General features: G+C 64.9%; 48 protein-coding genes and 3 tRNA genes. 28 read left to right on the forward strand and 23 right to left on the reverse strand.

Going from position 1 to position 45569, the window contains the following annotated elements:
- The 4 genes from AC1P6P_RS01845 to AC1P6P_RS01860 all read right to left on the reverse strand — a co-directional run.
- Positions 1–2171, reverse strand: a 2171-nt coding sequence (locus AC1P6P_RS01845; RefSeq protein WP_481400731.1) for an ATP-dependent helicase, incomplete at its 3' end; no start/stop codon positions are given.
- Positions 2172–2228: 57 nt separating this feature from the next.
- Positions 2229–2405 (reverse strand): DUF4169 family protein, encoded by a 177-nt coding sequence (locus AC1P6P_RS01850; RefSeq protein ID WP_481400732.1) that lies wholly within the window; start codon positions 2403–2405, stop codon positions 2229–2231.
- Positions 2402–2992, reverse strand: a complete 591-nt coding sequence (locus tag AC1P6P_RS01855; protein ID WP_481400733.1) for a glutathione S-transferase family protein — start codon at positions 2990–2992, stop codon at positions 2402–2404. The genes AC1P6P_RS01850 and AC1P6P_RS01855 overlap by 4 nt, the downstream gene beginning before the upstream one ends.
- A 32-nt stretch (positions 2993–3024) precedes the next feature.
- Positions 3025–3234, reverse strand: a complete 210-nt coding sequence (locus AC1P6P_RS01860) for a ribbon-helix-helix domain-containing protein (protein ID WP_481400734.1) — start codon at positions 3232–3234, stop codon at positions 3025–3027.
- Positions 3235–3310: 76 nt separating this feature from the next.
- On the opposite strand from AC1P6P_RS01860, the gene AC1P6P_RS01865 reads away from it, so the two are divergent.
- Positions 3311–3682: a hypothetical protein gene (locus AC1P6P_RS01865; RefSeq protein ID WP_481400735.1), complete on the forward strand. Its 372-nt coding sequence runs from the start codon at positions 3311–3313 to the stop codon at positions 3680–3682.
- Here AC1P6P_RS01865 and AC1P6P_RS01870 read toward each other — a convergent pair.
- From AC1P6P_RS01870 to fumC, 3 genes are all read right to left on the reverse strand, one after another.
- Positions 3672–4574, reverse strand: coding sequence for a DMT family transporter (locus tag AC1P6P_RS01870; protein ID WP_481400736.1), 903 nt, complete (start codon positions 4572–4574; stop codon positions 3672–3674). The two genes, AC1P6P_RS01865 and AC1P6P_RS01870, sit on opposite strands and share 11 nt — an antisense overlap.
- Before the next feature lie 73 nt (positions 4575–4647).
- Positions 4648–5379, reverse strand: a complete 732-nt coding sequence (locus AC1P6P_RS01875; RefSeq protein WP_481400737.1) for a spermidine synthase — start codon at positions 5377–5379, stop codon at positions 4648–4650.
- Positions 5380–5382: 3 nt separating this feature from the next.
- Positions 5383–6774, reverse strand: coding sequence for a class II fumarate hydratase (fumC, locus tag AC1P6P_RS01880; protein ID WP_481400738.1), 1392 nt, complete (start codon positions 6772–6774; stop codon positions 5383–5385).
- A 161-nt stretch (positions 6775–6935) separates the two neighbouring features.
- On the opposite strand from fumC, the gene AC1P6P_RS01885 reads away from it, so the two are divergent.
- Complete coding sequence (locus AC1P6P_RS01885; protein WP_481400739.1) at positions 6936–8084, forward strand: IS4 family transposase; 1149 nt, start codon at positions 6936–6938, stop codon at positions 8082–8084.
- Between the two features lie 202 nt (positions 8085–8286).
- On the opposite strand, the gene AC1P6P_RS01890 is transcribed toward AC1P6P_RS01885, so the two are convergent.
- The 3 genes from AC1P6P_RS01890 to AC1P6P_RS01900 form a co-directional block, all read right to left on the reverse strand.
- Positions 8287–9558 (reverse strand): O-acetylhomoserine aminocarboxypropyltransferase, encoded by a 1272-nt coding sequence (locus tag AC1P6P_RS01890; protein WP_481400740.1) that lies wholly within the window; start codon positions 9556–9558, stop codon positions 8287–8289.
- A gap of 84 nt (positions 9559–9642) precedes the next feature.
- Positions 9643–10185, reverse strand: coding sequence for a CoA-binding protein (locus AC1P6P_RS01895; RefSeq protein ID WP_481400741.1), 543 nt, complete (start codon positions 10183–10185; stop codon positions 9643–9645).
- A gap of 87 nt (positions 10186–10272) precedes the next feature.
- Positions 10273–11490, reverse strand: a complete 1218-nt coding sequence (locus AC1P6P_RS01900; protein WP_481400742.1) for an MFS transporter — start codon at positions 11488–11490, stop codon at positions 10273–10275.
- Between the two features lie 207 nt (positions 11491–11697).
- On the opposite strand from AC1P6P_RS01900, the gene AC1P6P_RS01905 reads away from it, so the two are divergent.
- A complete protein-coding gene (locus tag AC1P6P_RS01905; RefSeq protein ID WP_481400743.1) occupies positions 11698–12231 on the forward strand; it encodes a hypothetical protein in 534 nt (177 codons plus the stop codon).
- Here AC1P6P_RS01905 and AC1P6P_RS01910 read toward each other — a convergent pair.
- Both AC1P6P_RS01910 and AC1P6P_RS01915 read right to left on the reverse strand, forming a co-directional pair.
- Entirely contained in the window at positions 12224–12622 is a 399-nt protein-coding gene (locus tag AC1P6P_RS01910; RefSeq protein ID WP_481400744.1) for a DUF805 domain-containing protein, read from the reverse strand. The genes AC1P6P_RS01905 and AC1P6P_RS01910 overlap by 8 nt on opposite strands.
- Before the next feature lie 98 nt (positions 12623–12720).
- Positions 12721–13170 carry a DUF805 domain-containing protein gene (locus AC1P6P_RS01915; RefSeq protein WP_481400745.1) on the reverse strand — a complete coding sequence of 150 codons (450 nt, stop codon included), beginning with the start codon at positions 13168–13170 and terminating at the stop codon, positions 12721–12723.
- Positions 13171–13395: 225 nt separating this feature from the next.
- Here AC1P6P_RS01915 and AC1P6P_RS01920 point away from each other — a divergent pair, with 225 nt between their 5' ends.
- The 4 genes from AC1P6P_RS01920 (at position 13396) to AC1P6P_RS01935 (ending at position 15560) form a co-directional block, all read left to right on the forward strand.
- Positions 13396–13902 carry a PAS domain-containing protein gene (locus tag AC1P6P_RS01920; RefSeq protein WP_481400746.1) on the forward strand — a complete coding sequence of 169 codons (507 nt, stop codon included), beginning with the start codon at positions 13396–13398 and terminating at the stop codon, positions 13900–13902.
- 163 nt (positions 13903–14065) lie between these two features.
- Positions 14066–14542 (forward strand): 50S ribosomal protein L13, encoded by a 477-nt coding sequence (gene rplM, locus AC1P6P_RS01925; RefSeq protein ID WP_481400747.1) that lies wholly within the window; start codon positions 14066–14068, stop codon positions 14540–14542.
- A gap of 2 nt (positions 14543–14544) precedes the next feature.
- Entirely contained in the window at positions 14545–15036 is a 492-nt protein-coding gene (gene rpsI / locus AC1P6P_RS01930; protein WP_481400748.1) for a 30S ribosomal protein S9, read from the forward strand.
- A 245-nt stretch (positions 15037–15281) separates the two neighbouring features.
- The gene (locus AC1P6P_RS01935; protein ID WP_481400749.1) at positions 15282–15560 is read left to right on the forward strand and encodes a hypothetical protein; all 279 of its coding nucleotides are present in this window, start codon (positions 15282–15284) and stop codon (positions 15558–15560) included.
- Here AC1P6P_RS01935 and AC1P6P_RS01940 read toward each other — a convergent pair.
- From AC1P6P_RS01940 to AC1P6P_RS01950, 3 genes are all read right to left on the reverse strand, one after another.
- Positions 15481–16533 (reverse strand): LysR family transcriptional regulator, encoded by a 1053-nt coding sequence (locus AC1P6P_RS01940; protein ID WP_481400750.1) that lies wholly within the window; start codon positions 16531–16533, stop codon positions 15481–15483. The genes AC1P6P_RS01935 and AC1P6P_RS01940 overlap by 80 nt on opposite strands.
- 134 nt (positions 16534–16667) lie before the next feature.
- Positions 16668–16937: a DUF6894 family protein gene (locus AC1P6P_RS01945; protein ID WP_481400751.1), complete on the reverse strand. Its 270-nt coding sequence runs from the start codon at positions 16935–16937 to the stop codon at positions 16668–16670.
- A gap of 22 nt (positions 16938–16959) precedes the next feature.
- A complete protein-coding gene (locus AC1P6P_RS01950) occupies positions 16960–17778 on the reverse strand; it encodes a Crp/Fnr family transcriptional regulator (RefSeq protein WP_481400752.1) in 819 nt (272 codons plus the stop codon).
- Positions 17779–18379: 601 nt separating this feature from the next.
- Between AC1P6P_RS01950 and cyoA the strand changes: the two genes are divergently transcribed.
- The 4 genes from cyoA to cyoD are packed head-to-tail and all read left to right on the forward strand — an operon-like array spanning position 18380 to position 22269.
- Positions 18380–19285 (forward strand): ubiquinol oxidase subunit II, encoded by a 906-nt coding sequence (gene cyoA, locus AC1P6P_RS01955; protein WP_481400753.1) that lies wholly within the window; start codon positions 18380–18382, stop codon positions 19283–19285.
- A gap of 25 nt (positions 19286–19310) precedes the next feature.
- Positions 19311–21293, forward strand: a complete 1983-nt coding sequence (cyoB, locus tag AC1P6P_RS01960; RefSeq protein WP_481400777.1) for a cytochrome o ubiquinol oxidase subunit I — start codon at positions 19311–19313, stop codon at positions 21291–21293.
- On the forward strand, positions 21290–21892 hold the full coding sequence (gene cyoC, locus AC1P6P_RS01965) for a cytochrome o ubiquinol oxidase subunit III (protein ID WP_481400754.1): 603 nt from the start codon (positions 21290–21292) through the stop codon (positions 21890–21892). Before cyoB ends, cyoC begins: the two co-directional genes overlap by 4 nt.
- The gene (gene cyoD / locus AC1P6P_RS01970) at positions 21889–22269 is read left to right on the forward strand and encodes a cytochrome o ubiquinol oxidase subunit IV (RefSeq protein ID WP_481400755.1); all 381 of its coding nucleotides are present in this window, start codon (positions 21889–21891) and stop codon (positions 22267–22269) included. Before cyoC ends, cyoD begins: the two co-directional genes overlap by 4 nt.
- Positions 22270–22272: 3 nt before the next feature.
- Here the strand turns inward: cyoD and AC1P6P_RS01975 are convergent, their stop codons facing one another.
- Positions 22273–22662 carry a helix-turn-helix domain-containing protein gene (locus AC1P6P_RS01975; RefSeq protein ID WP_481400756.1) on the reverse strand — a complete coding sequence of 130 codons (390 nt, stop codon included), beginning with the start codon at positions 22660–22662 and terminating at the stop codon, positions 22273–22275.
- 107 nt (positions 22663–22769) lie between these two features.
- Complete coding sequence (locus AC1P6P_RS01980; protein WP_481400757.1) at positions 22770–23852, reverse strand: LysR family transcriptional regulator; 1083 nt, start codon at positions 23850–23852, stop codon at positions 22770–22772.
- A gap of 86 nt (positions 23853–23938) precedes the next feature.
- Here AC1P6P_RS01980 and AC1P6P_RS01985 point away from each other — a divergent pair, with 86 nt between their 5' ends.
- Positions 23939–24244 carry a hypothetical protein gene (locus AC1P6P_RS01985; protein WP_481400758.1) on the forward strand — a complete coding sequence of 102 codons (306 nt, stop codon included), beginning with the start codon at positions 23939–23941 and terminating at the stop codon, positions 24242–24244.
- Positions 24245–24248: 4 nt separating this feature from the next.
- Here the strand turns inward: AC1P6P_RS01985 and AC1P6P_RS01990 are convergent, their stop codons facing one another.
- On the reverse strand, positions 24249–24869 hold the full coding sequence (locus AC1P6P_RS01990; protein WP_481400759.1) for a response regulator transcription factor: 621 nt from the start codon (positions 24867–24869) through the stop codon (positions 24249–24251).
- Between the two features lie 259 nt (positions 24870–25128).
- On the opposite strand from AC1P6P_RS01990, the gene AC1P6P_RS01995 reads away from it, so the two are divergent.
- Positions 25129–25500 carry a hypothetical protein gene (locus tag AC1P6P_RS01995; RefSeq protein ID WP_481400760.1) on the forward strand — a complete coding sequence of 124 codons (372 nt, stop codon included), beginning with the start codon at positions 25129–25131 and terminating at the stop codon, positions 25498–25500.
- 54 nt (positions 25501–25554) lie between these two features.
- On the forward strand, positions 25555–26127 hold the full coding sequence (locus AC1P6P_RS02000) for a hypothetical protein (protein WP_481400761.1): 573 nt from the start codon (positions 25555–25557) through the stop codon (positions 26125–26127).
- On the opposite strand, the gene AC1P6P_RS02005 is transcribed toward AC1P6P_RS02000, so the two are convergent.
- The 3 genes from AC1P6P_RS02005 to AC1P6P_RS02015 all read right to left on the reverse strand — a co-directional run bounded on the left by AC1P6P_RS02005 (position 26124) and on the right by AC1P6P_RS02015 (position 29898).
- Positions 26124–27794, reverse strand: a complete 1671-nt coding sequence (locus AC1P6P_RS02005) for a PAS-domain containing protein (protein ID WP_481400762.1) — start codon at positions 27792–27794, stop codon at positions 26124–26126. The two genes, AC1P6P_RS02000 and AC1P6P_RS02005, sit on opposite strands and share 4 nt — an antisense overlap.
- A 63-nt stretch (positions 27795–27857) precedes the next feature.
- Positions 27858–28559, reverse strand: coding sequence for a Crp/Fnr family transcriptional regulator (locus tag AC1P6P_RS02010; RefSeq protein ID WP_481400763.1), 702 nt, complete (start codon positions 28557–28559; stop codon positions 27858–27860).
- Positions 28560–28815: 256 nt separating this feature from the next.
- On the reverse strand, positions 28816–29898 hold the full coding sequence (locus AC1P6P_RS02015; protein ID WP_481400764.1) for a pentapeptide repeat-containing protein: 1083 nt from the start codon (positions 29896–29898) through the stop codon (positions 28816–28818).
- 195 nt (positions 29899–30093) lie between these two features.
- On the opposite strand from AC1P6P_RS02015, the gene AC1P6P_RS02020 reads away from it, so the two are divergent.
- Positions 30094–31596 (forward strand): TetR family transcriptional regulator, encoded by a 1503-nt coding sequence (locus AC1P6P_RS02020; RefSeq protein ID WP_481400765.1) that lies wholly within the window; start codon positions 30094–30096, stop codon positions 31594–31596.
- Here AC1P6P_RS02020 and AC1P6P_RS02025 read toward each other — a convergent pair.
- Complete coding sequence (locus tag AC1P6P_RS02025) at positions 31593–32144, reverse strand: DUF805 domain-containing protein (RefSeq protein WP_481400766.1); 552 nt, start codon at positions 32142–32144, stop codon at positions 31593–31595. The genes AC1P6P_RS02020 and AC1P6P_RS02025 overlap by 4 nt on opposite strands.
- Positions 32145–32275: 131 nt before the next feature.
- Here AC1P6P_RS02025 and argC point away from each other — a divergent pair, with 131 nt between their 5' ends.
- The gene (gene argC, locus AC1P6P_RS02030) at positions 32276–33220 is read left to right on the forward strand and encodes an N-acetyl-gamma-glutamyl-phosphate reductase (RefSeq protein WP_481400767.1); all 945 of its coding nucleotides are present in this window, start codon (positions 32276–32278) and stop codon (positions 33218–33220) included.
- Between the two features lie 35 nt (positions 33221–33255).
- Positions 33256–35202: a hypothetical protein gene (locus tag AC1P6P_RS02035; RefSeq protein WP_481400768.1), complete on the forward strand. Its 1947-nt coding sequence runs from the start codon at positions 33256–33258 to the stop codon at positions 35200–35202.
- On the opposite strand, the gene AC1P6P_RS02040 is transcribed toward AC1P6P_RS02035, so the two are convergent.
- On the reverse strand, positions 35183–36181 hold the full coding sequence (locus AC1P6P_RS02040) for a hypothetical protein (protein WP_481400769.1): 999 nt from the start codon (positions 36179–36181) through the stop codon (positions 35183–35185). The two genes, AC1P6P_RS02035 and AC1P6P_RS02040, sit on opposite strands and share 20 nt — an antisense overlap.
- Before the next feature lie 58 nt (positions 36182–36239).
- Between AC1P6P_RS02040 and AC1P6P_RS02045 the strand changes: the two genes are divergently transcribed.
- The 11 genes from AC1P6P_RS02045 to AC1P6P_RS02095 all read left to right on the forward strand — a co-directional run bounded on the left by AC1P6P_RS02045 (position 36240) and on the right by AC1P6P_RS02095 (position 45550).
- Positions 36240–36695, forward strand: coding sequence for a MarR family winged helix-turn-helix transcriptional regulator (locus AC1P6P_RS02045; RefSeq protein ID WP_481400770.1), 456 nt, complete (start codon positions 36240–36242; stop codon positions 36693–36695).
- Between the two features lie 235 nt (positions 36696–36930).
- A complete protein-coding gene (locus AC1P6P_RS02050; RefSeq protein WP_481400771.1) occupies positions 36931–38256 on the forward strand; it encodes an OmpA family protein in 1326 nt (441 codons plus the stop codon).
- A gap of 202 nt (positions 38257–38458) precedes the next feature.
- Entirely contained in the window at positions 38459–39670 is a 1212-nt protein-coding gene (locus AC1P6P_RS02055; protein ID WP_481400772.1) for an LL-diaminopimelate aminotransferase, read from the forward strand.
- On the forward strand, positions 39667–40947 hold the full coding sequence (locus tag AC1P6P_RS02060; RefSeq protein ID WP_481400773.1) for a homoserine dehydrogenase: 1281 nt from the start codon (positions 39667–39669) through the stop codon (positions 40945–40947). The genes AC1P6P_RS02055 and AC1P6P_RS02060 overlap by 4 nt, the downstream gene beginning before the upstream one ends.
- A 102-nt stretch (positions 40948–41049) precedes the next feature.
- The gene (glpX, locus tag AC1P6P_RS02065; protein WP_481400778.1) at positions 41050–42003 is read left to right on the forward strand and encodes a class II fructose-bisphosphatase; all 954 of its coding nucleotides are present in this window, start codon (positions 41050–41052) and stop codon (positions 42001–42003) included.
- Between the two features lies 1 nt (position 42004).
- Positions 42005–43834, forward strand: a complete 1830-nt coding sequence (recJ, locus tag AC1P6P_RS02070; protein ID WP_481400774.1) for a single-stranded-DNA-specific exonuclease RecJ — start codon at positions 42005–42007, stop codon at positions 43832–43834.
- A gap of 56 nt (positions 43835–43890) precedes the next feature.
- Positions 43891–43965: transfer RNA gene (locus tag AC1P6P_RS02075), tRNA-Glu, on the forward strand.
- Between the two features lie 320 nt (positions 43966–44285).
- On the forward strand, positions 44286–44897 hold the full coding sequence (locus tag AC1P6P_RS02080) for a cold-shock protein (protein ID WP_481400775.1): 612 nt from the start codon (positions 44286–44288) through the stop codon (positions 44895–44897).
- A 73-nt stretch (positions 44898–44970) separates the two neighbouring features.
- Positions 44971–45047: transfer RNA gene (locus AC1P6P_RS02085), tRNA-Pro, on the forward strand.
- 107 nt (positions 45048–45154) lie between these two features.
- Positions 45155–45460, forward strand: a complete 306-nt coding sequence (locus AC1P6P_RS02090; RefSeq protein ID WP_481400776.1) for an ETC complex I subunit — start codon at positions 45155–45157, stop codon at positions 45458–45460.
- Between the two features lie 11 nt (positions 45461–45471).
- A tRNA-Arg gene (locus AC1P6P_RS02095) sits at positions 45472–45550 on the forward strand.
- The last annotated feature ends 19 nt before the right edge of the window (positions 45551–45569 follow it).

Below are 45569 nucleotides of genomic sequence, written 5' to 3' on the forward strand. Positions count from 1 at the left end.
TCGCTGGTCTGCACGCTCCACGCCTGGGCTTCGATCAGCGGCGGCTTGGTGCGGCGGTAGCCGGCATCCTTGTTGGCCTGGGCGCGCTTCCAGCCGGGGCTGTCATAGGTTGAAGCGAAGCCGCTCATGTTGTCGCGGAAGCCGGCGTTGCCGCCGTAAAAACCTTCATCCACGGTGGTTTCAACGTGTTCTTCCGGCAATTCGTTGATGAAGCGGCTGGGCAGCGCGCTTTGCCAGGAGCCGTGCACGCGCCGATTGGCGGCGAACGAAATCCGTGCCCGCTTTTTGGCGCGGGTGAGGCCGACATAGGCCAGCCGGCGTTCTTCTTCGAGCCCGGCAAGGCCGTTCTCATCCATGGTGCGCTGGCTCGGAAACAATCCCTCTTCCCAGCCGGGCAGGAACACGGTGTCGAATTCGAGTCCCTTGGCGGCGTGCAGCGTCATCAGGTTGAGCCGGTCTTCGGTGTCGTTCTGCTCGACGTCCATCACCAGCTGAATGTGCTCCAAAAAAGCCGCCAGCGATTCGAAGCCTTCCATCGAGCGCACCAGTTCCTTCAAGTTATCCAGCCGTCCCGGCGCTTCCGCCGATTTGTCGGCCTTCAGCATGTCGGTGTAGCCGGATTCATCCAAAATCATCTCGGCCAATTCCGTGTGCGGCAGATGACGCGAAACATCGCTCCAGCGCAGGAAACTGGCGGCGAGCTCGTTCAGCGCCTTCTTGGCTTTGGGCGGCAGTTCGTCGGTTTCCACGATCTCGCGCGCGGCGGCGAGCAGCGGCAACTGCCGGGCGCGGGCGAAGGTATGCAGCGTCTGCACGCTGGCATCGCCGATACCGCGCTTGGGCTTGTTGACGATGCGCTCGAAGGCGAGATCGTCGTCGGCCTGGGCGGTGAGGCGCAGATAGGCCATGGCATCGCGGATTTCGGCGCGTTCGTAAAAGCGCGGGCCGCCGATCACCTTGTAGGGCAACCCCAGCGAGATGAAGCGGTCTTCGAATTCGCGCATCTGGAACGAGGCGCGCACCAGGATCGCCATCTGGGAATAGAGATGGCCGCCGCGATGCAGGTCTTCGGCCGCTGCCGAGACGTTGCGGGCTTCCTCTTCGGCGTCCCACACGCCCTGTACCTTGATCTTCTCGCCGGCATCGCCGTCGGTCCACAGCGTCTTGCCGAGGCGGCCCTTGTTGGCTTCGATCAGGCCCGAGGCAGCGCCCAGAATCGATGGCGTCGAGCGGTAATTGTGTTCGAGGCGGATCACCTTGGCGCCGGGAAAATCGCGTTCGAAGCGCAGGATGTTTTCCACCTCGGCGCCGCGCCAGCCGTAAATCGACTGGTCGTCGTCGCCGACGACGCAGACATTGCCGCGCCCGCCCCCCCCGTTTCCGCCACCGAGCAGCTTCAGCCACAGATACTGCACCACGTTGGTGTCCTGGTATTCGTCGACCAGGATGTAGCGGAAGCGGTCGCGGTACTCGGCGAGCACGTCGGGATGATCGCGCAGGATCGACAGCGTATCGAGCAACAGATCGCCGAAATCGCAGGCATTCAGCGACCGCAGCCGCTGCTGGTACATCGCGTAAAGCGTGCGGCCCTTGCCGAAGGCGAAGCCGTGTGCCTCGCCATCAGGCACGTCGTCGGGGCGCAGGCCGCGGTTTTTCCAGCCGTCGATCATCGCCGCCAGCGTCCGCGCCGGCCAGCGCTTGTCGTCGATTGCTTCGGCTTCAAGCAGCTGCTTCATCAGCCGCAGCTGGTCGTCGGTGTCGATGATGGTGAAGTTCGATTTGCGCCCCGCCAGTTCGGCGTGCCGGCGCAGCATGCGGGCGCCGATGGAATGGAACGTGCCCAGCCACTGCATGCCTTCCACGACGCCGCCGATCAGCGAACCGATGCGATCTTTCATCTCGCGGGCCGCCTTGTTGGTGAAGGTCACCGCCAGGATCTGTCCCGGCCAGGCTTTGCGCATGTAGAGGATGTGGGCGAGGCGGGTGGTGAGCACGCGCGTCTTGCCGGTGCCGGCGCCGGCCAGCACCAGAACCGGGCCGTCGGTCGCTTCCACCGCGGCGCGCTGCTCGGCGTTGAGGCCCTTCAGGTACGGCGGTTCGCGCACCGGTGCAGGCGTTGCGGGTTCGTGCCCGAAGGCGGAATCGAGCGGGTCTTCGTAATTGCCGATCATGATTCCGACGTTCTAGCAGGCGGGACGTGAAAGTTCACGTCCTGTTCTGCCGCGGGCCTACTCGTCGAGCTTGTGGCCTTCCAGGCGCTTGTCGGCGTGGGCGGCCATGACCTTGGCCTTCTGGTGAGCGCTTTTGGCGATGCCGTGCTTGGCCCGATTGGCTTCAGCGACGACTTCTTTCTCGTGACGCGCCTTCACCTTGCGAGCGTTGCGGAGATTGACGACGTTGCTCATGCTGGTTCCATGGCCCGTTTGTACGCCGGGCGGGCGGTGAGGCGGGCAGTATACGCCTTCAAGACCGGCGTTTCATTCATCACCTTGAACGCCAGCATGTAAATGATGGCGCCGCCGACCACGATATCGGCCGCGGAAAAGCGCTCGCCCAACAGATAGTCGCGGCTGGCCAACGTGCGGTTGAGGAATGCTTCCACTTCGTCGGCCGGGGCCCAGCCCATGGCGCCGGCGACATGCGCAACGTTCAGCCGGCGCATCAGCAGGGCGGGTTCAAGCACGCCGGGGCGATAGGCGAGCCAGGACAGGTATTCGCCGCGCAAGGGATGGCCGACCGCCGGGCCGAGGTGCTTTTCCGGAAACAGATCGGTGAGATAGAGCGCGATGGCGGCGGTCTCGAAGACGCGATGGCCGTCATGGTCGAGCGCCGGCACCTTGGCGTGGGGATGGGGATTGCTGGTGTCGGCCGCACCGCTGCCATCGGCGCGGCGAATGTCGACGACACGCATCTGATAGGGCGCCTCCAGCTCCTCGAGCAGCCAGACGATCGAACCCGAACGCGATTTGGGGGCGTGATAGAGCGTCAGCATGGCCAAACTCCCGCGGGATAGCGGGTGTCAGGCTAGGAGGTCCGTTTTGCCGCCGCAAGCGCGTGCAGGCGCAGGGCGCTCGCCAGCGGACGCATACCTCTCCCGGCGTCAATTTCCCCGACCACAGCGGCAAGGCTTTTGCCACCGGCGCGGGCGTCGGCCTCCAGCACCCCCCAGAATTCGTCTTCGAGGGCGACACTGGTGCGGTGGCGGGAGAGCGAGAAGGAGCGTTTTTTCAGCATCGGCGAGTCACAGCCTAGCACGGCGGCGTGAAAATTCCCCTTTCCTGCCGCCGCGGCGGGGCCGCTAGGGTGAAGCATGCGCCATTATCTTTTTCTGTTGCTGGCGATGGCGGGGCCCGCGGCGGCGGCGCCCGATGGCGATACCGTATGCGCCACGCTCTACACTTATCTCGCTGAAAGCGCCCGCGACAGCGGCATGTCGGGGCTCTATTTCGACACCGCCGCACTCAAGGCCGAAGAGGCCCATTTGCGCCGGAATCCGACCGAGGATCGCGAGCGCTATACGCTGGAGGTGATCGACGGCGCCGCCAACATCCGCGATGGCTTGGCGCGCGGGACCATTGCCGCCGATGCCGTCGTGTCGACCGCGACCCGCTGCAACGCGACTTATTATCCCAACACCGCCGTCGCGCCCGACCCGCTTGGCGACCAGACGGTCACGCCGTAACCCGCGCCAGCCACCGAACCGGCCGGCCATCGATGGCCGCAAGCCCGAGCGCAATCACCGCCATGCCGGCCAGATCGATCGCCGCGACGTGCTCGCCAAGAAAAACGCTGCCGAGAAACAGTCCGCTGATCGGAATCAGGAAGGTTACCAGCGAGATGGCGGTGGCGCCGGCTTTGGCGAGAATGTGGAACCAGATGAGATAGGCGGCCACCGTTGAAATCAGCGCGATACCGGCCAGTGCGCCCCAAACCGCGAAACCGGGCGCCGGCAGCGTCCAGGGCTGTTCCAGTCCGATCGCCAGCGGGGCGACCAGGATCGTCGCGGCGGTGAGCTGCAGGGCAACGACCTGATCGAGCGGCGTGGTCGCGAAGCGCTTGGCGTAGACGCCCGAGAAGCCATACGACACCGTCGCGAGCAGGCAGCAGACTTCACCGAGCACGTTCTTGCTGGTGATGTCGGCCAGCGCCGCCGGCCCGATCAGCAGCACGACGCCCGCCAGTCCGAAGCCGACGCCGATCGCCTTGTTCCAGGCGAGCTTCTCGTTGCGGGTCCAGAAATGGGCGACCAGCACGGTGAAGATCGGCGTCATCGCATTGATGATCGATGCCAGCCCCGAACTGATGTGGCGCTCGCTGAACGCGAACAGCGAGAACGGCACGACGCAGTTGAGCAGCGCCATCAGGAAGAACGGCCCCCACGAGCGCATCGGCGGCAGCCGCGTGCCGCGGGCGTAGAGCACCGGAACCATCACCGCCGCCGCAATCCCCATCCGCCCCAGCACGACCGTGAACGGCCCCAGCGGCGTCAACAGCTTGTAGAAAAAGAACGAGGCGCCCCAGAACATCGACAGCACGACCAGCAGCGTCCACTCCAGCCGTCCCATCGTCGTCATCGCGCACCTGTTTGCTGCAACCGGTGCGTTCGTAGCCCAAATGCGGGCGCGGTGCAGCCCGATCCTTGCGGTGTCAGCCGCGCACCGGGCGGAAGTCGAGGGTCTTGAGATCCTTCACCAGCGTCTTGGCGTAGCAGGTCGGGCGCATCAACAGGCGCGGCCGTTTCAGCGTCTTCACCGAACCGGCCAGCGCCACCGCGTTACGGCCGACATGGCCGACGGCGTCGAGCAGGCGCACCTGCGACCATGTGTTCCGCATCAGCCGCGCCAGCTGGTCCGGGGTGGCGTCGTCGTCGTCGCGGACGATGACGTTGGCGAGCACGATGGCGCCGCGCGGCTTCAGGCGCGATTTGATCAAGTTGAAGAACGCGCGGCGGCGGAAATGGCGCGGCATCTCGTTGTCGCAATAGGCATCGAGTACGACGGCATCGAAGCTGCGGGTCGTGTGCTTCAGGAAATCGGCGCCGTCGGCGACGGCGCAGTCGACGTCGTCGGGCATATGGAAATAGGTTTTGGCGATCTCGAAGCTGCGGCCGTCGATATCGACGATCGTCACCTTGACGCCGACCCGGCGCAGCATGGTGGCAAGAGTGCCGCCGCCGCAGCCGACCATCAAGACGTCGCGGCACTTGGCCTGGCGCAGGAAGCCGTACATGGCGTGGATATAGTCGGCGGTGGAAACGCCGCGGCGGTCGGCGAGGCTGTGGTTGTCGTCCTTCTCCCAGAACGAGACGCCGCCCGAGGCGTTGTTATATTCGACGACGAGACCGTGGTCCGGCGTGGGTACGATACGTTTGCGTGGCAAGGCCTATTTCGGCGCGATCATGTCCGCGGGAACCACGATGGCGTCGAATTCTTCCGCCGTCACGAGCCCGGTCTTGAGCGCTTCCTCCTTCAAAGTCGTATTGTTCTTATGGGCTGTCTTGGCGATTTTCGCCGCGGCATCGTAGCCGATCTTGGGCGCGAGTGCCGTCACCAGCATCAACGAGCGGTCGAGTCCGGCCTTGATGTTGTCGCGGCGCGGCTCGATTCCGGCGACGCAGTTGATGGTGAAGCTCACCGCCGCATCGGCCATCAGGCGCACGCTCTGCAGGAAATTGTAGGCCATGACGGGATTGAAGACGTTGAGTTCGAAATGGCCCTGGCTGCCGGCGAAGGTCAGCGCCGCGTTGTTGCCGAAGATCTGCACGCACACCTGGGTCATCGCCTCGCACTGGGTCGGATTGACCTTGCCCGGCATGATGGAGGAGCCCGGCTCGTTCTCCGGCAGCGCGAGTTCGCCCAAACCCGAGCGTGGCCCCGATCCCAGAAAGCGGATGTCGTTGGCGATCTTGAATAGCGATGCGGCCACCGTGTTGATGGCGCCGTGGCTCATCACCATTGCGTCGTGCGCGGCCAGCGCTTCGAATTTGTTGGGCGCCGAGGTGAAGGGCAGGCCGGTGATGGCGGCAATCTTGGCGGCGACGGTTTCGGCGAACCCGATCGGCGCGTTCAGCCCGGTACCGACCGCGGTGCCGCCCTGGGCGAGCTGCATCAGCGCCGGCAAGGTCTGCTCGATGCGGGCGACGCCGTTTTCCACCTGCTGGGTGTAGCCGGAAAATTCCTGTCCCAGCGTCAAGGGAGTCGCGTCCTGGGTATGGGTGCGCCCGATCTTGACGATATCCTTCCACGCATTCGCTTTGTCGCCGAGCGCATTGCGCAGTTTCTCCAGCGCCGGGATCAGCCGGTAGACGATCTCTTCCGCCGCCGCGATATGCATCGCTGTCGGATAGGTATCGTTCGACGACTGGCTCATGTTGACGTGGTCGTTGGGATGGACCGGCGTCTTCGAGCCCATCTCGCCGCCCAGCATCTCGATGGCGCGATTGGAGATCACCTCGTTGGCGTTCATGTTCGACTGCGTGCCCGAGCCGGTCTGCCAGACAACGAGCGGGAAATGCGCGTCGAGTTTGCCCTCCACGACTTCGTTGGCCGCCGCGACGATCGCCTTGCCGACGACCGGATCGAGCCGGCCGAGCTCCATGTTGGTTTCGGCCGCGGCGCGCTTGACGATGCCAAGGGCGCGGATCACCGGGGCGGGCTGCTTCTCCCAGCCGATCCGGAAATTGTTGCGCGAGCGTTCCGCCTGGGCGCCCCAATACGAGGACGCATCGACGTCGATAGGACCGAACGTGTCGGTCTCGGTGCGAGTCTTGGTCATGGAACTATTCTAATGGATCGGGACGGGCGATTGCCACAGTTCGTCATGGCCGGCCTCGACCCACGGCTGTCCGGTTTAAAAGTGTAGACAAGGCGCATGGCATTGATTCTTCTGTTTCCCAAGCGTTTGGCGACGTCTTGGACACGGAAGGGATCAACACCATGCGGCACCACAATAGCGTTCTTCATGACCTTTTGAAGCGCGTTCCGTGGACGGCGTTCGAGCAACTTGTGCAAGCCCATGGCGCCGATCACAGGGTCCGTCGACTTTCCACCAAGAGCCAGTTTGTCGCGCTGATCTATGGCCAGCTTGCGCAAGCCGCCAGCCTGCGCGAGATCGAAGCTGGGCTTTTGAGCCATCAATCCCGGCTTTATCACCTGGGCAGCCGCCCGGTGCGCCGCTCGACGCTGGCCGACGCCAATGGGCTTCGCCCGGCGGAGGTCTTCGGGCAGCTTCTGGCGCTGATGATGGGCCAGGCCCATCGCGGTCTCAGGCGGGCCTTGGCCGACACCACCTATCTGATCGATTCCACCGGTCTTCGGCTTGATGAACGCAGTGCGCAGTGGGCGCGGTTCTCGACCGGCGTGTGCGGCGCCAAGCTGCATGTGGTCTACGATCCCGATGCCGACCAGCCGATCTATGCCGCCATCAGCTCCGCCAATGTGAATGACATCACAGCCGCGCAAGCCATGCCGATCGAGCCGGGGGCAACCTATGTGTTCGATCTCGGCTATTACGATTATCGCTGGTGGGCCGAGCTTTGCGATGCCGGTTGCCGCATCGTGACCCGGTTCAAGAAGAACACCCCGCTCCATCTGCTGAAAGAACTGCCGGTGGCGGAGGGCGGCTCGATCCTCTCCGACCGTATTGGGTTCTTGCCGCCGCGCCAAAGCAAGGCGCGCAAAAATCCCATGTCGGACGCCGTCCGCGAAGTACGCGTCAAGATCGAGACCGGCAAGGTCCTGCGCATCCTCTGCAACGACCTCGACGCCACCGCTCAAGAGATTGCCGATCTCTACAAACGGCGTTGGGCCATCGAACTGTTCTTCCGCTGGATCAAGCAGACCCTCAAAATCCGCCACTTCTGGGGAACCAGCGAAAACGCCATCCGCATCCAGATCGCCGTCGCCCTGATCGCCTTCATTCTGCTGCGACTGGCGCAAGCGGCACAAAAAGCCATCCCGAGCCCACTCGCCTTTGCCCGCATCGTCCGCGCCAATCTCATGCACCGGCGCCGCATCGATCGGCTGATCGACGACGATCCAACACCGCCCATCAACCCAGACCAGTTGGTGCTCCAATGGGCCTGAATCTAAACCGGACAGCCGTGGCCGGAAGCCGCGTAGCGGCTGAAGGGGAAGGGGACCCAGGTTTTTTCGACAAGACGGTTGTAACGACGCGCACGAAATTCTGTGCGGTACTTTCAGCACTTTACGCGCGTTAATACCTGGGTCCCCTTTCCCTCGTTCCGCTCACTCGCGTTCGCGGTCCTCGGCCGGGGATGACAACCTGTTATTCCCCCAGCGCCTGCTGCAGATCGGCGATGATGTCTTCCACGCTTTCGATGCCAATCGACAGGCGCACGACGTCGTCGCCGGCGCCGGCTTTGGCGCGGTCTTCGCTCGACAGCTGGCGGTGGGTGGTGGACGCCGGGTGGATGATCAGGCTGCGGGTATCGCCGATGTTGGCGAGGTGGCTGAACAGCCGCACCTTGTTGACGAGGCCGAGGCCGGCATCATAGCCGCCTTTGACGCCGAAGGTGAAAACGCTGCCGGCGCCCTTGGGGCAATAGCGCTTGTGCAGGGCGTAGGACGGATTGTCCTCCAGCCCGGCGTAGTTCACCCACTCCACTTTCGGATTGGCCTTCAGCCAGCGCGCGACCGCCAGGGCGTTGTCGCAATGGCGCTGCATGCGCAGGCCGAGCGTCTCGACGCCCTGCAGGATGTAGAACGCGTTCTGCGGCGACAGCGACGGGCCGAGATCGCGCAGCGCGAGGACGCGGCAGGTGATGGCATAGGCCATGTCGCCGAACGTCTCCCACATCCGCATGCCGTGATAGGACGGGCAGGGTTCGGAGATGGTCGGGAATTTGCCGTTGCCGTAATCGAACTTGCCGGCATCGACGATCACGCCGCCCATCGAATTGCCATGGCCGCCGAGGAATTTCGTCGCCGAATGCAGCACCACGTCGGCGCCCCATTCGATCGGGCGGATGAGATAGGGCGAGGCCAGGGTGTTATCGACCACCAGCGGCACGCCGGCGTCATGGGCGATCTTGGCGATGGCTTCGATATCGGAAATCACGCCGCCCGGATTGGCGAGGCTTTCGATGTAGACGGCGCGGGTGTTGTCGTCGATCTGGGCCTTGAAGGTTTCGGGATTGGTGGCGTCGGCCCACTTCACATGCCAATCGAATTTCTGGAACGACTGGCCGAACTGGGTGATGGTGCCGCCGTAGAGCTGGCGCGCCGCGACGACGTTCTTGCCCGGCGCCATCAGGGTGAATAGCGCGATGAGCTGCGCCGCATGACCCGAGGCCGTCGCCAAACCGGCCCGGCCGCCTTCCAAAGCCGCAACGCGCTCCTCCAGCACCGCATTGGTGGGGTTCATGATGCGCGAATAGATGTTGCCGAAGACCTGGAGATTGAAGAGCGCCGCGGCGTGATCGGAATCCTCGAACACATAAGCGGTGGTCTGGTAGATCGGCGTCGCCCGGGCGCCCGTCGCCGGATCGGGCTGCGCGCCCGCGTGAACGGAAAGAGTGTCGAAGCCATAGTCAGCCATGTGCCGCTCCTGTGACGTGGCAGAGGGGTGCGATAGGTCCCGCTGAATCTCGGATTTCTGCTGTACCCCTCAGGGGTGGGGGGATCAACTGCCCGCTTTTGCGCCGCGCTTTTCGTCCACCATCAGCGAACCGCCCTTCGTAAACAGCTTGGGCTTGCGGTTGTCGATCAGCTTGCGGTTGATGCCCATCCAGCCGATCTCGCCGCAGAAACGGCCGTATTCGATCTTGGGGCAGCGGTCCATGATGACGGTGAGACCGGCGTCTTCGGCCAGCTTGGCGGCTTCCTCGTTGATTACCGTCAGCTGCATCCAGATCACCTTGATGCCGAGGCGCTCGCGCTCTGCCAGCGCCTCCTTGACGATGGCGGGGGCGTATTCGGGGCCGCGGAAGATGTCGACGATCTCAATCGGCGCCGGCACGTCCTTCAGCGAGGCATAGACCTCTTGGCCGAGGATGGTCTTGCCGGCCAAGCCCGGATTGACCGGACGCACGCGAAACCCCTTGTCGAGCAGGTATTTCATCGCGAAGTAGCTCGGCCGCATCTCGTTGCCGCTGGCTCCCACCATGGCGATGAAGCGGTTGTTCCGCAGGATCGATTTGATGAGGTCGTCGGGATAAGTCGGCATCGGGTCAATTCCACGGCGCGGGCGCGGGAAATCGCGCACCGTTCATGCGTCTATGTAGGCGATATGCAGCCAAAGCCCAAGGGGGTGTCAGGTCCGGCGCACGTACAGCGTCCAGACGAGGATGATCGCCACGAACGGCGCTGCCAGCAGCAGTTCGGTGCGGACCGGCCAGCCGTTCAGCGCCGGTGTCACGAACAAGGGGCCGATGGCGCTGCCGAGCCCGGCAACCGCCACCAGCGTGCCCGTCACCAGCTTGGTTTCGGTGCCGCGGCCGACGATCGTGGCGGCAAACACCGTCGGATAGGTGATCGACAGCAGGCAGCTGATCACCAACAGGCAAATCCAGCCGGTCATGCCGCCGACGACGAATGCCGTCACCACGGCCGCGAGGCTGACGATGGCGCATCCCATCAACAGTCGCACCGGCGCGATCCAGCGCATCAGCGGCGCCAGCAGGACGCGTCCGACGAAAAACCAGAAAAACACGCTGAAGAAAATGTCGAACTCGCGGCCGCCAAGCTCCTGCATGCGGTACTGGTAGGTGGCGCTCCACACCACCGTCAGCGTCAGGCAATACGCCGCCAGCGCCGCCGCGGCGAGCAGCACGCCCTTGTCGCGCAACAACGACGACAACTCCTTGCCGGAACCGGTCAGACCCGCACGCGCCGTCGTCGATGCGGGCAGCGGAATTTGCTCGATCACGAAAGCCAGCAGCAGCGAGGCCAAGCCGACGATGACATAAGGATGCGCCGTCGATTGCGCCACTGCGCCGCTCGACAGGTAATAGTGGCTGGCAGCCAGCTTTTGCGCCAGGTAGCAGCCCGCCACCAGGCCGACGGCATTCAGCACCTGCACCAGATTGAGTCGCAGGATCGCGGTTTGCGGCAGGCCGGCTTCGACCGCCAGCGGATTGAGGCAGGTTTCCAGCAACGCCCAGCCCGAACCCAAGGTCACGATCGCGGCGAGGAAATAGAAAACGCCGCTGGCGATGATGGCGAAGTACATCAGGAAGGCGCCGATGCCGAACAGGCTCAGCGACAGCAGCAAGCCGAGCTTGAAGCCGAAATGGCGATGAAACAGCGCCGCCGGAATCGCCAGCATGAAATAGGCGATGTTGAACAGCGACAGCGTCCAGGCCAGCTTCACCGGCGTGAACGAGAAGAAAATCGCGAACTGCTGGAACTGTTCGTTGTACAGCCATTGCGCCATGCCCCAGACGCCGAACAGGCCGGCGGCAATGGCAATCACGGCGATCTGGGCGAAACGGGAATCGGCCGGTGCAGATGCAACAAGGTTTTTGGGCATGGCACGCAATGCGGGTGGCGGTTGATGCTTCCGTAGAATTAGTCCCATAGCGGTGAAGATGACGTAAAAATGCGCGTCGCCCGTTAAGGGTGATCGGATCGCACAACCCTGTGGTGGGCGCAGGCGGGGGCCACGAAAAATAGTTTTACGGTTGTGATGGTCGAATCAGCCCAACCAGTGTTAGCTCTTCGTCCGAGGGGGGCGAAGATGCCCAGTCAGAAGCGTGACCGCTTTCGCCACGTCCGCCGCCGCATCGGCTGGACGATCGCTGCCGCGATGCCGCTGTTCTTCCTGTTCGCTTCGGTCGACGAAGTGGAGCGCGGGCTGGTCGCGACCTTTCTCACCTACATCGCCGTCACCGCCGGTCAGATCGGCTGGCGCAATCGCCGCCAAGTCTGGTTCTGGTGCATCACCGCCACGATGGTTGTGGCCGCGCTCGTCCAGGTGTTCGGGATCGAGTGGCCCAAGCTCGAAACCACCGCCGGGCTAGTGACGCTGTATGCCGTCGGCGCAGTCAACGCCCTGATGTGGTTCGTGCTGTTCTCGCTGGCGCCGCTGCTCGCGCGCGACGAGGTGCATGACGGGCCGGTCCGCTGTCGCGCCTGCGGACTGCCGGTCGAGAAAGGCCTGGTGCGCTGCAGCCATTGCGGCGAGTGGACTCCGGCGCCGGTCCCACCCTGGCCGGTCGCGATCACGGTTGCGCCGGTGGTGGTGGTGATGGTCGCGCTGGCGGTTATTTAGGCGCCGGGCCGTAGCGGTTGGCGCCGGGCGTTCCGGCCTTGGCGAAGCACACCACCTGGGCGCCGACGATGACGAGGTCGAGCACCGGCACCGGCGCCGCCACCGATACCAGCCACCATCCCGACAAGCCGACATCGTGCAGGCGCCGCACCGCGACGGCGGCGAGCGGCAGCGACAGGGCGACGGGGATCAGCAGCACCGGCGCGCCCTTGAGCGCCCGCAGCGCCAGCGCGGCGGTGAAATGGCCCTGCGGAATTTCGACGGCGAGGGCGGCGGCCACCGCGACTGCCAGCCAGAACGCCGCGAACGACCAGAACTCCCGGCGCCGGGCGCGGCCGCGAAAATCGGCGGCTTTAATCAGGCAGGTGGCGACGGCGGCAGCGAAGCCCATGGTCTTCCGGCGGCGGGGTGGCGGAAAACCATCGCCAACGACCGCCGATCGCGAAACGGCGCCAAATGCCGCTGTGGGGAGTACGTAGGACGTACGGTTCAGGAAAAGACCGCCGTCACGTCGGGGCCGTAGGGGTCGGGGCCGTAGTTGTTCTCGCCTTCGGTGCCGCGCATGCAGAACCAGACGAGCTGGCCGATCGACGCCAGGAAGCCGACGAACGGGATCATCCCTCCGACGGCGAACACCAACACCATCCAGCCGGTGACGCCGAGATCGTGAAAGCGGCGGACCGCCACTGCCAGCGTGGGCAGGAGCATCCCGAGCCAGTACAACACCACCAGAATGACGATCGCGCCGAGGATGACCTCGCCGCCTTTGCCGTCGGTGCCGGCGGCAATGAGCGCGCCCAGCACCGCGCCGATGATGGCAACGCCAATTAGCGCCAGGGCATTGAACAGGGCAAAGAACCAGTACTCGGAACGCCGTGCCCGGCCCTGAAAGTCGGCGTATTTGCCAAAACAGGTCGAAACGGCTTCCCCGAAACCCATGATACCCCCCGCATGAAATCGTCCGTGCCGGCATCCTATGATCAGTTTACGCGAGCGTTCAATCGTGGGGAGAGCGTGTGCGTCGCTAACACCCTGGGGTCAGAGCCCCGGTCGCGGCCGCCCCGCACCACGACCATTCGTCCCGCACAGGTAGTGTTTTTGCAGACATTAGAACTCGTTAAGTCTCGCGGCCTAAAGTGGCGGCAGTATCGGCGGGGTCATTGCGTGCAGCCTTACGGCAGACCAGCAGTCCTGGATAAGCCGCTGTTCTTTCCGGTCGACGAGGCCGAGAGCACAGTGATCCGCAAGGGTGTCGATTATTGGGAAGGCCTCAAGGGCACGGGCCGCTTTCCGGAACGTAACCAGGTAACCCTGCGCGGGTTGCGCGCGCTGGCCAAGTATTCCTCCATCGTCCGGGTGATCGAAGGCGGTCGCGATTACGAATTCCGCTTCGTCGGCGACGTGCCGGTGTCGGCGGTCGGCTGGAATTTCCAGGGCCGGCGGATGAGCGAGCCCGAAGTCGCCAGCGTGATGCAGGCCAACTACCGCCAGCAGTTTTACGACCTGGTGGTGGAAAGCGGCGAGCCGTGGCTGTTCAAGTGCCGGATGGTCGACAATTTCGGCCTCAAACTGCCGCTGCGCAGCGAGACGGTGTACCTGCCGCTCGGCTTCGACGAGAGCGCGGTCGACCATCTCCTGGGCTTCACCGTGTTCGCCGCGGACGAGAGCTGATCAGTGCGGTATTATAGTACCGCGTGCAAAATATCCCGTTTTTACGGCCGGTTCGGCTTGACCGGGCGGTTTGTTCCCCGTATACGCGCGCCTCTGTTTTCAAGGCTGCGGCTTCCTGCGCAAACCCTGCGTTTGCGTTCGCCGCTTAAAGGATAATTCCACCATGACCACCTACTCGGCGAAGGCCTCCGAGATCGAGAAGAAGTGGGTCGTGATCGACGGCACCGGTCTCGTCGTCGGCCGGCTTGCTGCTCTCGTCGCGATCCGCCTGCGTGGCAAGCACAAAGCCACCTATACCCCGCACATGGATTGCGGCGACAACGTCATCATCGTCAACGCCGACAAGGTGCTCCTCACCGGCCAGAAGCTGAAGAAGAAGGTGTATTACCATCACACCGGCTACATCGGCGGCATCAAGGAGCGGACCGCGGGCGAGATCATGCGCAGTGCCCATCCCGAACGCGTCGTCGAAAAGGCGGTGGAACGCATGCTGCCGCGCGGCCCCCTCGGCCGTCGCCAGCTGGCCAACATGCGCGTCTATGCTGGCGCCGAGCATCCCCATGCTGCGCAGCTGCCGGAGACGCTCGACGTTGCCAAGCTCAATCCCAAGAACACCAAGCATCACGTGAAGGCGGCCTGACCATGGCGGAAGATGTCAAAAGCTTCAGCGATCTGAAAACGACGCTGATCAAGGCGAAGCCGACCAGCTCGGCCGATGCCACTCCGGCTGCCGGCAAGCGCGACGCCAAGGGCCGTTCCTATGCCACCGGCCGCCGCAAGAACGCCGTCGCCCGCGTCTGGATCAAGCCGGGCAAGGGCCTCATCACCATCAACGCCAAGGACGAGACGGTCTACTTCGCCCGTCCGGTGCTGCGCATGATCGTGCGCCAGCCGCTGATCGCCGCCAACCGCGACGGCCAGTTCGACGTCGTCGTGACGGTCACCGGCGGCGGCCTCTCCGGCCAGGCCGGTGCGGTGCGTCACGGCCTGTCGCGTGCGCTCGTGAACTATGAGCCGGCGCTGCGGGCGATCCTGAAGCCGGGCGGCTTCCTCACCCGCGACCCGCGCGCGGTCGAACGCAAGAAGTACGGCAAGCCAAAGGCCCGCCGCAGCTTCCAGTTCTCGAAGCGCTGATCCGGTACGAAGTACGAAAACGGAAAACGGGGTGGAGAAATCTGCCCCGTTTTTCTTTGTGCGGGTGCTCCGCGGCCGTCCTGCCGCACCCTTACAAAAATGAAACCTGCCACCAAAACTCTCCATCTGCCCAATGCGGCTTGGAGGGTCCAGAACTGACACCGGTGGCGCGGGGGGCAGCCATCATGCGGGGTTGTGGCGCACAGGTCGCAATCCCGCGTCCTCAGCCCTCAGGGGGCGTGCGGATGGGCGCGAAAGCCAGCGACGAGCAGGACGGCCGCAGCGGAGCCGATCTCGCCTACCTGAAGCGGATCAGTCAGGTCCAGGAAATCACCTTCCAACGCCTGCTCGACGGTTCGGAGAAGATGCTGCCCGAAGTCGCCGATCTGTGCGAGGACATCGGCAATCTCTATCTCAATATCGCCGATGATATCCGCGCCGCCGTCAAGGTGCGGGCGCAGACTCCGGAAGAACGCCCTCAATCAGACGTTCTAGCGTCTCTTTTGGCAACCGGGAAAGATTGAACTCCGACCCGAACCACGGCGCGCGCGGCCCGAACACTTCGGCCAGCCACTCGTAGACCAGCCGCACCGGGCGCGACTCCAGCCGGTCGTTCATCGCCAGCAGGTGGATGCGCAAGGCGACGTGAACGTCAAGATCGAGCGGCACCAGCGTCGGTTCGATCAGCGCATAGGTCGCCAGCAGTCCGATCCCCAGCCCCTCGCGGATCATGATGGCGTAAGCGAAGGAGTTGTCGCAATCGTGCGCCAGCTCGCCTCGCGCCACCACGGCCCGCCACGGCTGCCAGACGCCGGTCTTGCCCTTGTAGTACTCGGTATCGACGAAGCGGTGGGATTCGAGATTGCTGCGCGTCGGCAGCCCGTAGTGTTCGATGTAGCTGCGGCCGGCAACCGGCACGAAGTGCACCCAGCCGCATGGCTCGGCCGTCACCGCTCCGGCCTCGGGCGCGAACGACACCATGATGTCGGTGCTGTTCTCCTTGAAGTTGGTCAGGTTGGACGGGTTCTGGATGTGCAGGTGGATGCCGGGATAGCGGGCGCTGAAGGCGGCGAGGGCGGGGGCCACGAACAATCCCGCCAGCGCCTCGGTGCAACTGACGCGGACGTGACCCTCGGCGTTGCGGTTCTCGGCGGCGAGGTCGCGCGAAATGGAAAACAGGCGTTCATCCAGCGTCGACAGCACATGCGCCAGTTCCTGGCCCTTGGGCGTCAGGCGGATGCTGTTCTGGGTGGTGATGAACAGCTGCGAGCCGAGGATATCCTGCAGCCGCCGCACCTGCCGGCTGACCGTCGGAGTCGACATGCCCAGCTCTTCGGCAGCGCCGCTGAACGATTTCGCCTTGGCGACGGCGAGGAAAACGCGCAGCTCGCCCCATACCGGCGCGCTCAGGACTTTCGGATTGTCGAGGCGGGTGCGGTTGATCCGCCGTTGGGCGCCATCGAAGGGTTGCGGAGTCGCATCGTCATTCGTGCTCATGAACCACCGTTCCGCCCCCCACACGTTCTCAGCCGATTTTTCAGGGAACCGCAATCCCCGGGCAACGAGGGGCGACAATGGGCTCGTGCGCTTCTTTGCGCCAAACGCGTGTGAGCGGAGACGGTCAGGCCGGTTCAGGCCGCGGCGGCATCGCGACCGATGTCGGCGTCGCTGTCGCACCAGCGCACGTCGAGCCGGAACTCGGCTGTCATGACGCCGCGTCCGCGCCAATCGCGAACGACCAGCGAGAAGGCGTGACGGTCGCTGTTGGGCGGAAGTTCCGCTGCGATCGCGCCCAACAGGCGCACGACGGTTTCGTGCAGGACGCGCATGCTGCACACGTCGTAGCCCTCATTGTCCACCAGCGTGCGCTCGCCGTCGCAGATGTCGAAATAGAAACGCATGGCGGCTCCATTTCTCGCGCCGTCAGGCCGTCTGGACGGCGACGCCGGACTGTGGGGGCACTTCGAGATAAACCGGATCAAATTGCGCGAAACGCTTCAATTCGCTGAAATTGAGAATGCTGATCGCCCGTCCCCTGAGTTCGATGTAGCCGTCGTCCTTCAGCAGCTGCAGGGTCCGGCTGACATGGACCGGCGTGATGCCGAGCGTATCGGCGAGTTCTTCCTGAGTCATCGGAAAGGCGCAGTTGTCGTCGTCGGCACAATCGACATCCTTCAACCGCTGCACGTACTCGCAGATGAAATGCGCCAGATGTTCAGCCGACGAGCGTTTGCCCGCGCAGACCAGCCACGCCCGCAACAGCCGCGCGTCGATCAGCGTGCGCCGCCAGAGGGCCCGCATGATCTTCGGATCGGACAGGATCAGATGGGCGATAGATCGCTCCGAAATTTCCGCGATGACGCATGGCGTGAGCGACGTTACCGAATAGTCCTGGTGACCGAAAATCGCGCCGGCGAGATCACAGAAATCGCCCGGGACATGATAAGCGAAGATCGCCCGCTTGCCGTCCGGCAGGAGCTTGAAGCAGCAGGCTACGCCTTCGAGAAGGATATGGACATTCGAGGTCGACCATCCCTCCCGGACAAATTCGGTCCTTGCACCGATCCGCTGCGTGTTCTGAAGCAGCGCACGAATGGTTTTGAGATCGCTCTCGTCGAAATATTCGCCGCCTTGAATCTTGTGGAGTGCCGCGTTCGCGTTCGATCGCATCAAGCTTCCATCTGCCGGGAGGGTTGAACAACCACATATGCACGCTGCTGCTTGGCGCGACGCGAAACTCACCCTTGCGTGCTGTCCGTGCGACGCCACGCACCCGCAAGTAGAGTATACAGATTATCTGCGCGCCGAGCGGCTCGCTCCAAAGTAGGTTATGAAAACTGCAAGTTTTACGCCGTACTGGTAAGATTATTTTCCAAGTCTTTGAGCAAACTTGATTCTCCTTACTGTGAAGTGGCGGGACGACGGCGAATATCTAGGGTATCCGATGCCAATACTTGAGTATGACGTAGCGTTTACATGCGAGGTGGAGCCCGATAAGTGCACTTCCGAGGCCCAAACTGCGTACTTCTGAGGCAATAAATTGAGTGGCGTAGTGGGAAATGATGGCCAACCTTCGCCGACAATTGCTTTGCGACATTTTGGCCGATTGCTTGCGACAGTTCGGTGCCGCTCTTTAGAGCAATGCTAAAGAGCGGGGTCGATTCAAATTCTGCAAACTGTTCTTAATTCATTTGAAAGACGATCAGCGCCCGCAATCGGGCTCACTCCGGCCGCAGCGGCAGGCCGTGAACGAGCGTTTCCACCACCCGCCGCGGGCTGGGATTTGAGCTTGTCACCCACATCCAAGCGGTCCCGTTGGGCCACACACGCCGCGCGCGCCGCAATGCTGGCTGCCGCAGCGACGCTTCTCAGCGGCTGCGATGCCGTTCTTCTCGACCCCAAAGGGCCGATCGGCCTTGCCGAGCGCGACGTCATCCTGCTCGCCACCGGCTTGATGCTGCTGGTCGTGGTGCCGGTGATCGTGATGGTGCTGGCGTTCGCCTGGAAGTATCGCGCGTCCAACACCGCGGCGACCTATGCGCCGAACTGGAGCCACTCCACGGCCATCGAAGCGGTGGTGTGGTCGATCCCAGTGGTGATCATCCTGATCCTCGGCACCGTGACGTGGATTTCCACCCACACGCTCGATCCGCGCCGGCCGATCGCCTCCGATCAGGCGCCGCTGGAAGTACAGGTGGTGTCGCTCGATTGGAAGTGGCTGTTCATTTATCCCGAATACGGCGTCGCCTCGGTCAACGAGCTGGCGCTGCCGGTCGGCCGCCCGGTGCATTTCTCGCTGACCAGTTCGGGGGTGATGAACGCGTTTTTCATTCCGCAGCTCGGCACCCAGATCTACACCATGCCCGGGATGCAATCGCAGCTGTTCCTCAAGGCCGATCACGCCGGCAGCTATCTCGGCATTTCCGCCAACTATTCCGGCCGCGGCTTCGCCGACATGAATTTCCAGGCCCGCGCCATGGACGCCGACGCGCTGAAGGCCTGGGTGGCGCGTGCCAAAACCGCGGGTGGGCTCGATACCCGCGCCTATCGCACCCTGGCGACGCCGGGAACGCACGCCATCGCCGTCTACGGCACGGTGGAGAAGGGGCTGTACGAGCGCATCCTCAACCAGTGTGCCCTCGGCGGCATCTGCACCAACGACGCCGTCAGCATGGCGCGCATCAAAGGCCCGGTTCCCAAAGGCCCGCTGTGCGATCCCAAGACCGGCAAACCCATAACGAAGAGCTGATGCCATGAGTGCTCACGAAAGCGTGCTGTTCGGCAAGCTGTCTCTCGACGCCATTCCGTTGCACGAGCCCATCATCATGGGCGCGGTCGCCGGCATGGTGGTGGTGGGATTGGCCGTGCTCGGCGCGGTGACCTATTTCAAGCTGTGGAAATGGCTGTGGTCCGAGTGGCTGACGAGCGTCGATCACAAGAAGATCGGCATCATGTACATCCTGCTTGCCCTGGTGATGCTGCTGCGCGGCTTCGCCGATGCGCTTCTGATGCGCGGCCAGCAGGCGGTCGCCTCCGCCGGCGCGGCCGGATACCTGCCGCCGGACCATTTCGACCAGATCTTCACCGCGCACGGCGTCATCATGATCTTCTTCATGGCGATGCCGTTCGTGATCGGGCTGATGAACATCGTCATGCCGCTGCAGATCGGCGCCCGCGACGTGGCGTTTCCGTATCTCAATTCGCTGAGCTTCTGGTTCACGGCGGCCGGCGCCATGCTGGTGAACATCTCGCTTGCCATCGGCGAATTCGCCCATGTCGGCTGGCTCGCTTATCCGCCGTTGTCGGAATTGCCGTTCTCGCCGGGGGTGGGTGTCGACTATTACATCTGGGCGCTGCAAATATCGGGCATCGGCACGCTGCTGACGGGCGTGAACTTCATCACCACCATTCTCAAGATGCGTGCGCCGGGCATGAAGCTGATGCACATGCCGGTCTTCACCTGGACGACGCTGTGCGCCAACATGCTGATCGTCGCCGCGTTCCCGATCCTGACGGTGACGCTCGCCATGCTCGGCCTCGACCGCTACCTCGGCATGCATTTCTTCACGCCCAACGGCGGCGGCAACCCGATGATGTACGTCAACCTGATCTGGGCGTGGGGCCATCCCGAAGTCTATATCCTGATCATCCCATGCTTCGGCATCTATTCCGAGGTGACGGCGACGTTCTCGGGCAAGCCGCTGTTCGGCTACACGTCGATGGTCTACGCCACGATGTGCATCACCGTGCTGTCGTTCATCGTCTGGTTGCACCACTTCTTCACCATGGGCTCGGGTGCCAACGTCAATGCCTTCTTCGGCATCACGACGATGATCATCTCCATCCCGACCGGCGTGAAGATCTTCAACTGGCTGTTCACGATGTTCCGCGGCCGCGTCCGCCTCGACGTGCCGGTGCTGTGGACCATCGGCTTCATCATCACCTTTGCCATCGGCGGCATGACCGGCGTTCTCATGGCGGTGCCGCCGGCCGATTTCGTGTTGCACAACTCGCTGTTCCTGATCGCCCATTTCCATAACGCCATCATCGGCGGCGTGGTGTTCGGCGTCATGGCCGGCTTCTATTACTGGTTCCCCAAGGCGACCGGCTTCCGGCTCGATCCTTTCCTCGGCAAGGTGTCGTTCTGGTGCTGGTTCGTCGGCTTCTACATCGCCTTCATGCCGATCTACGCTCTCGGCCTGATGGGCATGACGCGCCGGCTCGACCACGTCGACAATCCGATCTGGCACGCCTACCTGATCGTTGCGGTCATTGGCACGGTGCTGATCGGCATCGGCATCACCGCCACCGTGGTGCAGGTGGTGCTCTCCATCATCCGCCGCGACAAGCTGAAGGACACCACCGGCGATCCGTGGAACGGGCGCACGCTCGAATGGGCGACGTCGTCGCCGCCAGCCTTCTACAATTTCGCCACGGTGCCGACGGTGAAGGGCATCGATGCCTTCTGGACCATGAAGCAGGAGGGCAGGGCGCCCAAGCTTGAGCCCGCTTATGCCCGCATCCATATGCCGAAGAACACCGGCACCGGCGTCATCATCGGCGTCCTGTCGATCGGGCTCGGCTTCGCGCTGACCTGGCACATCTGGTGGATGGCGGCGGGATCGTTCCTCGCCATGATCGCGATCAGCATCTGGCACAGCTTCGACGAACATCGCGACTGGTTCGTACCGTCCGAGACGGTGGCCGTGACCGAAGCGCTTCACTTCAACGCCAAGGTGCCGGAGGTGGCGCAATGACGGCCATAACCCGCGAATTCCCGATCGCCCACGACGATCACGGACCGGATTCCAAGACGCCGCTCGGCTTCTGGATCTATCTGATGAGCGACTGCGTGCTGTTCGCCTCGATCTTCGCCGGCTTCGTGGTGCTGCGCGACAATCTCGCCGGCGGACCGGCTGGGCGCGATCTGTTCGACCTTTCGTTCGTGGCGGTGGAAACCGGATTGCTGCTCGTTTCAAGCCTGACCTATGGGCTCGCCATGATCGCAGCCAATGCCGGCAACCTGCGCACCGTCTACGTTTGGCTGGGACTGACTTTCCTCTGCGGGCTCGGTTTCGTGTCGATGGAGGTGCACGAGTTCTCGAAGCTGATCGCCGAAGGGTCGGGGCCGGATCGGTCGGCGTTCCTTTCGGGCTTCTTCACCCTGGTCGGCACTCACGGGCTGCACGTCACCTCGGGCCTGGTCTGGATGGGCGTGATGTTCGCCCAGCTTGCGCTGCGCGGCCTGACGGCGGTCAACCGCACGCGACTGCTGCTGCTCAGCCTGTTCTGGCATTTCCTCGATATCGTCTGGATCGGCGTTTTCAGCATCGTCTATCTGATGGGAGCGGCATGATGACCAAGCCCGTCGACAAGCATGAATTCGAAGACGGCCACGATTTCGACGGCAGCGGCGCGGCGCACCCGACGCTCCAGGAATACCTCGTCGGCTTCGTCCTGTCGGTGATTTTGACGGCAATCCCGTTCGCCGCCGTGATGACCCATGCGGCGCCAACGGCGGTGCTGATCCCGGCGGTGGTCGCCGTCGGCATCGTGCAGATATGCGTGCACCTGAAGTGCTTCCTGCACATGAAGCGCGGATCGAGTCAGCTGTGGAACAACGCCGCCTTCGTATTCGCCGCGGTGATCGTCGGCATATTGGTCGTCGGCTCGCTGTGGATCATGTATCATCTCAACATGAACATGATGCCGGGCATGATGCCGGTGGAGTAGGGCTTATTCGCCAGCCATTTCCTGCACCAAACTCACGATGATGCGGCGTTGGCGAGGGTCTTTGATGCGCAGGAAGCCTTCGCACAGCTTCCAGCCTTCGGCGCTGTAGGCGAAACCGGCGACTTCGTCGAGCTTCTCAGCACGCTTGCTGCCCTCGGCCGTGCCGGCGCTCTTGGGGAACAGCTCCTCCACGCCGATGCCATAGAGGGAGGCAAGCTGAAACAGCCGTCCGGCGCCGATGCGGTTGAGGCCGGCTTCGTATTTCTGGATTTGCTGGAACGTGACGCCGATCTGTTTGGCGATCTCGGCCTGGCTGAAACCGAGTTGTTTGCGGTACGTGCGCAGCCGCCCCGCTACATAGGCGTCGATCGAGTTGGCTGCTTTCGGCGACATCCCGACTCCCGTCCGCAATGTGTGCGGATGCTAATTGCACCCGCATTCAGAGCGTGTAGCGTCGGAGTTGACAACGGCACTCAGATTTTACCGCAGCAACGTTAAACCTATGGTTGATTGTTGTGGTCGTCCGTAGACGGACCGCTGCGCTTGTTCCTGCGACGCGGTGCCGGGCCGTCGTCCGCGACGCCGATGTCGAACGGATTGGCCATGGCTTTGCCGTGAAATTTCGCCTTCAACTCCTGCGGGGGAATGTATTCGTCGCGAAACCATGGATAGAGGCGGGGGTTGAACGCTTCCACCAGCCAGTCGGCCAGCGCACGGACGCGGGGAATGTCGGAAGCGCTGTCATGATAGGTCATCCAGATGTCGGTGTGATAGCGGATCGGCAGGTCGATCGGCACCAGCTCGGCCCCAAGGGCGTAGACATAGGTCGGCAGCATACCGACGCCAGTGCCGCGCGCCACCGCCCAATAATGCACGCTTGAGACATTGGAGCGCTGGGCGATGAATGTCTCGGGTGCGACGCCGGGGAAAAACTGATTGTAGACCCGATGCGCGTTCTCATCGCTGTCGCTCTGGATGACCAGCCGATGGTTGGCGATATCAGCCATGCTCTTGGGCACGCCGTAGCGCGCGATATAGGCCGGCGCTGCGAAAAAGTGCAGGTGCATGCGGCCAAGCTTGACGACCTTGAGGTCCTTGGCGGTCGGCCGCGTGATCTGCACCGCGATGTCGGTCTCGAGCCGTAACACGTCGCTCGACTGCATGGTGGCGTGGACGTCGACGAGCAAGCCACGATGGTCGCGCTGGAACTCCACCAGCCGGTTGCCGACCCACGCCGCACCCAGCCCTTCGGTGACCGACAGGCGGACTTCGCCGGTCAGTGACTGTCGGGCCGGCTCGCAGACGCGCAGCATCTCGAACGAGGTTTTCTCCATTTCGGCCACCAGCCGATGCACGCGCTCGCCCTCGGCGGTCATGCGGACGCCGTCTACATGGCGGGTGACGAGTTTGGCGTTGAGCGATTTCTCGAAATCCTCGATCCGCGACCTGAGCGCATTCACCGAGATGTTCAGGTGCTCGGCGGTGGCGCGGAGGCTGCGGCGGCGCACCAGTTCCAGGAAAAGGTGGGCGCCCTCCCAGTCCGGCAGGCCCCGGACGGGGCGTCGCAGAACGTGTTCGCTCATGCGAACACCCCGTTCGCTGCCACTCTGCATACGGATCACTCCCGCTCGTCTAAAACATTTGTCACGAAGGCGACTGGAGCTTGAAAATGGTCCAGAAGTTGAAGAAGCGCAAACCGTCAACGAAGCGGCGAAAGGCGGCACCGCGCCGCAAGCCGACGCATCCGGGCCGGCGGCGCGACGAAGCCGAAGTCGCCTTGGCGACACTATTGGCGCTGCTGCACGCCGACCGCTGGTTGTTCGAAGCCGCCGAACTCGCCCGTAAAGGCAATCTGGCGGGCGAAATCGAGCGGTTCGACAGCATCCGTCTGGCAATCGTCGAGTCGATGAACCGGCTGCAACCGCGCGCCTATGGCGCGATGACCGATGGCGGTTTCGGCATAGGGGGCCTTTAGCCGTTCAATTGCCGCTGACGGTCCGGCGGGCCGTCATCGTAAGGCGCACCAGATCGGAAAGGCTGCCGGCCTTCAGCTTGTTCATGATCTGGGCGCGATAGACCTCGACGGTGCGCGGCGAGATGCCGAGATTTTGCGCCGCGGTCTTGTTGGAATTGCCGGCGACCAGTTCGTCGAGCACATGACGCTCCCGGGGGGTGAGCAGGGCCAGGAGCCGCCGGGCAGAACGCACCTCGGCACTCCTGGCCCGGATCTCTTCGCCGATCACGATGGCGCGGCGGATCGAGGCGAGCAGCGCATCGCTCTCCACCGGCTTTTCGAGGAAATCGATCGCCCCCGCCTTCATCGCCCTGACCGCCATGTTCACTTCGCTCTGGCGCGAGACGATCACCACCGGAAGGTCGCCGCGGCGGCGCGCCACTTCGCGCTGGAGCGACAGCCCGTCCATTCCCGGAATGGCAAGGTCGGCGACAACGCAGGCGGCACCGAACACGTCGTCGCCGAGAAAGTCGGCGGCGTTGGCGTAATCGCGCACCGCGAAATCGGCCGCTTCGAGCAGCAGGCGCAGGGACGCGCGGGTCTCGTCGTCATTGTCGACAATGCATACAGAACGTGCGGTGTTCATCGCCAAGCCTCTTGCATCTCTCAATGGCGCGACTGCTGCGCGAAGGCCATGCGACGCCGAGCCGCTACCCAATCCGTGTGCAAGGCTTACCAATGGTGAATGCTGCCGTTCCATCTTTGTCATAAGTCACAACAAAGGAAAGTACGCGCAAACACGCAACGTTGGCGATTGTGCCGAAACGGGACGGCTAGGCACAACACCGCATTGTGCGAAACGGCCTTCCGGCGGACGATTCGAGCCGCAAGCAAGGGTGCGGGCGATGCGTGGAATCTGTCTCATCACGGCGGGCGTCGAGGGCGGTCTGGAGCCGATTTTTCGCGCCTGCGGCCTCGAAGTCTGGACGCCGCAAGCGGCCGAGGACGCGCGCATCTACGGCGCTGCCTTGTGCCTCGTCATCGACATGCCGCGCGATGCCGGCTACCGCACCTTGCGACTTTTCCGTGACTACGGCATCGCCACGCCGGCGCTGCTGATCGTCGATCCCGGCCGCGAAGTGGCGGTTTCGGAGCTGGATTGCGGCGGCGTCATGGATGTACTGCCGCGCGATGCAAATCCGCTGCGGATCCTGCGCTGGATTCAATCACTGCTCGCCGCCCGCCAGGCACTGGAGATGCAGCGCCAGAGCGCGTGAAACCGGGGCGGATACTGTCGCGTTCCCTTATGCGAAACCGATATACGGACCACGATGCGACGCTTGGTTGTTGTCAACGGTCATCCCGATCCCCGCCGGCTGCGCTTCTGCGCCGCGCTGGCCGATGCCTATGCCTGCGGCGGCGAAGCGGGCGGCTGGGACGCCGATATCCTTCGCGTCGGCGAGTTGGCGCTGTCCGCACTGGCGGCTTTGCGCGAAGGCAACGAGCCTGAAACCGCAGCGGCCGACATGCTGGCGACCATCGACGGTGCCGATCGCCTCGCCATCGTCTATCCGCTCTGGTTTGACAAGCCGCCGGAGCCGCTGACGGCACTGTTTTCCCGCATCGGGCCGCGCAAGGCGCATGTAATCGTCACCATGGACATGCCGGCGTTCGCCTATCGCTCGATCCTGCGCGGGCCGGCGGAGACGCCGATGCTTGCCATTCCCGGCGTGGCGCCGGATGAGCCGGTGCTGATCGGCTGCGCATCCACGATCAACAGCGACCAGCGCCGTGTGTGGCTGGACGCGATGGCCGACTATGGCGAGCGCTCGCGCTTCGGGTGCAGTGCGATCCCCTCGCGGATGCAAGCCTTCGCCGATCGGGTATCGGAGTTTTTCGCCTAAGCCGCGGGCACCACCACGGGACGGGGCTCGCTCAGCACGTCTTCGAAGCGCTTGATGTCTGTCTGATCGGCGAACGTCACCAGCGTAGCCCCATCGGGCAGGCGCGTCAGTGAAAGCGACAGCGCCTTGCCGTCGGCGCGCGCCAAGTCACCCCATTCGCCAAGCCGTTCGGGCTGGCTGGAGTTCACGCCGGCCGCGATCATGCTCCAGATGCCGTCGCGGCCGGTGCGTGCCGAGCAGAGATCGGCGATCCGCGTCAAGTGCGGTTCGTTGCTGAGGTCGACTTCTTCGAGCTTCCACAACTGGGTGAAGGCGTTGTTGTGCATCCTGAGGCGACCGTCCGGTCCGAACAGCGCCAAGGCCTGCTCCATGGTGTTGAGCAACGCGCGCTGGGTACGCAACAGCAGCTGGTGCGAGGACTCCATCCGCAACCGCTCGCTGATATCGCGGAACAGATAGACCGTGCCGCCAAGCAAATACGGCACCGAACGGACATCGACGCTCATGCCCGTCGGCAGATGCCAGGTTTCCAAAACGTGCTGGCTGGCTTCCTGGAATTGCTGCAGATGCTCCTGTTTCCAGGCGGCAAAATTGCGCTGCTCGGGCACGCGGCGCATCTCGCGCAGGCGGTCGAGCACATCGCTCAAGCTCGGATGCGCGTCGAGCCACGGCTCCGGCAGGTGCCACAGGCGCACGTAGGCATTGTTGTAGGCGATCAGCCGCTGGTCGGCGCCGAAAATCGCGACCGCGGTCTCCAGCGTGTTGAGCACGGCGCCGAAAGCGTCGATGGACAACTGCAAGCGCGCTTCGGCGCGGGCGAGCTGGGTGGTGTCCTGGGCAAAGCCGGCAATGGAGCGATCGGGCAGGCGCTTCAAATCAAGCGCAAGCGAGCGGCGCTCGCCGTTGACGACGGCGTAGCGCTTGGCGGCAACAACGTCACGGCCTTCGCCGGCGGCGCGCGCCAGATCGCGTTCGGACCGGTCGAGGCTCGCATCCTTCAACACCGCCTCGCGCACCGTCGCGGCGCCGGTGGCTGCCAGGAAGGCGCGATTGGCCCAGGTGAGCACGAAGTGCTTGTTGCGCACCCACACCGGCTGCGGCAGGGCATCGAGCACGGCGCCGAAATCGTGATCGGGGCCGGCATCGCCACGGTCGATGCGGAAGAACACGGCGGCGCGCGAACCCACGGCACAGCCGCGCACCGCGACCTGCGGAAAGCTGGCGGTTCGCACCGTGTGCGTGAAGCCGGTGCCGGCGGCGAGGAGGTCTTCAAGCTTGGCGGCGAGCGCGGGCGCATCGGGGCCATCGAGGCACGCCTGCAACAAACCAGCGCCGCCGCGATAGCTGAGCGGGGCATTGATATCGGAGCCGAGCACCGCGATCGCCTCGGGGCAGGCCGAGATCATCGCCTCGCGAAAGCGCACGTCGGACTGGGCGCGGGCGAGGGCGGCGCGCATGGCGGAGCGATAGGCGCGGGCGCGCATATGGGTGACCACCGCCCACAGGCAGCAGCCGAGCCCGAGCAGCAGCGCCGACACGACCACCGCGGCAACGCTGTAGCGATGGGCCGGATCGTCGCCGAGGACGGTGAGCCAGTGCGCCAGACGGGCGACGCCGTTGACGACGAACAGGTAGGCTCCCATGACGAAATCGAAAAGCGTGTGCATGGCTCAACTCATCTCACCGTTCTCACAACGCGCGAGAGCGGCCAACAGCAACGCGGAACAACATCAAGGCAGGATTGCGGCGACCGTACGCAGCGCATCGCCGTTGCGGACAACGACAAGATGGGCGTTGGGCACTTCGATGATCGCCTCGGACTTCAACGACGCCAGCGCCCGGCACACCGTTTCGATGGTAAGGCCGAGATGATCGGCAATATCCTGGCGGGGCATCGGAAGATCGACGCGGGCGCCGCAAACAAGCACCGGTTTCTCGATCATCCGCACAAGGAATGACGCTACGCGTTCGCGGGCGCTGAGACAGCTGAGCAAGTAAAGGTGGCGGTGTGCATCGCGGATGGCGTCGCAGAGGCAGGCGAGAACATCCGCCCGCAGACGGTTGTTTCCCTCACCGAGGCGTTCGAACGGCGCGCGCGGGTAGGCGGTCAAGGTGACCGGCGAAACCGCTTCGGCGGAAAGGGCGAAAAGACGGGCGTCGCCCAGCCCCCAAATGTCACCGGAAAAGAGGAAGCCGGAGATGTGCCGGCGGTCGTCAGCGCCGCGATGACAAAGGCGGACGCAGCCCGAGGAGACGACGTAGATGTGTGCAGCGGTCTCGCCGGCGCAGGCGATGGTCTCACCGCGCTGAAAGCGCAGGCGGACCGCCTGGTCCTTGAGCCGCGCCAGATGTTCGGACAATCCTTCCTGGCGGAGTTCGGCGTCCGTATCCAGTTCAGGTACGGCGCTGAGGCGAGCCGTGATCGCTACCATCTACCCATCCCCGTTTTCGTTACAACCGTCGATGGGCTCAGGGTGAGCGCATGGTTACCGAATCGATAGCTGGTAATTCCGCGTACGGAGCTTGGCGTAAATCATAGTCAGGACTTTCCGCGATGCGTGGCAGCATTCTAAAAAGCGCGTAGAATCAGGCTTAAATGCGCTGACGCGCGCGTCGTATGCGGCGCAAACACTTAACGCGCAGTCGTTTCATTTTGGGACGGCTTTGATTTTCGCCAAGCCTGCGGCGTCAGGAGAACACCGCCTCTGCGCGTTGCAGCGGCGAAAACGCGGTGTCGGCGAGATCGCACGGCAGCACGTCGCCGGCCTTCAATTTCAGCGGCCGCATGTCGGCGCCGAGAAATTTGGCGTGATGCAACAAGGCACCGCTGAAGCGCACGCCGCGCAGGTCCGCCCCTTCGAAACTGGCGCCGCGCAAGTCCGCGCCTTCGAAGTTGGCGCCCTGCAGTTCGGTGCAGGAAAAGTCGACGCCGGCGGCAATGGCGCGGCGGGCGGAAAGGGCTGTCAGCCGGAATTTGCCGATCTGGGACGCCAGCGGCCTGAGGTCGATCCCGTCGAGCACCGCGCAGGTACCGCGCCGCGCATCGGACTCGACCCAGTTCTGGTGGGCGTTGAGGCGGAACAGGATCTGCTGGCGCGCGGCGATCGCCTGATCGCTCGGCGGCAGCACGCAGTCCTTGAACGCCTCGGGCGCAACCTGCAACTCACTGACGTCGACGTCGGTGAGAATGGCGCCCGTCAGGACGACGCCGCTCATGCGGGCACCCTTGAACTTGGTGCCGACGATCATCGCCCCGGTGAAATTCGCTCCGTTGAGATCGGCGCCTTCGAACGTCGCACCCGACAGCGAGCAGTAGCTGAAATCGACGCCGGCTGCCGAACCGTTGCGGTCGATCACCGCGTCGGAGGCACTGCCGCTCTTCAACAGGCGGCCGGCGCGAAGATCGGCGCCGTCAAGGCGGGCGTGCGCCAGGTTGGAGCCGTTGAGCGTCACTCCGCGCATGTCGGCGTGCGAGAAGTTGGTATAGCGCCCGTCGATGTTGCTCATCTCGCAGCAGTAAAGCGTCGCGTTGGAGAAATTGCCGAATTTGAGATTGGAGGCGGTGAGGATCGAGCCGGACAGATCGGCTTTCGACAACTGGCAGTTGGACAGGTTGGTCGAGCCCAGGAAGCACGACAACAATTGGGCGCGCTGACCGCCGCGGGCATTCGCCAGGAACGCCTTGTGTTCAGCGATGATGCGTTCAAGGTCACCGGCATTCAGCTGGGTGAAACCGCGGACGTGATCCAGTTTAACGGCGGCTGACGACACGATGCGCTCCGGAAAATCGCGACGTTGACGCCGCGGATAGTAGGTAATGCTCCTTAAGCGGCGGTTGACGGTTTTGACGCAAATGTTCCAGTAACGGAATTGTTTACCGCTTTCCTAACTCGATATTTTGGCCAAGACTTTCTTCACCAACCCGGCGCAGAGTTGACGCGGGTTGTGAGGGTCGGAGCCGCAACATTGTCCGAGGGACATACGATTGCCGCGGCACGCATGGATGCGCGGGAGGCGATAATCGCCGCCGCCGAGGCGCTTTATCGGCGCGGCGGGGCCGACGCGGTGACCCTCAGCGCGGTGGCGCGCGAGGCCGACTTCGCCCGCGGCGTCATTTACGCCCATTTCGCGAGCCGGCAGGAATTGCTCGCAGTGGTGGTTCCGGCGGAACCCGTTGCGCGCGAAGCGCCCCCTGCTGATGGTTACGATGCGCTGATGAAGGCCCAGGCCGAGGTGCTTCAGGAGATCACCAAGCAGGTGATTGTCCCGGGCCCGCGCACGCGGGACGCGACGGAAACCGCGCTCGCCAAGCTCGAAGCCCGCATGGCGGTCAATGAAAAGTCGCTGGCGGCGCTCGAACAACGCGTCGGCGAACGGCTGAAAGGGCTCGACGTCGATACCGGCGGTCTCGCCGAGCGGCTGCACGGCCTGCGCCAGCGGCTGGAGAAGTTCGAAGAGAAGCAGATGGTGGCGCTCGCCCAGCTTCGTCTCGACGTCCATCAGCTCCATAACGGCGGCCCGCCGCTCGAACCGGAAGCGGTGCCCGAGACGGTGCCGGAGCCAGATCCCGAACCGGCGATCGCGCCAGAACCTGTCGAGCCGGTTGGCGAAGAGGAAGTGCCGCAACCGTCGCGGATGGCCCATTACCTGTTGTCGGCGCGGCGTGCGGCCAACGATGCGGCAGAGCGGCGGGCGCGCGAGCCGGCCAAGCGCAAACCGGCCTGGATACGCTTTCTCGGCAAGCGGCGTTGGGCCCTTTTGGCGGCGGCGGCGGCGCTGGTGGCGTGGTTCGACATCTACGTGTTCGCCCACTACCAGCCCGCACAAGGGGCGGCGATGCCGCGCGTGGCGCAGCCGCTGACGCCGCCTGCAATCACCGCCAAGCCGGAGTGGAGCCCGCGCGCGCAACTCGTCCGCGGGCTGAAGTATCTCAACGGTACCGGCGTGCCGGTCGATGTCGACAAGGCGCGGCTATGGATCGAGCGCGCGGCATTGCGCGGCCAGCCGGTGGCGCAGAATCTGATGGGCGTGATCTACCAGACCGGCACCGGCGTCACGGTCAACATGCCGGTGGCGATCGGCTGGTACGAGGGCGCCGCCAAACTCGGCAACCTCAAGGCCATGACCAACCTCGGCAAGCTGTATGCCGGCGGCTGGGCCGAAGGTGTCGACTACGCCAAGGCGGCAGAGTGGTTCAGCAAGGCCGCGGCGGTCGGCGATGTCGATGCGGCGTTCGATCTTGCGGTGCTCTACGAGCGCGGCGAGGGCGTCGCGCGCAATCCGGCCGCGGCCTACAAATGGTACGCCATCGCTGCCGCGCGCGGTGACCGCAATGCCCGCGTGCGGGCCGAAACCCTGGCGCCGCAATTATCGCCGGAAGAGCGCGATGCGGCCGATACCGCGGTTGCCGGGTTCCGTCCGCGCCCCGTCGCCAAGGACGCGAACGAAACCCCGCAGGTTTCCGGCTAGGGGACCGGGTTCACGCCCGGCGCTTTCGGATCGGGGCCGTAGTGGTTGGGCCCGACCGTACCCGGCTGGGCCCACAAATAGATCAGGATCACGGCGATCACGAGCGTCGCCAGCGAGACCAACGCCATCAGCCCGCCGAACATCACGGCACCGGCCGAAACGGCATACGGATTGGCATACGGATTGGCGTAGGGATGATAGCCATAGCTGCCGACCAGCGCCGTGGCCAGGAAGACAATCGCGATCAGCGAGAGCACCATCATCGCCGCGTAGAGACCCGCGAAGATCCAGACCAGCGTGCCATTGCGGCCGGTGTCCTGCAGGCGGCGAATGCCGAGCCCCACGGTCGGCAGCAACAGCGCCAGACCGACCAGCGGACGCAGCACGCCGAGCCCCAGAATGGCGCCGATGATCCCGGCAACGATCGACACCACCACTGAGGCAAGGATGAAATACCAGAACTCCTGGCGGCGAACGCGGCCTTTCACGTCGAAATAGTGTTCGAGGAGGTTGCGGCGGAAGACTTCGATGACAGCTTGCGGATCCATGATCAGCCCCTTTTCCCAGCGTGCGCAACAGTGCGCATCAGCCCAGGGTTGAAATTAGGTCGTTCATGGGCCTTGTCAACCGCGCTGTTGCGAGTAGAAGGGTCGCGATTTTTTCAGGGGAAGAAGCCACAGTGGCACACACGGTTTTCATCGACGGCGCAGCGGGAACGACAGGTCTTGAGATCCGCGAGCGGCTGTCCGGGCGAAGCGACTTGACGGTCGTGCAGCTCGGCGAGGCCGATCGCAAGGACGCCAAGGCCCGCGCCCGCGCGCTCAACGATGCCGATCTGGTGGTGCTGTGTCTGCCCGACGATGCGGCGCGCGAAGCCGTGTCGCTGATCGAAAATCCCGACGTGCGCGTCGTGGATGCCTCCACCGCGCATCGCACGGCGCCGGGCTGGGTCTACGGCTTTCCAGAACTCGAACCCGACCAGCGCGCGAAAATCGCCGCCGCCAAGCGGGTGGCGAACCCGGGCTGCTGGGCGACGGCATTCATCGCCCTGGCGCGTCCGCTGGTGCGCGCCGGTGTGCTGCCGGTGGATTTCCCGGTCACTGCCAACGGCGTCTCGGGCTATTCCGGCGGCGGCAAGAGCATGATCGAGGAGTTCGAGAAGAAAGACTCGCCGAAATACGTCGAGACCGTCGTGCGCCCCTATGGCCTGACGCTGAAGCACAAGCATCTGCCGGAAATGAAGGCGCATACCGGCCTGGCACACACGCCGGTGTTCGCGCCGTCGGTCGGACGCTTCTACCGCGGCATGCTGGTGGAATTGCCGCTGGCGTTGTGGGCCTTGCCGGGCAAGCCGACCGCCGCGGCGCTGCATCAGGTGCTGGCCGAGGCCTATGCCGGCGAGGCGCTGGTGGAAGTTGTGCCGGCCGATTTCACGGTGCCGAACCTCGATGCCGAAGCGCTGAAGGGCACCAACCGGCTCAAGCTGTTCGTGTTCGGCAATGATGCCTCGGGCGAGGTGCGGCTGGTGGCGCTGCTCGACAACCTCGGCAAGGGTGCCGGCGGCGCAGCGGTGCAGAACCTCAACATCATGCTGGGACTGCCGGAGACCACCGGGCTACTCTGATCTCCGGGGCGCGCGCGCGAAGAGGGGGACGCGTCATGCATCCGCGACGGTGGATCATCATTTGCGACGACACGCTCGGCCGCTTGTTTCCTGAGGCGCGTGCGGCCGGTGTGGCGGCGCTGGCGCTCACCATCGTTTACGGCGTGGCGCTGGCGGTGTTCAAACTCCTGCCGCTGAACGATGCGCTCGCTTTTGCGGCGCTGCTGGGGCTTGTGTTTCTGCTGCTCGGGCGCTGTTCCGGCACGCCGCAGCGGCTGCTGCTACACGCGATCACGCAAGTGATCGTGCTGAGCTGGGTCATCAATTTGTGGACGCTCGGCTACGAGGGCCGCAGCGCGGTGTTCGGCGGCATCCTGCCGTGGAGCGACTCCTTCGGTTTCCTGAATGATGCCTTGCGACTGACGCATGGCCAGTTGCTCGAGATGAGTGCCAAGCGGCCGGTCTTCCCGACCACGCTGGCGACCCTGCTGCGCCTGTTTGGCGGCGACCTTCGCCTGGCGCTCTTGGTGCTGAGTTCGTTTGCGGCGTTCAGCGTGGCGCTGGCCACCAATGCCGTCTGGCGCACCCATGGCCGTCGCGCGGCGCTGATCGTGTTCGCGATCCTGATGCTGTCGGAGCGCCACTGGGCCGGCGTGATCCAGACCGAGGACATCGGCCTGCCGCTCGGGCTGATCGGCTTCACGCTGATCTGGCGCGCCACCGCCGCCGCCGACACCCTCCCGTCCCGTGCCCGGTGGATGGTGCTGTCCGGCCTGTTCGCTATCACCATCGCTTTGGTGGCGCGGGCGGGGGCGTTTTTCATCCTGCCGGCCCTGGCGGTGTGGAGTGCATTGCATCTGGTGCCGGCGCAGTCGAGCCGGATGATGCGGCTTCGACACCTCGGGTGGGCGCTCGCGGCCATTCTCGCGGGTGCGGGCGTGCACGAAGCGGTGCTGCACGCCGCCGCCAACGGCATGAGCTTTTCCGATTATCCAGCCATCGTGTTCGGACTGATCCACCACAAGGATTTCACCCTGCTGCTGGAGGCGCACCCGGAATTGAACGCGCTCACCGGCGCGGCACGGGCCGGGGCGGCGTGGCAGATCGTAATCGCCGAGGCTCTGGCGCATCCGGGGCTGGTGATCGTCGGAATGCTGCGCTCCGTCGCCGAGCTGATCTACACACCCAACGGCCTGTTCGGCTTTGTCTGGCGCAATCCCGACGACATCGTGCTGGAAAACGGCGCCGCGGTGCGGGCCGCAATGGCGCAGCATGGCCTGTTCGGTCCGTTCGTGTTGTGGGTAGCCCAGCGCGGCGTCTACAGCCTCGTCAATGCGTTGGCGATGGCGGTGCTTGCGATCGCCTGGGTGGGCGCGACCGCGACGGCGCTGGTGGCCTTGTACCGCCGCAACGCCGACCGTTTCACCATCTTGCTGCGCTGGGCGATCGGCGGCGTGCTGCTGTCGGCGCCGTTCACGCCACCCTGGATAACCCAAGCCCATCAGGTCGAGACCGCAACGCTCGCCTTCCTGGCGGTGACGACGGCGACCTGGCGGTTGAGCGGGCGTCCGCTGCCGCGCCTGGGAGCAAAGCGTGTGATGTGGCTGCCGCCGGGCTTTGCCGCCGCCGTGATGGCGGCCGCTGTGCTGCTGCCTTGCGTGCCGCTGAAGGCGCCAGACAGCACGCGGACGATGCACGTTTATCCGAGCGCCACGGTGCGAGTGGTCGACCGGCGGACCCTCAATTTTACCGACCGCCGCGACAGCGACCTGTGGTTTTCGACACAATACCTGAAAAAGCACAACGCCGCCTTCACCGCCTCGCTGACGCCCTATTTGAAGTCCGGCACCGTTTATGTTCTCGGCTTCGATGCGCGCGCCGGCAACGCGAAAATTCTGATCGACGACAGCGGCAGGCTCGATCCGCGCGGCGGTTGGCAGGCGGTGACGGCTATGCCGTTGACCGAACCTGCCGTGCAGCACGTCACCGCGGCTGGGCGCTGATCCGCAGGCGCAGGACGATCAGGCCGACCAGGGCGAGGGCGTCGAGCACTGACTTGCCCCAGAAGTCCAGCGGGGTTGCTCCGATGAAGCCGACAAACCCCACCCCCATGCTGCCGAGCATGGCGCCGACCACGACGGCGTAGCGGTGAGCGTCGCTCCACGCCGACGAAAAGCGGGCAAAGATCGCAGTACCAGCGAAAGCGACGGCGATGCCGGCGAGTGCGGGCGGCAGCGGCGGCACGTTCGGCCACAGGCGGAAGGCGAGGAGGACGAGCGCGTACCAACCCACTGCAATCACCAGCGCGACGGCCCCGGCCAGCAGCGGTGGGCCTTGCAGCGGGCGTGACGGCCGGGAGAGCCGGCGCCGCAGCGGTCCGAGCGCGAGGACTATCAGCACCAGAATGGCCACAGCAGCCGCAATGGCGTGCGGCAGCGGCGGCGCGTAGGCGGGCAGATGAAAGACTTTCGTGCGCGCGATCTGGGTCCAACTGAACCAGGCGAAGAAGCAGCAAAGCGCGAATACCGGAATGCAAACGGCGAGGCCGCCGCGGCTGATCCAAATGCCGTCACGGCGTGCGGGGAACAGCAGTTCCACCAGCATCACCGGCACGAACGCCACCAGCGCCGCCTCGTAGCCCACCGCCCAGACGAGATAGAGCCAATTCACCCCGAAATCACGGGCATAGGGTGGGCCTTTCACCAGTTCGATCACCAGCGGCGCGAACGAGGTTTGCTGGATGAGGAATTCCTCGGCGAACGACAGCGCGACCGCGAGCAGCAGCATGTTGCGCCAGCCAAGGCCCCACTTGCGCACCGCCGCGCGGACCAGAAGCGCACCGATGCCCCAGATTCCCATTTCCACCGGCAAGACGAAGATCGAACTCATCCGTGTGGCGCCGGGCAGCACCTCGGCGATCAGAGGTGCGGCGACGACCAGCGTCAGGGCCGGGGCGATGCGGCGGAAGAACCCGTTGGACATGCTTTCCGTCGTGAATATCTCACGATATAAATATCTCATGACTAAGATAACTGCAAGAATGGATCGCGACAGCGACCCGAACGTCCTGCATCGCAACCTGGCGACGGCCGTGATTGCCTTCCACGACGCGGTGGCGAGGAAATCCGGGCTTTCCATCTCGGAGCACAAATGTCTCGGCGCTCTGGCCCTGACGGGGGCGGTAACGGCCGGGCATCTCGCGCGCGAGACCGGATTCACGACCGGTGCCATCACCGGCATCGTCGATCGACTCGAAAAGGCCGGGCACGTTAAGCGCGAACCCAATCCCGATGACCGGCGCAGCGTGATCATCCGTCTGCTCAACCCGGACGCCGCCCGCCGCCGCTCGCAGCCGCTGTTCCAATCGCTGACCGATGCAATGGCGAAGCTGCGGGCCGACTACAGCGAGGCCGAACTGGCAACGGTCTTCGACTATCTCGCCCGCACCACTGCGATCCTCAAGGAGGAGGCGCGCAAGCTGGATGCGGCGTCGTGAGCGGCGCCAGGGCCTCTTTCGCGCTGACACCGTCATGTGCTGGCGTAAGCACGCGAGAGGCCGCCGATTCGGCCGGATTTCGCGCCGAAATGGCGATGCGGCGCTGCGACATTTGATGCTGCAGCACCGACTTTATCACCAAATTCATGCCCTTGCGGGGGTATGACGGCTTGGAACGGACATACGGGCCTTGTATATGGCAAACCGGTGCCAACAAGGCGCCTAGGAGCTTTCCATGACGCTGGGCGTTCGCAAGATGAAATTGATGGGCGTTGCTGCGGCCGCCCTTCTCGCCATGAGCACCTCGGGCTGCTCCAGCTTGCCGTCCGTTCCCGATTGGGTCGATCCCACCACCTGGTTCGGCGACGACGAACCGGCCGACAGCGGCCAGACGCCCGATCTTGCTGGCGTGCCCGACAAGCCGGCCGCGACCAAGCCCGACGAACAGCAGAAAGTCGCCGAATCCCTCGCCGGCGATCGCGCCAATGCCAAGTACAGCGCCGAAGCGCTCAGGGGCGGTAATGAACCCGCTGCCACGCCGCCGGCCGAGGTCGCGCCCGAAGCGCCTGCTCCGGCCAAGCCGGCTGCGAAGCCGAAGGCCGCGCCCGCTCCGGCGCAGGTTGCCGCCGTCGATCGTTCGCTCAGCCAGGACCCAACCGGTACAGCGGCGCCCGGCACGCTGCCCGCGACCCAGCCCGGTTCGCCGGTCGCCGTCGCCGATGCCACGCCTCCGGCCGCCGCTCCAGTCGCGCCGGCTCCGGCCGCGCCTGCCAAGCCGGCGAAGAAGGGGCATCGCCCCCACCCGGTTCAGATCGCTGCCGCCACGCCGGCTCCGCAGGCGACCGAGGCCCCTGTGCCCGCTGCTACTCCGGTGGTCGCCGCGCCGCCAACCCGGGTTGCCTCCGTTTCTCCCAGCGATGCCGAGCTCGGCTTCAAGCCTTCCAGCGCGCCGCCGCTTGATCCGTCGGTGTCGCAGTTCGTTGCTGCGCCGATCGTCGATCGCTATCGCAGCACCGCTGCCGCCGCCGGCCTGAGCAACGCCCCAACCGGCGTCGCCAGCGTGGCGCCGCGCCGCCGCGTTGCTCGCCATAAGCCCACCGAGACCGCTGCGGTTGGTGGACCGTCGCAGATGGAAGGCCGCGTCGTGGCCAATCTCGATTCCATCGGCTCGGCGCCGCAGGCGAGCGTGATGGCCAATCCGAGCGGTGCCGCCGCCGTCGTCTATTTCGCGGGCGATGGCACGGGGCTCAGCGCCGAAGGCCGCGCCCAGGTGCGCGCCGTCGTCGAGCAGTTCCGCGCTTCCGGCGGGCAGGGCTATGTCCGCGTCGTCGGCCATTCCTCGAGCCGTACCGGTAACATGTCGGCCGAAGCCCACATCGCCTTCATCTTCAAGAAATCGCAGGATCGCGCCAATGCGGTCGCCCGCGAGCTGATCCACGCCGGCATTCCGGCCGATCACGTCCTCGTCGAAGCCGTCGGCGACACCCAGCCGGTGTATTACGAATCCATGCCCAAGGGCGAAGAGGGCAACCGCCGGGCCGAAATCTTCCTCGGCGGCTGATCCTTCGAGGCGCGTTTCGGGCGGTGAGTTTGGTCGACGGCGTATCGTAAAATTGCGCCGCCGGGGCTCTGCGCACACGGACTGCGCGGCATTGGCGCATTAGGCCGAGTCAAAAATGTCGCCAAACCCATTGACGCGGCGAGCAATCTGCCGTGTTTTGCGGCTGCAACCCCCAGAGGAGATGGTTCACACCTCGGAACCCATGCAAACCGACTTCCATCGCATCAAGCGCCTGCCGCCCTATGTCTTCGAAGAAGTAAATAGGTTGAAGGCTGCGGCGCGAGCGGCGGGCGACGACATCATCGATTTCGGCATGGGCAATCCCGATATGCCGACGCCGAAGCACATCGTCGACAAGCTGTGCGAAGTTGCGCGCGATCCCAAGTCGAACCGCTACTCCGCCTCGCGCGGCATCAAGGGCCTGCGCCGCGCCATGGCCGCCTATTACGGGCGGCGTTTTGGCGTCGATATCAATCCCGACACCGAAGTGATCGCGACGCTGGGCTCGAAGGAAGGCTTCGCCAACCTCGCCGCCGCCATCACCGCGCCGGGTGACGTCGTGCTGGTGCCCAATCCGGCCTATCCGATCCACGCCTTCGGATTCATCATCGCCGGTGCCGCCATCCGCCACATCCCGGCGACCAACCCGGAAGAATACCTGCGCCAGGTCGATCGCGCCGCGCGCCATTCGATTCCGTCGCCGCTCGCCGTGGTGGTGAACTATCCCTCCAATCCGACGGCGCAGGTGGTCGGGCTCGATTTCTATGCCGAGCTGCTCAAGATCGCCAAGAAGCACCAGATGTGGGTGCTGTCGGATCTGGCGTATGCGGACATCTATTTCGACATCGAACCGCCGCCGTCGATCCTGCAGCTCGAAGGCGCCAAGGACATCGCCATCGAATTCCAGTCGCTGTCGAAGACTTATGCGATGCCGGGCTGGCGCATGGGCTTCGCTGCCGGCAACAAGACGCTGATCGCCGCCTTGGCACGCATCAAGTCGTATCTCGACTACGGCGCCTATACGCCGGTGCAGGTGGCCGCTTCCGCCGCGCTCAACGGGCCGCAGGACTGTGTCGACGAAATCCGTGCCATCTACAAGGCGCGCCGCGACGTGCTGGTGGAAAGCATGGGCCGGGCGGGGTGGGAAATCGACGTGCCGCCGGCCTCGATGTTCGCCTGGGCCAAGCTGCCCGAGCAGTATCGCGCCCACGGCTCGATGGAATTCGCCAAGCAGCTTCTGGTGCACGCCAAGATCGCGGTCGCGCCCGGCATCGGTTTCGGCGAGTATGGCGAAGGCTATGTCCGTATCGGCCTGGTCGAGAACGAGCATCGCATCCGTCAGGCGGCGCGGAACGTGAAGAAGTTCCTGTCGCTGCGCATCAACGAACCACCAGCGCTGGATATCTCGAAATGAACGCAATGAAGATCGGCATCGCCGGCCTTGGCACCGTTGGGGGCGGGGTCGCGAAGGGTTTGCGCGCGCATAGTGAAATGCTCGACACGCGCGCCGGCATGCCGCTCGAACTCGTTGCGGTGTGCGATCGCGATCCGGAAAAGCGCGACGCGTTTGAAGCGCCGGCCAAGTTCGACGACATCAAGGCGCTGGCCGAGTCCAAGGCCGACCTGATCGTCGAACTGATCGGCGGCGAGAACGGTGCTGCACCGATGCTGGTGGAAGCCGCGCTCAACGCCGGTAAGCACGTCGTCACCGCCAACAAGGCGATGATGGCACGCCACGGCGCGCGGCTGGCGGCGCTGGCGGAAAAGAACGGCCGGGCGCTGCGCTTCGAGGCGGCGGTAGCGGGCGGCATCCCGATCGTCAAGTCGCTGCGCGAAAGCCTGATGGTCTATGGCGTCAAGGCGGTGCGCGGCATCCTCAACGGCACCTGCAACTACATCCTGACCCAGATGGAAGCGACCGGCCGCAGCTTCGGCGACGTGCTGAAGGATGCGCAGGCGCTGGGCTATGCCGAAGCCGATCCCGAGCTCGACGTTGGCGGTGGCGACACCGCGCACAAGCTGGCGCTGCTGACGGCGCTGGCGTTCGGCGTGGCGCCCGATCTCGACGCGGTGGCGCTCTCGGGCATCCGCCAGATCACCCCCGACGACATCAATTTCGCACGCGAGTTCGGCTATCGCATCAAGCTCTTGGGTGTGGCACGAAAGACAGAGGCCGGCATCATTCAGCGCGTGCAGCCGTCGATGGTGCGGGCGGGTACGGCGCTGGCCGACGTGGAGGGCGTGCTCAATGGCGTCGTTGTGAACGCTAACGAGGCGGGTCCCTTCTTCTTTGAGGGCCGTGGCGCCGGGGAATGCCCGACTGCCAACGCTGTCATCGCCGATATCGTCGATATCGCGCGCGGCAATGTCGGTTCGGTGTTCGGCGTCCCCGCAAACAAATTGTCAGCGCTGTCACAAGCACCCGCGGGTAGCGCATCGAGCGCGTTTTATCTACGCTTCCAGGTGCTGGACGTGCCCGGTGTATTGGCGGAGATCGCCGGCCTGCTGGCGAAGTGGCGTGTTTCGATCGAAAGCATGATCCAACGCGGCCGTGCCCCAGGGGAAGCCGTATCGATCGTCATGATCACGCACGAAACGACCTATGCGGCCGTGGAGAGCGCGCTTCAGACGATCGCCGGTTCGCCGAACGTGGTGGCGCCGCCGGTCATGATCCCGATGGAAGCGAAGTAGCGCAATCCGAAAAGTGTGAAGCGGTTTTCGGATAAATTGCGCGACAGTTAAGTCTCTCCGCCGTCATGCGCGGCCGTCGCGGCTGCCAAGAGCGGGAGTTTCATTTTGTCGAACTGGTTGGACCGCGCCTTCGCGTTGGAAGCCGTGCGCGTAACCGAAGCCGCCGCCACGGCGGTGGCTGATTTCATCGGGCGCGGCGACGAACACGCCGCCGATCACGCCGCGGTGGAGGCGATGCGCCGGGCGTTCAACTTTCTTCCCATCACCGGAACCGTGGTGATCGGCGAGGGCGAACGCGACGAGGCGCCGATGCTGTTCATCGGCGAGAAGGTCGGCAGCGGCAAAGGCCCGGCCATCGACATCGCGTTGGACCCGCTGGAAGGCACCACCCTGACGGCCAAGGCCATGGCCAATGCCCTGGCGGTGATGGCCTGGGCGCCCAAGGGTACGCTGCTGAACGCGCCCGACACCTATATGGACAAGATCGCCTGCGGCCCCGGCTACGAGGACGGCGTCATCGACCTCGACGCCTCGCCGGCCGACAACGTCCGCGCCCTGGCCAAGGCCAAGGGGGTCAAGCCGGAAGAGATCACCGTCTGCGTGCTCGACCGGCCGCGCCACGCCGAGATCATCGCCGGCCTGCGCACCGTCGGCGCGCGGGTGCTCTTGATTACGGACGGCGATGTCGCCGGCGTCATCCACACCGGCCAGCCGGAGACCGGGATCGACCTCTATATCGGCCAGGGCGGCGCGCCCGAGGGCGTCCTGGCCTGTGCGGCGCTGAAGTGCGTCGGCGGCCAGTTCCAGGGCCGGCTGGTGTTCCGCAACGCCGATGAGCGCGGCCGAGCCGAGCGGCTGGGCCTGACAGACTTCGACAAGAAATACTCCCTGCACGAGATCGTCCGCGCCGACGCCATCTTCGCCGCCACCGGCGTGACCAAGGGCGCCATGCTGGACGGGGTCCGTCAGGAGGGCGGCTTCATCAAGACCCATTCCCTGGTGATGAATTCCTCCAGCCGCACCGTGCGCGAAGTGCGGATGAAGAAGATCATCTGAGATGGCCGACGGGGCGGGCGGCGCAATCCTTTCGGCCGCGCCCTTCCTGGGCGTCGCCCGCTCGCTGACCGGGCGGGCCTGGCGCCAGCGCCCCGCCGATCCCGACCTGACTCGCCTGCACGGCCAGCGCTTCGGCCTGTCCGAGCCGCTGGCCAGGGCCCTGGCCGCGCGCGCGGTCTCGGCCGAGGCGGCGGCCGACTATCTGACCCCGACGCTGAAGGCGCTGTTCCCCGACCCGTCCAGCTTCATCGACATGGACCGCGCCGCGGCCATCCTGGTCGACGCGCTGGAGCGCGGCCGGCCGATGGCGGTGTTCGCCGACTATGACGTCGACGGCGCCTCCAGCGCGGCCCAGCTGGTCCGCTGGTTCAGGGCCATGGGCGCGGACCTGCCGATCTATGTCCCCGACCGGATGACCGAAGGCTATGGCCCCAGCCCCGCCGCCTTCCGCCGGCTGAAGGAGCAGGGCGCCGAGCTGGTGGTCACCGTCGACTGCGGCGCGGCCGCCCAGGTCGCGCTGGAGGCGGCCGCCGAGATCGGCCTCGAGGTCGTGGTCATCGACCACCACCTCATGCGCGACGAGGTTCCGCCGGCCGCTGCGCTGGTCAACCCCAACCGGCCGGGCTGCGGCTCCGGACAGGGCGTCCTGGCCGCCGCGGGCGTGACCTTCGTCCTTCTGGCCGCCCTGAACCGCGAGGCGCGCCGGCGTGGCCTGTTCGCGGGCGACCGGCGCGAACCGGACATCCGTCAGTGGCTGGACCTGGCCGCGCTGGGCGCGGTCTGCGACGTCACCCAGCTGACAGGCTTCAACCGCGCCCTGACCGCCCAGGGCCTGAAGGTGATGTCGGCCTGGGCCAATCCGGGACTGAAGGCGCTGATGGCGGTGGCGGGTTCCAGCGGCCCGGCCAGCGCCTTCCATGCCGGCTTCATCCTGGGTCCCCGGATCAACGCCGGCGGCCGCATCGGACGCTCCGACCTCGGCGCGCGCCTGCTCTCCACCGACGACCCGGCCGAGGCCGCGTCCCTGGCCGCCGAGCTCGACGCGCTCAACGCCGAGCGCAAGGGGGTCGAGCAGCAGGTGCTGGACGAGGCGGTCGCGGCGCTGGAGCAGGCCAACATCGATCCCGAGGCCCCGGTGCTGGTGGTGGCCGGGGAGGGGTGGCACCCGGGCGTCATCGGCATCGTGGCCGGCCGCCTGCGCGAGCGCTTCCGCAAGCCGGCGATCGTCATCGGCGTCGACCCCGCCACCGGGATCGGCAAGGGCTCCGGCCGCTCCCAGCCGGGCGTGAACATAGGCCGAGCCGTGCAGGCGGCGTTCGACCAGGGCCTCTTGATGGCCGGCGGCGGCCACGCCATGGCCGCGGGCCTGACCATGCGGGCCGAGCTGACGCCGGAGCTGCGCGACTTCCTGTGCCAGGCCTTGGCGGTCGAAGGCGCCGACGCGGCGGCCGCCGACGCCTACGAGATCGACGCCCTGATAACGCCCGCCGGGGCCAGCCGCGGCCTCTACGACGAGTTCCAGCGGCTGCAGCCGTTCGGCCCCGGCAATCCCGAACCGGCCTTCGCCCTGGCCGACGTCCGGGTCGAACAGGCCATGCCGATGCGCGGCGGCCATCTGCGCTGCCAGCTGGTCGACGGCCGGGGCGGACGAATCAAGGCCGTGGCCTGGCGGGTCGGCGACACCGATCTCGGCCGGCGCCTGGTCGCCGGCGGCGGCGCGCTGCACGTGGCCGGCCGGTTGAAGGCCGACGACTGGAACGGCCGCCAGGGCGTCCAGCTCGAAATCGAGGACGCCGCGGACCCCAGAATGCAAGGCTCTGCGGCATCGTGATCAGGCGGGCTTGCACCGCCCGGTGAAGGCGGATATATCGCCCTTCCTTCCGACGCGGTCCCTTCGTCTATCGGTTAGGACATCAGATTTTCACTCTGAAAAGAGGGGTTCGACTCCCCTAGGGACTGCCATCGGCCTTCACCGCATTCCAGGCCATCGGCGCGTCGGTTCCGGCGCGCGTCACCCGCGCGAATCATTTGCGCGTCATGGCGCCCATTTCGCGGCCGGTAAAATTTTACAGCGAGGAAATCTTTGAGTTTCCGCGCCGCCCCCGCCGGAGCGAGCAACTTTCAGTTGTAATGCGGCGTCTCAAACGGCCTCCGGCTGCGGCGTAATACCGCAATCGGCCGCCCGATATCGGCCGATCAGCCATTGACGCTGCCAATTGTCGAGAACAGTGTTATTTTGGGTAAATGTCCGGCGAGGCTAAGGGGCTAGCCAGAGGGGCCGCATGTCTAGTTATGGATTTGAAGATACCGATCCCCATGAGGAATCGGTCAGGATTAGCGGGCGCGTGAAGTGGTTCGATGCGGGGAAGGGCTACGGATTCATCGTTCCCGATGATCCGAGCCAGACCGGCCTTCGCGATGTACTTCTGCACGTGACAAGCCTGCGCAATTGCGGACGCGAGACCGCGGCGGAGGGTTCCACCATCGTCTGCGAGGTCGTCAAGCGGCCCAAGGGCTGGCAGGTGCAGGAGATCGTCGAACTCGACGAATCGTCCGCGCCGCCGCCCAGCGAGCGGCCGCATCGGGCGTTCGACCGGGACAGCGGCTTCCGCCGCGAGGACCGCGGCCATGGCGGCGGGGGCTTCCGCGACCGGCCGCCGCGCCGGCCGCCGATGGCCACCGGCCCCCTGGAGCGGGCCAAGGTCAAATGGTTCAACCGCACCAAGGGTTACGGATTTGTCGTCCGCGACGGCGAGCCCGGTGATATCTTCGTCCACATCGAGACCCTGCGCCGCAGCGGCCTGGAGGATCTGCAGCCGGGCGAGGACGTGATGGTGCGCTTCGCCGAGGGTCCCAAGGGCCTGGTGGTGGCGGAGATCGAAGCCGGGCGCTGAGCGGTCCGCCGTGCGGCGAGGCCGGGGCTGCATTGCGGCCTGCGGCTGCGCGTGGCAAGAACCCGCCTCCGATCGGAGCGTAGCGCAGCCTGGTAGCGCATCTGCTTTGGGAGCAGAGGGTCGCAGGTTCAAATCCTGCCGCTCCGACCATTTCCCGCACGGCGGCGTCGGCCTTGCGCCATCGAAGGCTTGCAGGACGCCAAAACCGCAGTAGGGATGGCGACCCTGAGCCTTTTCCCACCGGAACCCGTCCGCCCATGCTCGCGCGCATCTTCCGCCCCGCCAAGTCCGCCATGCAGTCCGGCCTGGCCAAGACCCGCGAATGGGTCCTGGAGTTCGAGCCGGCCAGCGCCCGCCATCCCGATCCCCTGATGGGCTGGACCAGTTCCACCGACATGGACGGGGAGGTGCGCCTGCTGTTCGACGACCGCGACCAGGCCGTCGCCTACGCCCAGGCCCATGGAATCCCCTTCCAGGTCATCGAGCCGCAGGACCGCAAGCGGATCATCAAGGCCTACGCCGACAACTTCGCCTTCGGCCGCAAGACCCCCTGGACCCACTGAGGTCCCGCGCAGAGCGCCCGTAGCTCAACCGGATAGAGCATCCGCCTTCTAAGCGGACGGTTGCTGGTTCGAATCCAGCCGGGGTCGCCACGACCGGCCATAGCCTTTC

Source organism: Rhizomicrobium sp., assembly GCF_056722145.1.

Excerpts from the sequence above, each read along its gene's own strand:
- rplM (WP_481400747.1), top strand. The coding sequence starts at position 14,066 with ATGACCACCTACTCGGCGAAGGCCTCCGAGATCGAGAAGAAGTGGGTC.
- AC1P6P_RS01910 (WP_481400744.1), bottom strand. The coding sequence starts at position 12,622 with ATGGGCTTCGCTGCCGCCGTCGCCACCTGCCTGATTAAAGCCGCCGAT.
- AC1P6P_RS01935 (WP_481400749.1), top strand. The coding sequence starts at position 15,282 with ATGGGCGCGAAAGCCAGCGACGAGCAGGACGGCCGCAGCGGAGCCGAT.
- AC1P6P_RS01890 (WP_481400740.1), bottom strand. The coding sequence starts at position 9,558 with ATGGCTGACTATGGCTTCGACACTCTTTCCGTTCACGCGGGCGCGCAG.
- rpsI (WP_481400748.1), top strand. The coding sequence starts at position 14,545 with ATGGCGGAAGATGTCAAAAGCTTCAGCGATCTGAAAACGACGCTGATC.
- AC1P6P_RS02055 (WP_481400772.1), top strand. The coding sequence starts at position 38,459 with ATGCAAACCGACTTCCATCGCATCAAGCGCCTGCCGCCCTATGTCTTC.
- AC1P6P_RS02000 (WP_481400761.1), top strand. The coding sequence starts at position 25,555 with ATGCGACGCTTGGTTGTTGTCAACGGTCATCCCGATCCCCGCCGGCTG.
- AC1P6P_RS02040 (WP_481400769.1), bottom strand. The coding sequence starts at position 36,181 with ATGTCCAACGGGTTCTTCCGCCGCATCGCCCCGGCCCTGACGCTGGTC.
- AC1P6P_RS02050 (WP_481400771.1), top strand. The coding sequence starts at position 36,931 with ATGACGCTGGGCGTTCGCAAGATGAAATTGATGGGCGTTGCTGCGGCC.
- AC1P6P_RS01870 (WP_481400736.1), bottom strand. The coding sequence starts at position 4,574 with ATGACGACGATGGGACGGCTGGAGTGGACGCTGCTGGTCGTGCTGTCG.
- AC1P6P_RS02005 (WP_481400762.1), bottom strand. The coding sequence starts at position 27,794 with ATGCACACGCTTTTCGATTTCGTCATGGGAGCCTACCTGTTCGTCGTC.
- AC1P6P_RS01885 (WP_481400739.1), top strand. The coding sequence starts at position 6,936 with ATGCGGCACCACAATAGCGTTCTTCATGACCTTTTGAAGCGCGTTCCG.
- AC1P6P_RS01900 (WP_481400742.1), bottom strand. The coding sequence starts at position 11,490 with ATGCCCAAAAACCTTGTTGCATCTGCACCGGCCGATTCCCGTTTCGCC.
- AC1P6P_RS01905 (WP_481400743.1), top strand. The coding sequence starts at position 11,698 with ATGCCCAGTCAGAAGCGTGACCGCTTTCGCCACGTCCGCCGCCGCATC.
- AC1P6P_RS02035 (WP_481400768.1), top strand. The coding sequence starts at position 33,256 with ATGCATCCGCGACGGTGGATCATCATTTGCGACGACACGCTCGGCCGC.
- AC1P6P_RS01995 (WP_481400760.1), top strand. The coding sequence starts at position 25,129 with ATGCGTGGAATCTGTCTCATCACGGCGGGCGTCGAGGGCGGTCTGGAG.
- AC1P6P_RS01860 (WP_481400734.1), bottom strand. The coding sequence starts at position 3,234 with ATGCTGAAAAAACGCTCCTTCTCGCTCTCCCGCCACCGCACCAGTGTC.
- AC1P6P_RS01865 (WP_481400735.1), top strand. The coding sequence starts at position 3,311 with ATGCGCCATTATCTTTTTCTGTTGCTGGCGATGGCGGGGCCCGCGGCG.
- AC1P6P_RS02080 (WP_481400775.1), top strand. The coding sequence starts at position 44,286 with ATGTCTAGTTATGGATTTGAAGATACCGATCCCCATGAGGAATCGGTC.
- AC1P6P_RS01895 (WP_481400741.1), bottom strand. The coding sequence starts at position 10,185 with ATGCCGACTTATCCCGACGACCTCATCAAATCGATCCTGCGGAACAAC.
- AC1P6P_RS01915 (WP_481400745.1), bottom strand. The coding sequence starts at position 13,170 with ATGGGTTTCGGGGAAGCCGTTTCGACCTGTTTTGGCAAATACGCCGAC.
- AC1P6P_RS01985 (WP_481400758.1), top strand. The coding sequence starts at position 23,939 with ATGGTCCAGAAGTTGAAGAAGCGCAAACCGTCAACGAAGCGGCGAAAG.
- AC1P6P_RS01940 (WP_481400750.1), bottom strand. The coding sequence starts at position 16,533 with ATGAGCACGAATGACGATGCGACTCCGCAACCCTTCGATGGCGCCCAA.
- AC1P6P_RS02060 (WP_481400773.1), top strand. The coding sequence starts at position 39,667 with ATGAACGCAATGAAGATCGGCATCGCCGGCCTTGGCACCGTTGGGGGC.
- AC1P6P_RS02090 (WP_481400776.1), top strand. The coding sequence starts at position 45,155 with ATGCTCGCGCGCATCTTCCGCCCCGCCAAGTCCGCCATGCAGTCCGGC.
- AC1P6P_RS01980 (WP_481400757.1), bottom strand. The coding sequence starts at position 23,852 with ATGAGCGAACACGTTCTGCGACGCCCCGTCCGGGGCCTGCCGGACTGG.
- AC1P6P_RS01990 (WP_481400759.1), bottom strand. The coding sequence starts at position 24,869 with ATGAACACCGCACGTTCTGTATGCATTGTCGACAATGACGACGAGACC.
- fumC (WP_481400738.1), bottom strand. The coding sequence starts at position 6,774 with ATGACCAAGACTCGCACCGAGACCGACACGTTCGGTCCTATCGACGTC.
- AC1P6P_RS01855 (WP_481400733.1), bottom strand. The coding sequence starts at position 2,992 with ATGCTGACGCTCTATCACGCCCCCAAATCGCGTTCGGGTTCGATCGTC.
- AC1P6P_RS01945 (WP_481400751.1), bottom strand. The coding sequence starts at position 16,937 with ATGCGTTTCTATTTCGACATCTGCGACGGCGAGCGCACGCTGGTGGAC.
- AC1P6P_RS01850 (WP_481400732.1), bottom strand. The coding sequence starts at position 2,405 with ATGAGCAACGTCGTCAATCTCCGCAACGCTCGCAAGGTGAAGGCGCGT.
- AC1P6P_RS01975 (WP_481400756.1), bottom strand. The coding sequence starts at position 22,662 with ATGTCGCCGAAAGCAGCCAACTCGATCGACGCCTATGTAGCGGGGCGG.
- cyoD (WP_481400755.1), top strand. The coding sequence starts at position 21,889 with ATGATGACCAAGCCCGTCGACAAGCATGAATTCGAAGACGGCCACGAT.
- cyoA (WP_481400753.1), top strand. The coding sequence starts at position 18,380 with ATGCTGGCTGCCGCAGCGACGCTTCTCAGCGGCTGCGATGCCGTTCTT.
- AC1P6P_RS02025 (WP_481400766.1), bottom strand. The coding sequence starts at position 32,144 with ATGGATCCGCAAGCTGTCATCGAAGTCTTCCGCCGCAACCTCCTCGAA.
- cyoC (WP_481400754.1), top strand. The coding sequence starts at position 21,290 with ATGACGGCCATAACCCGCGAATTCCCGATCGCCCACGACGATCACGGA.
- AC1P6P_RS02010 (WP_481400763.1), bottom strand. The coding sequence starts at position 28,559 with ATGGTAGCGATCACGGCTCGCCTCAGCGCCGTACCTGAACTGGATACG.
- AC1P6P_RS02045 (WP_481400770.1), top strand. The coding sequence starts at position 36,240 with ATGGATCGCGACAGCGACCCGAACGTCCTGCATCGCAACCTGGCGACG.
- recJ (WP_481400774.1), top strand. The coding sequence starts at position 42,005 with ATGGCCGACGGGGCGGGCGGCGCAATCCTTTCGGCCGCGCCCTTCCTG.